A 57,230-nucleotide genomic window follows, 5' to 3' on the forward strand; every position below is an offset into this window, starting at 1 on the left:
GGGCAGCAGCCCGAGCAGGCGAAGTCCCCGTGTTTCAATCCGCTCCCGAACGCGGATGGCCTCTGAACGGGCAGCAGCCCGAGCAGGCGAAGTCCCCGTGTTTCAATCCGCTCCCGAACGCGGATGGCCTCTGAACAGTGCTGTTGCCATGCGGTTGATGCAACAGGGAAATTCGGCACGCTTTCCACGTACCCTGTGGATGGAATCGGCCACGGCGGCAAAACAGGGTTAACCGGCGGCAACAAACCATCGAATACCACAACAATATCAATATGATGACCATGCCTCCACAGCTCATTCGACACAAACCCCAAGCCGCACGGCCGCGCCGCGCAACATCCCTGCGCGCCGGTGTCGCGCGGCGGGGGCTCGTCGGGGTGGTGGAAAACGGGTAGAAGATGGTGACGACTCGCCTTCCGCGGCACATTCCACGGCCCCACACCCATGCACGACCTCCCCGCCCCTTCCCCGCTCGCCCGACGGCTGCTGGAACCGGCGGGGTGGGTGTCGTTGGAGGGGTTGGCGGCGGGGTGGTTCCAGCAGACGGTGGTGGTGCGGGCGGCGGAGGCGGCGGGGCTGGCGGCGGACACCGCCTTTCCCGGGCGGGTGCGCGGGGCGCTGGAGCGGGCGCTGATGGCCGGCGCCTCGGCGGAGGCACTGCGCGGCGAGCCCTGCCCGTGGGATCCGCCCTGCGCTTATGACGCGCTGGTGCGCGAGCAGGGGAGGATCGCCAGCGGCCTGCCGGTGCCGCGACCGATGGTTCTGCGGGCGGAGGCGGCGGGCCGCGACCTGCTGGTGGAGCTGACCCTGTTCGGCTTCGCATGCGACTGGATGCCGGCGGCGGCGGAGGCGCTGTCGGCCGCGCTCGCCCACGGCATCGCCCCGCCCGTCCGCCGGGCCGGTGCGGCCCCGGTGGTGACCACCCGCGCCGCCCTGGCCGCCCACCGCCCCGGCGCCCCCATGGCCGCACCGGACACGCCCGGCCTGACCCTGACCACCCGCCGGGTGGAGACGGCGGAGGGGCTGCCGGTGCCCGCCGACGCCACCGCGGTGGAGCTGGAGTTCGTGACGCCCGCATCCTTGCGCGGCGGGGCGGACCTGCGGCACGGGCTGGCCGGCTTCGTCGGCGCGCTCGCCAACCGGGTCTTCGGCATGGCCCGCTGGCAGGACGCCGGGGTGGAAGCCGACCGCCGCGCCCTGCTGGCCGCCGCCGACCGCATCGCGGTCGACACCACCGCCCTCACCCACACCACCTGGCGCCGCGGCTCCGCCAAGCAGGACCGCTGGCTGCCCATGGAGGGCGACCACGGCCCCGTCCTCCTGCAAGGCCCCCTGCACCCCCTCCTCCCCCTGCTGACCATCGGCACCGCGCTGCACGCCGGCGCGCGGACGACCTTCGGCCAGGGGGCGTACCGGATGCGGGTGGTGGGGTAGGGTTCAGAGAAGCTTCACGTCGGCACGCGGCACCTCGAGCCGTTCGTCGTCGTCTTCGTACCGGATGACGAGTGTGTCACCCCTTTCCTCCAAAACGATCACCGTCTCGCGGAAATACACCCCCGTCCTCCTCCCCGCCTTCGCCGGCCCCGCCCCCGGCTTCCCCGGCGCCGGCCTGACCGCGGCCACCACGCCGCCGCGCGGCTCCGCCGCTTCGCCCGGGGGGTAGGCGGGGAGGATCAGGCGGTGATTGGTGTTCTTGACCTTCTGGAAGGTCTTGGGGTCGGCCATCTGGGCCAGACCGCCCTTGGCGGCCACGGCGTCGCCCTTGGCGGGGTCGGCGGTCGCCAGCAGGCTGCGGATCTGGTCGCTGTCCTGCCAGCGGGCGTTCACGCCCTCCTTGCGCAGCCAGCCGTCCATGTGGGCGGCGAACTCGTCGCGGCACGCCTCCAGCAGGCGGAGTGCGGCGTCGCCGTCGTGCGCGGTGCCGGTGGCGTTGTCCTCCAGAAGGCTGGCGCCGTATTCGGGGTCGGCGCCCTGGGGCAGCAGGCGGATTTCCACGGCGCCGAAGCCGAAGGGGCGGGCCATGCCAAGCGCGTGGCAGAGGCCGGCCCGGCCGCCGAAGGTCAGCGCCCAGACGATGGCGCCCAGCTCCACCCGGCGCAGGTTGTGCACGTCGACCGGCGCGTGGAACACGCTGCCGCTGCCGGCGGGGGTGAAGCCGGTGGCGATCTTGCGGTTGGGATCCTCCCGGCTGCCGACCTTGCGGGCGTCCGGGTCGGGCGGCGGAACGCGGGTGCGCGAGGTGACGGGGTAGCGTTTCCAGCCGCGGAGCTTGGCCTCCGGGTTGGTCCAGGTGTGGTAGGCGCCGTAGGGGCGGTCCTTCTGGCCGTCGTCGTACAGCGCCAGCCGCACCCGTGCCGGGCCGGGCGCGGGGTCGCGCTCGGGCTGGGCGAGGTAGGCGGGGTAGAAGGCGGGCTTCGGCCCGATCAGCACCAGCTCGACCGGCCGCTCCTCCTGCGGATCGCCGGGGGTGACGCGGCGGCCGTGGCCGATGCGCACGCGGCCCTTCAGCCCGGCCGGGCGCTGGTCCTTGCCGGCGCGGTCGGCGGCGAAGCCGAACACGCACTCCGCCAGATCGGGCCGCTCGTCGCGGTGGCGGGGGGAGGCGTTCCACGCCGCGTCCAGGCTGGTGCCCGTCCCGGCCAGCCGGAACATCATGGCGAGGCCCATGGCCTTGAAGGGGCTGTCGGCCGCCTTCTGCTCGTCCGCCGTCTCCGCCTCCAGCCAGAAGACGGGGACGCGGCCGCCGGCGGTGAACAGCTCCTTGCGCCAGTGTGCCCATTCCTTGTTGGGGGCGCCGGTCACGGGGTCGCGGTGCGCCCACTCGAAATCCTCGCGCACCGCGTCGGGCACCGGCAGCGGCTCGGGGGCGGGGCTGTGGAACAGGAACTCCTTGGTCTTGGTGCCCTTGTCGCCTCGGCGGGCGGGCTGGCCGGTGAAGACCAGGGTGCCCGTTACCCCGTCGGGCGAACCGAGCTCCGCCGCGCGCGACAGGTGGCGGCCCTTGGCGTAGGCGCCCTCGGCCGTCCAGGGACCGGGGCGGAAGCGCAGCTCCCGCGGCAGGCGCCACGCCTTGTACTTCTCGACCGCCCCCTGACGGTCGCCGAGGTTGATGCCGCCGGCACCGCGGCGCCGGTGCAGCGCCTCCAGCTCCTCCTGCAACACCACCGACCAGTCGCAGGGGGTGAGGCGCCAGGTGCCGTCCTTGGGGTCCACGCTCAGCCAGCCCGCCTTGGACTTGGCGTGCAGCCCGTGGTCGATGGCGGTGAAGTGGCTGACGTAATCCTTCGGGTTCTGCAGATCCCGGAAGGAGAAGCGCAGCGGGTCGATGCGCGGCCCCATCTTGCCGAAGGACGCGATCTCCACCACCGAGGCGATCAGCCCGCGCAGGCTGGATCCCGGGATCGCCGGCTCCCCGTCGATCTCGAAGCGGCGGCGGTCGGGGGCGCGCTCGTTGCTCTTGCGGTCGCGGCGGACGGCGCGCGTCTCCTCCGGGTCGCCGCCGCCGATGAAGAGCGGCGTGCGCGCCGTCACCTCGATCCAGAAACGGCCGCAGAACCCGTCCTCGAACGGGATCTCGTGCGACACGCGGTCGTGCCAGTCCGGCAGATACACCCGCTCGTTGATCGGCACGAAGGCGTAGGGTGCGGTGAGGCGCAGATCCTCCGCCGGGCGGGAGGAGGCCGGGGCCGGAGGGCCACCACGGCGCGGCGGCTGCGGAGCGCGGGAGGGGCCGCGATAGGGTGCGGGCATGGCCTTACTCCTTCCCCGTCGTCGCGACGAAACCGGTGAAGCGCGACGCCACGGGGCGGTAGCGGTCGCCGTCTTGCCGCCAATAGACGGTGTAGCGCAGCCTCAAATCCTTCAGGACGGACAGGTATTCGACATCGCGGGCGAGGAAGGCATCGCCGCCGGCGTGCTCGACCGCCTCGACGCACAGCCAGCGGTCGCCGTCCAGGTGGCGCAGGCTGACGCTGCGGCCGTCCGCCATCAGCAGTTCGGCGGCCAGGATCGGGCTGGTGCCTTGCTCCGGCGTCCAGCCACCGTCCCGGTACAGCGCATTGCGGTCGGTACGGCTGACCCAGCCGGACGGCCCGGCGAAGCCGGTGACCTTGTCGTCCGCCGCCTTGTGGTCGATGTGCGTGGGCGTGAAGGTGCAGCGCACGGAGCGCCACGCGGTCGCCGGCAACCCGTTGGCGCGAAGGAAGTCCTGAAGCACCCGCAAATCGTCGCTGTCGGTCACGCCCCGCCTCCCTCGCCCAGCGCCGCCAGCCGGGCGCGCAAGCCGTCCGCCAACTCCCCCTCCCCCTCGACGCGCAGGCCGGTGCAGCCGAAGCGGCCGTTGCCGCGGCTGGAGCCGGCGCCGAAGAACAGCCGGCCGCGCCGCAGATCCACCAGCGTGGCGGCCAGCGCGTCCAGCGCCTCGGCCTCCCGCGCCAGGGACTCCGCTTCGTCGTCCGGATCGGCTTCCTTCGGGCGCGGCATCAGGGTCATCCGGTATTCGTCCAGCCGCGGGCCGGGCTCCAGCACCCGTTCGCTGAACAGCCGGCCGCGGCGGGCACCGCCGGTGAAGCGGTCCTGCGACACATGGAAGACGCCGGCCGAGCGCACCGCGCCATCGGTGAGGAACAGGTCGTCGAGCAGCAACCGGCCGGCGCGCCCCTCCCCGTCCTTGTTCTTGACCCGCCCGAACAGCGCCAGCACCGCCGGATTCTCCGCGCCCGTCACCGTCGGCGAATCCGGCCCGTCCCTTTCGGTGGCCCAGGCGACGGCGCCGCGCCGCGCCGCCAGCAGGTTGCGGTGCCAGGACAGCCGGTGGGCCAGCGCCCCCTTGATGCCGGAGGCCGGAACGACATGCACGGGCTGCGCCGTGACCCTCCCGGCCCAGCCGCCGGACCGGGCGGGCTCCCAGGTCACCAGCTGCTCGGCGACCGGCGCGAAATCCTCGCCCGTCTCCGCAACGCCACCGCCGAACAGCCAGCGGTCGCGGGGCCCGAAGCCCTCCAGCACGATGGCGACGGAACCGGAGGGGATCACCGGCGCCGGCAGGTCGGCGGCCCCGAGCCGCCCCGGATCGCCGAGATCGACCGGCAGGGCGGAAAAGCCGTCGAACTGCGCCTCGTCCCGCAGGTCGAAGGCGCCCCGCCGCACCGCCACCACCGCGAAGGCGCCATGGCCGCGCCGCGTGCCGGCCCCCAGCCGCAGGCCGGGCCAGGACAGCAGGCCGAGCAGCCTGTCCATCACGGACTCATCCTCCGCCGTCCCGGACAGCACCAGCTCGACGGTGAAGCGGTGGCCGGCGGCGACCAGCGTCTCCTCGAACTTGCCGCGATCGGCGGGGCCGCCGCGGTGGTCGATGCGCACATGGTCGCGCAGCACCCCGGCCCGCGCGTTCTCCAGCACGGGGTCCTCGGCAATGGGGCCATAGGGGTCGCGCAGCCCGTCCACCGGGCGGTCGTCTGCACCGTGGATCGCCGCCCACGAGACGGCCAGGCGCGAGCCGAACCCGGCGTCGCGGTCCTTCGCCGCCGCGGTCCCGAACAGATGCTCCACCATTTTCAGGGAAACGGTCTTCTGTGAATCGGGGTCCCACCGCTCGACCGTCCCGTCTCCCAGAGCCGCCGCCGCGGCGTGGCGGAGAACGCCGGCGATGCTGGTGCCGGGGATGGCGGGCAGGCCGTTGGCGTCGGTGACGAACACGCTGTCGGAGAACAGGTCGCCGCGCCCACTGCGCACCGCGAAGGGCGTCAGGAACCGGATGGTCACCCGCGCCACGTGGCGCACCGGCCAGGAGCTGCGGGGGCTGGTCGGATCAGCGGACATCGGCGGCCTCCTTCCCCTTCGGCCGATCGGCGGGGACGCGCCCCTGCGCCAGCAGGCGCGGCATGCGCTGGGCGAGCGCCGTCAGCACCATGCGGCCCAGCTCGAAAACCAGGGGCTGCCCGGCGGGATCGGCCCCGGCCGGGTCCGCCAGCCTGGCGTCGGCCAGCCAGCGGTGCAGCGTCTTCGGCTCGATCAGGTCACCCAGCAGGTCGGCGAAGCTCGTCCGTCCGAAGCCGCCCCCGCGCACGTCGAAGGGGCAGTCCAACGACCAGCGCGCCGCGGCGACGCCGCTGCTGCACACGCCGTGGTCGCGGTCGAACAGGATGGACCTCAACTCCTCAAGGGTGCGGGCGTGGGCGACCGACTGCCGGATGGTGCCCCATTGCGCGCGCGACGGCCCGCCCAGCGCGTCGGGGCGCAGTCTCGCCTCCTTCTCCGCATGGGCGTAGAGCGCCTGGAAATACCGCTCGTAGTCCTGCGCGTGCTCGTTGGCGAGCGGCGGCAGCGTCCGCTCCGCAAAGCGGCGGTCGAGCCAGCGCCCCTCCGCCGTGCCGTCGAGGGCGGCGTCGTCGCCGGCCACCGCCAGCCGTTCCGCGGCACCCTCCGTCACCGTCCATGCCGCCCGCACCCCGACGAAGGGCGGGTTCACGAGGATGCGCCCCAGCCCATCCTGCCGGTGCAGCCCCACCCCTTCGCGCGCGCGGCGTTCGACCTCGGCGGGATCGGCCGAAGGCCCATCCTTGCAGCGTTTGAACACCAGCACCGACCCGGCGACGATCACCTGCCGCTCCAGGTCGAAGGCGCGGCGGTGGCCGTTGACCGGGGCGTAGCCGCGCACCCGCAGGAAGCTGCGCTTGCGGTCCAGCGACCAATCCTTCGCGGGGAGCCCGAAATCCACCGGCCGGGGCTCGGTGACCGGTGTACCGGTCGCCTCGTCGATCAACGCGGTGTCGCTCAGCAGATAGACCACCACCGGCCCGCCGGGATCGACGGCGCCCGAAAGCGGCAGGCCGGGCGGTCGATCGATCGGGCGGATCCGGGCGCGCCCGAACTCCGCGGTGCGGGACTTGCCGATGCGGATGTCCGCCGCGGTCAGCCGCTCCACCACCTTCGCCCGCACGGCCTCCGGCACGCCCGCCATGGTCAGGACGAACCAGAAGGATTGCCCCGCCGTCAGATACTCGAAGCCGAACAGCGCGCCGGAGCGGGCGTAACCGTCACGCTCGCGGTCCATCGCCGTCATGCGGCGGAAGCGCCGGGTCGGCTTGGCCCTCTCCGCCCCGGCCTCGGTTCCCGACGCAAGCCCGATGAAGCCCTCGCGCATCTGCTTCGGCTGCCCGTTCGGCTCGCCGGCGGAGAGGTCGTGCACCGCGCCCCGCGCACCGAGCTTCTCCCCGTGCCAGGACAGCGGCACCGGCAGTGCCGCCCGCCCGTCGGCCATCAGCGGGTAGGCGCAGCCGAAGGACACCCGCCCGCTGTGGAACACGTCCCACGCCGTACCCTCTTTCTGGAACTCCTCATAATGGCGCGCCAGCGCCCCCAGGATCACCGCGCCGGGGATGTGGTCGAGGCAGACGTGCTGACCAGCGGTGCCGCTGTGGGCGGACAGGATGGTGTCCCCCAGCAGGTCGAGCCGCATCCACACCGTGCCGTCCGCTGCGGCGGCGGGCCGCGTTGCGGGCGTCTCCGCCACCGCGTCCGGCACCTCCAGAGTCACCCGGACGCGGCCGAGCCCACGGCTGCGGTGCCCGCCCAACCCGCGGATCAGCGGCAGCGCGCGGGCCAGAACCGCCGGCCAGTCCATCCCGGCCCAGGCGGGCTCGTCGAGCCAGGGCGGCGGTTCGGCCACCGCCACCCGGGCGCGCAGCGTGAGCGGTGCGGTCACCTCCACCGCGCGCAGCGTCTTGTCCTTGGCCTGCCCCTGGTCGTCGATGGCGGTGGCGTGGAGTGCTTGGAACAGGCCGGCGACGCGGTCCGCCCCACCGCCTGCCGCGGCGACGGCGCGCCACGCGTCGGGCGGCGTCGCGTTGTCGAACACGGCGTGCCCGATTCGGGTGTTGAACCGCTGGCGGCGGAAGCTGCCGTCGTCATCGGGTCCCTTGCCCGGCCGGGGCGGCGGAGAGCCGCAGAACCACAGCGGGGCGTCGGGCGGGATGCGCCCGAACTCGGCGGCCTGCTGGAGCGCCTCGCGCACCAGCCCCTGCACCGCCTTGCCGTGCAGCACCGGCAGGCCGAGGGCGTCGCGCGAGACGGAGGCGTCGATCTGCGCGCTCAGCCCCATGCCGGTGCCCACATGCCACCAGGACCGGATGTCGAAGACCAGCACGGCCGTGGTCGTCATGGCACCGCCTCCTCCGCTTCCTCACCGGCACCCTTGCCGCGCCCGGTCGCCGCCAGCAGAGCGGTGACGTCCAGCATGGGCGAGCGCGCCGGCCGCTCCTTCGTTCCCTTCGACGTCCACAGGCGCGGCGGCGCGCAGCCGAGCGCCGACAGGGCGCTCCGTAGGTCGTGCGCCGCCTCCTTCGGTATCACCTCGACCAGCCGGTGGTAGCGGGCGGCGGCCAGCACATCGTTCTCGCGGACCAGCCCAGCCAATTCCCGCCAGGATCCGCGGGGCAGCCGGTCCACCACATCCGCCAGCCGCAGCAGGTCGCGGAGACGGGCGAGCGGTGTATGCCCCTCGTCGTTGTTGCCGTCCGGCACCTCGCCATCGCCCTCCGGCACCCGGTAGGGGGCCATGGTCAGCAGCCGGAGCTCGTCATCGACGCGCTGGCTCAGGTCGTGCGCCACGATGTCACCCGCGAAGTCCCGGGCCAGCGTGGTGGTCACACGGTGGAAGGCCAGCGACGCCAGGGTGCGCCCCTCCCCCCGCCGCGACCCCGCCTTGGCGAACCTGCACAGGGATTCGGCCAGCGTGTGCGCCTGATCGAACGGGTAATGCGCCTTCACGAAGGCGATGCCGGCGCAGGCGGTCAGCCGGTCGGGGATGTAGACCGGGCTGTTTTTCAGACCCTTCAACCGCTCCCCGGTTTCGATCCCGAACCGCGTCAGGAAGGTTTCGGTGAAACGGATCGCGTCGCGGGCCGGGAGCAGAGCCGTCACGTCGTCGCCACCCAGCACGATGGGCCGCACGGGAATCGTCTTCCGGGTTGCCACGTCGCGAACTATGTCGTGCAAAGCTGCCAGGAAGGCCTCTTCCGTCGCTTCCTTGACCGCATTCGACAAATCCCGAAGCAGGCGCGTGCGGTCCTCCGCGCCGAGCGACTCGTCCTTGCCGATCGCCATGAAGAGCTGCCCCAACCCGTTGCCATCGGCGTGGAGCACCGCCATGTAGCGGCCGTCGCCGACGATCACATCGACGTCCTTGGCGAAGTCGCCGGCCATATCGGGGAACAGGCGGGTCTTGAACACCGACGCCCGGCCCCCGCCGGCCGCATCGCGCCGCCGCCGCATCGAGCAGTCCACCGCCTCCGGTCCCTGCACGCCGTCGTCGTCACGCTCCTTATCGTCCACAGCCGGCTCGCCGGTGCGTTGGGCGCGCAGCGTGAAGGGGGTGGCGGGCGGCAGGACCGGCCCGGCAAGGCCGCCATCGGTCCTGAGCTCATTTTCGAAGGCGTCGAACTCCCTGGCCGTCGGCCGGTCCCCCGCCAGTTCGTGCCAGGCCAATCCGTAACGCAGCCCGGGCGCCCATTCGGCGATCATCAGCGGCAGAAGCCGGACCATGCGCGCGGCGGCGCCGTCGTCGGCCACCAGCAGCCGGAAGGCGCCCGCCCCGGTGGACAGGATGGTGACCCCCTCCCCCGACCCGGCGGAGGTCGCCCGGCAAGCCTTCATCATGTCGTCACGGACGCGGCCCGGAATCTCCTCGACCAGATCGCTGCCGCCGGCGATATCCCGCAGCTTGCCTCCGGAGGTGATCCAGGACTGGATCCCCTTCGCCACGAACCCGACCAACGCCGCCATGGTGCGCCGCCCCCCACACGTATCCAGGGAGAATTAGCGCGCGTGTCACGAAAAGTCGATGATCATCAATCTCTTTCTCAATTCACGGGTGAAATGGTGACAGGAGTATGAACGTCTGCGAAGCGATGCCGGACCTGCGTTCTGCGCTCCTCACATGGACAGCCGAATCCGCCACATTCTGCCAGATTTCATCAACCCCATACCAACGCCAGCGGTCTCGGCAGCGATGGTCTCACGGCAATGCTTATGCTGTATTGCGCTGCTGTTCTTTTCGTTCGAGCGCTCCGGTGCGCGTCAAAACCCCAGGAGTGCTCAAATCCCCCGGATCATTGATTCGCAAGGGTTCGTTGTCAGCATGAAGAGCGGAACGGAACCGAATGCGGCCGCCGCGACGCTGTTCCGGCAAACCCCTCGATTCCATGCCGATTCGGCTTTGTGGCTCAAGGGATGGGAGCCACCCGGTCTCCCCCGGCAGTGCTGCCGGGTCACACTCTCCCCGCCGGCCGGCGCCCGCGGCGCTTCGGCAGCGCCACCACATTGTCCCCGAAGGCCGCAATCGCTTCTTCCGCCGCCTGGTCCGCACCCGCCTTCAGCGCACCCATGACGCGGCTTTCCACCCGGTCCGAAAGGTCGCGCAGGGGACGGGCGTCCCGGTTGACGTAACGGCCGGTCATGGCGAGCGTCTTGTGGCCGAGCTTGTCGCGCACGAGGAAGGCGTTGGCGCCCGCCTGACCCACGTAGGTGCCGACCGTGTGCCGGAGGTCATGGAGGCGGACGTCGGGCAGACCCGCCCGCGCGCGAATGCGCGTCCAGGCGTGCTCCAGCGTCGATGCCGAAAGGGGTTCCTCGGGGTCGCTCGCGGCCGGCAGGAACCACGGGGAGGTCCGCGGCCGTTCCGACAGGAAGGCCACGGTGGTAGACCCGACCGGATGGACACGGGCTCCGGCCTTCCCGTCGCGGATACGAAGGAGCCCCTGCTCGAGGTCCACATCCTCCCAGCGCAGCCCCGGTGCGCGCCTTGTCCGGCGTCCAGGGCGACCCATGGCGGCCGAGCTTCAACTTTTTGGTCGGCGTGTCCCGGCCGCCCATCCGGTACTGCACCCGGTAGGTCTTCAGTCCCCTGGGCGTGACGCGGAGGCCGAACCCCTTCAGATCGGTGCCCGGATCCAGAGGTCCGTGTCCCGCGGCTTCGTCCGATCGACCAGCTTCTTGGTGATCCTCGCCTGCATGATTCCCGCCCGGATCCGGAAGCACCGCGGGAGCACCGCGGAAGCACATCGGCGAATTTTCCTGACATTCCGGGACATGCCCCGACATGCCGAACAACGACCACCACCTTGGAAAGGCGATCAGAATCCATCCGGGGGAATCCAGGGATCCTTCGGGAAAAAGGACTTTAGTCCAACTCAAGATCTGTTGCCCGAAAGGGCGTGCTGGTTCGATTCCGGGTTGGGGCACCAAGGATTTCAAGGGCTTGACGGCCGTTTCGCCATCGTCGGCGGGCCTTTAGGCCTTCATGATCCGCGCCGGCGGACAGCCGGTCCCGCCAAGGATCCGGCAGCCCACCCGACGCCATCATCCCGTTACTCGATCAGCGTTGCCCTGACGCCATCGTGGCGCCAGCGCCCTTCCATGCCCTTGATCGGCCACTGGAGTGTTCGGACGCGACGTCGCTCGTCCCTGAGCCGCGTCCCTCGTCCCTGATCAGGCAGCCGGGGCGCTCCACCCACGCGAACACCACGTCGCGCTGCGCGGGTGGGAACCATGACTCGAAAGCCGCGGGCTTGATCAGGACATGCCCCTGCAGCGCGTCGACCCCGCCCGGTCGGCGAGTGATGGCTTTCGCAGAACTGGCCAAGGAACGCCAGGAAAGCGTGCCCGTAACGCCATCACATCCGATGATTGTCGCGCTTACGTCACCACCGTTGGCCATGAACCGGAATGATCGGACTCCGCCCCAGTCACCCGGACCGTCAGCCGCGCCGCGGCGGGTCGCGGCTGAAGCCCTTGGCCTGAAGTTCGGCGAGGTATTGCGCCCACAGGCTCTCCTGGTTCTCGCCGATCTCGTAGAGATAGCGCCAGGAGAAGATGCCGGTGTCGTGCATGTCGTCGAAGACGATGCGGACGGCGTAGTTGCCGACCGGTTCCAGCCGCATGATGCCGACGTGGCGGCGGCCCGGCACGGTCTGGCGCTGGGAGGGGTCGTGCCCCTGCACCTCGGCCGAGGGGCTGACCACCCGCAGGAACTCCGCGGGATAGGAGAAGCGGCGGCCGTTGTCGAAATCGACTTCCAGCCGTTTCTCCTCGGACTTCAGTCGGATCTCCACGGGCCAGTGGGCCGTGTCGAACCCGTCGTCGCCGGTGCCGGTCATGTCAGCCCTTGTGCCCCGGCCGGTCGTCCAGGCTGCGCGCCTCGTCCACCAGCATGATGGGAATGCCGTCGCGGATGGGATAGGCCAACCCTGCCCGCTCGCTCACCAGCTCGGCCCGTTCGGAGTCGTAGCGCAGCGGCCCCTTGGTCAGCGGGCAGACGAGGATTTCCAGCAGCTTGGGATCGACGCGGGCGGGAGCCTTGCCCTCGGTCGCCTTGTCGTCGGTGGGGGACGCGGTCATGGGGCCTCGAATGGTCAGGGCGGAACGCGGTCAGTGGCGCTGAGCCGCCTGGTCGCTGTCACGGGCATCGAGAATGGCCATCTCGATCAGCGCGATCAAGAGCGTCGCGCGCTCCGTCAGGTCGGGGGCCTCCAGCAACGCCTGCTTCTCGCTGGCGGCGAAGGGGCAGATCATGGCAAGCGAGTTGACCAGCCGTTCGTCGGGCGTGCCTTCGATGTGCTCCCAGTTGGCGGAGATGCCCTGGGTGCGGAAATAGCTCTTCAGCCCCGCCAGCATCCGGTCGCGGTCGATGCCGCCGCCGGGCTCCTCCACCATGTCGCCGGCGAAGCGCTCCCACCCCGCATGGACGCGGCGGTAGCCGTTGATCGTCTCCAGCTCGCTCAGCACATGGAAACGGCAGACGCCGGTCAGGGTGATGAGGAGGCGCCCGTCGTCGGTCTCCTGGAAGCTGGTGATGCGGCCGGCGCAGCCGGTCTCGTACACCGGCGGCACCTTGGCCCGGCTGGCGGGGTCGAGCGGCTGGATCATGCCGATGTTGCGATCGCCCTTCAGGGCGTCCTCCACCATCGCCAGATAGCGCGGCTCGAAGATGTTCAGCGGAAGCCGTGCCCGCGGAAGCAGCATCACCCCCGGCAGAGGGAAGATCGGCAGCGTCCGCGGCAGGCGGTCGAAGGTGGGGTCGAACGGGTTCGGGCTCATGCCCAACAACCTAGGTCGCCCACGTCAGCGGAACAGGATCGACGACAGTTTCCGGCGGGTCTGGATGGTGAGCGGGTCGGTGGGACCGAACGCCTCGAAGAACTTCACGAGCTGCTTGCGCGCACCCTCGTCGTTCCAGGCGCGGTCGCGGCGCACGATCTCCAGCAGCTCGTCCACAGCCGCCTCCCGCTTTCCGGCGGCGAACAGCGCCATGGCAAGGTCGAAGCGCGCCTGATGGTTGTCCTTGTCGCGGGCGACGGCTTCCATCAGCTCGGGGATGGGGCCGGCGTTCTGCGCCTGCTCGGCCACGTCGAGCGCGCTCTTCGCGGCGGCGAGATCCTTGTCCTTGGCGAGAGACGCCGGGGCGTCGGCGATCATCCGCTTGGCCTGGGCGTATTCCTTGGCGGCGATCAGGCAGCGCACCATGCCGGCGTAGGCGGCGGCGTTCTCCGGCTCGGCTTCCAGGATCTGGCCGTAGATGTCGGCGGCGGTGGCGACGTCGCCCGCGTCCAGCATCTCCTTGGCCTGGGCCAGCGCGTCCTCCAGCAGGTCGCCCTCGCCGCCCGCCGCACCGCCCAGCTTCACCAGCCGGTCGATGAAGGCCTTGATCTGCGATTCCGGCTGGGCGCCGACGAAGCCGTCCACCGGGCGGCCCTGGAAGAAGGCGTAGACCGCGGGGATCGACTGCACGCGGAGCTGCTGCGCGATCATCGGGTGCTGGTCGGTGTCGATCTTGACCAGCTTCACCGCACCCTTGGCGGCGCGCACGGCCTTTTCGATGATCGGGCCGAGCTGCTTGCAGGGGCCGCACCAGGGCGCCCAGAAGTCGACGATGACGGGGACCGTCCGCGACGCCTCGATCACGTCGGCCATGAAGGTGCGATCGGTGCCGTCCTTGACCAGGTCGGAGGCCGCACCGGCGGCGGCGGGGCCGTTTTTCGAGTTCGGGAACGAGAACATGGCGGTTGCTTACCCCGTTGCGGACTGGGTGGTTAGATGAGGAGGCGCGGGCGTCCGGACAACCCCGGCCGTGCCCCGGCCGCCGGCGGGCGTCATCCGAATTCCACGATGCGCGGCTCGTGCCCGCAGGCACGGATGAAGCGCAGCAGGTCGGCCGGCGCGATGGCGGTCATGCGGTCGTTGGACAGAGGGTGGTAGTTGAGCGGGTCGTGCTCCAACATGGCCTTCTGCAGCACCACGTTCACCACCCGCTCGCGGTCGTTGACCAGGGCGAAGGGGGTGACCGAGCCCGGCCGCACCCCCAGCACCTGCCACAGCCGCTCCGCCGACGCGAAGGACAGCCGGGCCGAGCCGATCACCCGGTCGAAGCTGTTGAGCGCCACGGCCGCATCCTCCAGCGCCACCACCAGCCAGTAACGGTCCTTGCGGTCCTTCAGGAACAGGTTCTTGCAGTGGCCACCCGGCAGGTCGCCGCGCAGCGCCTTGCTCTCCTCCACCGTGAAGAGCGGGGGATGACGGTGCGTCACCGCCGGAATGCCTAGCGCGTCGAGCCGGGCGAGCAGCTCGTCCGGCAGGGTGGGCAGCGGCGTGTCGTCGTGCGTGGACCCGTGCATGCATCGGCTTTATCACCGCCATCGCCGCCCGTCCAGCGCCCGCGAAAATCCGCAACATGCCCCTTGCATTGCTCCGGCCGATGAGTATAGTCCCGCCCACGCCGCCGGACGGACCCTTCCAGGGGACAGGCGGAACGGAGCGCGGGCGTAGCTCAGGGGTAGAGCACAACCTTGCCAAGGTTGGGGTCGAGGGTTCGAATCCCTTCGCCCGCTCCAGTTTTAACAAGCACCGCCGACAACGCCGTGGTCGCCTTCCCGCAAGGCGGCCTTTTGGCGTTTCAGCCGGTGCCGATCGCCCCCGCACCGCACCCGGCCGCGGCTGCGGCCGGCCCCACCCTCCAGGTCCGGCGCGCCACATCGAGGAAATTGCCGCCGAGGATCTTCGAGACGGCGGCGGCGCCATAGCCACGGGCGGCCAACGCCTCGGCCAGCGCGTCGGCCACGTCGGGCGGGCTGCCGGTCCAGGCTCCGCCATACCCGGCGTCGGGAGGCCACCAGTAGGCCGGATCGATGCCGGGCGGCAACGGATCGGCACCGGCCTCGTACACATGGTCGAGTCCGAGCCCCACGTGATCGGGCCCGACGCGCTGAACGATGTGATCCACATGCTCGGCCATCGCCGGCACCGCGTCTCCCCGTCGGCCGAGAAGCAGGTCGAATCCGCAGACGCCGACGACCCCGCCGGTGGCCGCGCAGGCGTCGATCTGACGGTCGGTGACGTTGCGCGGGTGATCGACCAGCGCCCGCGCGTTCGCGTGGGAGAAGACGACCGGCGTGGTGGACGCCTCCATGACGTCCAGCGACGTCCGCTCCCCGGCGTGCGAGCAGTCCGGGACGATGCCGGCGGCGTTGAGGGCGGCGAGGAAGCATCGTCCGCGCCGCGTCAACCCCTCGTCGTCGTCGTGGCACCCGCCCCCGGCGGCGTTGTTCCGGTTGTAGACAAGGGCCGCCTGCCGGAGCCCGAGACCGGCGGCGCGCTGCACAAGCGACTCGTCCGACAACAGGGGAGCGGCGCCCTCGACATCGAACACCACCGCCAGCCGCCCGGTTCCATGGGCGGCGGCGACATCCTCGACGGAGCGGGCAAGCACGAACCGGTCGGAACGGCACTCCAGCCAGCGCCGGAAGCGCGCGATGGTGTCGATGACCTGCCGCGGCGGCGTCATGTCCATGCCGACGTTCAGCGACACGACCGTGAATCCGGCGCGGCGGTGCCGGTCGAGCACCTCCAGGTCGGCCCCGGCGGACGGCGGCACGGGGGACAGCGGCACGCAGGCGTGCGCGTCCCAGCGCAGAGGAGCCTTTCCGGCGGGATCAGGCATCATCGTCCCCCATGGCGCTACGCGGCGGCACTGCGCTTCGCGCCGCCGACCAGGATGAGCAGCGCACCGAGCAGCAGGGCGCCGCCGGCCAGACCGAGCAGGCCGAGCCGCTCGCCGAAGACCGCCCAGGCGAGCACGGTCGCGGTCAGCGGTTCCATCAGGCTGAGGATGCTGGCGACGGTGGCCGGAGTCGTGCGCATGCCGGTGAAGAACAGGACATAGGCGAGCGCCGTCGGCACCAGGCCAAGATAAAGAAGCAGGGACCAGGCCGGTGCCGGATAGGCAAGGCCAAGCCCCTGCGCGAGGGCGAAGGGCAGCAGCAGCAACGCCCCGCCGCCGAAACCGACGATGATGGTCCGGGCGGGGTGGCAATGGCCGGCGATGGACCGGCCGGCGACCGTCAGCGCCGCGTAGCTGGCGGCGGCCCCGACCGCCATGGCGATTCCCGACAGCGACGTCGCCCCGTCGCCTGCGGGGAAACCGACCAGCATCGCGGTGCCGGCCAGGGCCAGGGCCAGGGCGCGCGCGACGTTGGCCGTGAACGGCTCACGAAGCCAGAGGGCGGACAGCAAGGCCACCAGGACGGGGGCCAAGCACAGGGTCACCAGCGTCGCCACCGCCACGCCGGCGCGATGCACCGCCTCGTAATAGAACACCTGGTAGGACGCCATGGCGACGCTCACCGCCACGAGGCCGGACCGCACGCCGTCCGTGCGCAGGATGTCCCGCCCGAACAAGACCCATCCCACCAGGACCAGCGCCGGCACGGACAGCGCGAGGCGAAAGAATCCAACCGTCAGCGGCGTGATCTCCGTCATCCCGAACAGCATCTTGGCGACCACCCCGCCGGTGCCCCACAGCAAGGCGGCGGCGGCGACCAGAACAATCCCCGTCCGTTTCCGAAAGCCATCGGCAAGCAGGTTCGTCATGGTCTTCTCACGCTGGTTCGTCGGCGCCGACGCGGGACGGCCGGATCGGCCTCAGACAAGCCCGGACGCGGACAGGATGCGGTCCTCGGCCGGACGATGGACGGCATCCTCCCCGCCATCCGGCAGGGCGTCCAGACCGTCGGGCATGGCGGGGGCGAAGGCCGGCATCTCCTCCAGCATGCCATGCAGGCTGGCGTGCTCGACCACGTCGCGCACCTTGCGGTACGCGGTGTCGCCGTCCAGGTCGAACAGTCTGGCGACGATCCCGGTGATGGCAGGAACATTGTGGTATCCATCGCAGTGGAGCATCACCTCGAAGTACAACGCGCTCACCTTCAGGCAGTTCAGATAAAGATCGACCCGACGCTCCTCATCCGCCTTGTAATGATTGTAGATGAGAGCACCGTCTTCGACCCGCAACATCACGACCTTCTTCTTGCGACGATAGCGGACACCGTCCTGCAGTTGGCCCTTGCTGCGAAAGATATAGCTGCAGAGAACACGGACCTCGATGATCTCCTCCTCGCTCAGTTGCGTGGTGCGATGGACGGGTTCATCCTGCTGGGACCAGCGGACGAAGTTGCGATCCGAGATCTGGATGCCGAATCTCTCCGGATCGGCGTATTGGGGCGTGCCGGGGTAGGGCTTGTAGGTGAAGTCGCGCACCATGCCGGGATCGAGTTCACGCAACCAGCGGATGGTCGCGATCTGGTCCGCGAAGCTTTCCCCCGGAAACCCGAAGACCGCGAAGGCGATGGAGCGGATACCGGCTTTGCGGGTCAGCGCGAAGGCCTCGCGCGTCTTCTTCACGCGCCGGCGGAAGGACGCCAGGGACGACGCGCTCGCGCTTTCCACGCCATAGGCGATACGGTCGCAACCCGCCGCCTTCATCCGGTGCAGCAGATCCTCGTCGACATACTCGCTTCGGGTCAGGCAGTGCCAGGGAAAGCTCAGGCCGGACTCGACGATGGCGTCGCACAGCTCGACGATCCGCTCGCGGTCCACCGTGAGGATGTCGTCGAAGAAGTAGAAGTATCGGAAACCCTTGCCGTAGGCCCAACGCAGTTCGGACATGACGGTCGCGACGCTGTGGCTGCGAACCCGCCCGCGTTCGAACGACGACGTGCAGTATTCGCAATGGAAGACGCAGCCGCGGGTCAGCGACAGGATGTAGCGCTCGCCACGGGCCACGTATTTTTCGATGGGCACAAGGTGATAGGCGGGGAACGGAATCTCGTCCAGAGTCTCGACGACGCGCGCGGGCGGGGTCCGGATGATCCGCTTCGGTGACTTCGGATCGCGATAGGCCAAGCCGGCGACATCGTGAACGCTTCGTCCGGCGAGGAGCCGGGCGACCAGCTCGGGCGTCTGGGTGTCCCCCTCCCCGACGACGAGGTAATCGATGTCGCGGCACGTGCCGAGCGCCTCCTCCGGCAGCCAGGACACATAGGTGCCGCCGACGATGACCGGAGCCTCCGGCGCCACCGACTTCGCCATGGACGCCACCCGCTGGACCATGGGGAAGGTGGAGGTGGACCGGTTGGTGATGCCGACGATCCTGGGCCGCCGCTCGCGGATGACCTGGGCGATGTCGTCGAACGACAGTTCCAACACGGGCGCGTCGAGGATCTCCACCCGAACGCCCGACGCTTCCAGCCACGCCGCGAGAATGGCCAGATTTCTCGGGGGATCGATCTGCTCGTACCGGTCGTAGGTGAAGGGGGCAACCATGCGGTAGGGAGGATTGATCAGCAGAATGTCCGTCGCCATGTCGCCACTCCAGCACGTCACCGGTCCAACCAGTCGAGCGACCGAATCCCGGATCCGCATGCGTTCCGGGAAGGGGTGTCCCCGCGGTCGCCGGGAGCATCGGACCGATGCCCCCGGCTCCCCCGCGAGGATCAGGGAAGATTGTCTTCCTTGATGATCTCCTCGACGCTCTCAGCGATCACATCGGTGTCCGCACGCTCGTCCCGAACGTCGTCGCGCTCGCAGAGCTTCAGTTCGCTGTCCATGATGGTCTCCCTTTGTATATCGCCTGAACCGCTCCCGATGATGTATCGGAAATCTTTCGGTGTCGGCGCTCGATTACTCTGGCACCGAACATTTTCGAGTCAATATCCGATATGGAATAGAACACATCTTACAAATCCAAGAACATATACATGCATGATATGCATTAGTTACCTAATAAAAGCTTTCAAACGCCCGCAAAATGCCAGACATTCCAGAATGTTTCCGACGGAAGGCGCATCATCAGCCGCTTTTTCATTTCTGGATCCGGCGCACACGGAGGTTCGATGCAGGGCTTTTCCGGACATCAGTGTCGCCCTGTCCCCGGCCATTCCGTGCGCCGAAGGACCATGATGCGGCACAATGACGCAATTCCGCCGGTCCGGATCGCGGCGTACCCATGGAATGTCTTGCAACAAAGATCGAACAATGCGAAATTGTCACCATGACAAATTGGACTCCGGACCTTGAGGCGCGCGACGGCCCGCGGTATCGGGCGATCGCCGACGCGCTGGCCGACGACGTGTCCGGCGGGCGGCTTGCCGCCGGCACGCGGCTGCCCACCCACCGCGACCTTGCCTACCGGCTGGGCGTCACCGTCGGCACCATCACGCGCGCCTACGCGGAGGCCGAGAAGCGCGGCCTGATCGGCGGGGAGGTCGGACGCGGCACCTTCGTGCTGGGCGGCACGCCGTCGGAGGCGCCCGATCCCCTGCGCTGGACTCCCGCACCGGAGCCCGGGTCCATTATCAACATGACGGTGGTGAAGCCCGAGCAGAAGGAGGCGGCGCAGGCGCTGGCCTCGACCCTGGCCGCCATCGCCGCGTCGGGCCAGCTCGGACCGCTGATCAACTACGCGCCGCACGCCGGCCTGCCCGCCCACCGCGCCGCCGGCGCCCAGTGGGTGGCCCGCCAGCACCGGGCGGTGGCCACCGCCGAGTCGGTGTTGCTGACCACCGGCGCGCAGAACGGCATGGCGGTGGCGACGGCCGCGGTGGCGCGGCCGGGCGACGTGATCGTCACGGAGCGGCTGACCAACTACGGCATGAAGACGGTGTGCGCCACGCTGGGCGTGCATCTGGAAGGGCTGGCGATGGACGAGCACGGGCTGCTGCCCGAGGCCTTCGACCAGGCCTGCCGCCGGCTGGCGCCCAAGGCGCTCTACACGGTGCCGACCCTGCACAACCCGACCGCCTCCGTGATGCCGGACGCGCGCCGGATGGAGATCGCCGCCATCGCCCGCCGCCACGGCGTGGTGATCCTGGAGGACGACGTGTTCGGCTTCCTGACCCCCGGCGTGCGCCCGATCCAGGCCATCGACCCCGACAACGCCATCTTCATCACCAGCCTGTCCAAGAGCGTGGCGGCGGGGCTGCGGGTGGGCTACATGGTGGCGCCGCCCCGCATCATGGCGGCGCTGGAATCCACCGTCCGCTCCCTGCACTACTCCGCCCCCGCCCTGCCGTCGGAGGTGGCCACCCGCTGGATCCTGGACGGCAGCGCCGACCGCTTCGCCGCCCACCAGCGGGAGGAGGACGCGGCCCGCCAGCGCGTCGCCCGCTCCATCCTGCCCCGGTCGGCGGTGTGCGGCGACCCGGCGTCGGAGCATCTGTGGCTGGTGCTGCCGGAACCCTGGCGCCGCGACGATTTCGTGGCGGAGGCGCGGCGGCGCGGCGTGCTGGTGATCAACGCCGACACCTTCGCCGTCGGCCGCGGTTCCGCCCCGCACGCGGTGCGCGTCGGCCTGTGCATGCCCACCACCCGCGACGAGGTGGCGCGCGGCGTGCGCATCCTGGCCGAGCTGCTGGACAACCCGGCGCTCGCCTCGCAATCCATCGTGTGATGGCAGCCCAGTGCCATCGGCCGAGTGAACAAGGACAGACGGGTATGCGCTTCTCGGTGGTGGCGTCGGCGGTGGTGGCGACGCTGGTGGGGTTCGGCGGCACGCTGGCGCTGATCGTGTCGGCGGCCCACGCCGTGGGGGCGGACACCGCCCAGACGGCGTCCTGGGTGACCGCCATCTGCCTGGCCACCGCGGCGATCAGCGCCATCCTCAGCGTCCGCCACCGCATCCCCATCATCGCGGCGTGGTCGACACCGGGGGCGGCGCTGATCGCCTCGTCGGCCGTCGGGATCGGGATGGAGGCGGCGACCGGCGCCTTCCTGCTGGCCGGCGCGCTGATCGTGGCGACGGCGGCCTTCCGCCCGCTGGGCGACGCGGTGGCGCGCATCCCAGGCTCCATCGCCGCCGCCATGCTGGCCGGCGTGCTGCTGCGCTTCGTGGTGGCGGTGTTCGAGCACGCGCAGGCGCAGCCAAAGCTGGTGCTGCCGCTGGTCGCCCTGTTCCTGCTGGTGCGGCTGGCCAGCCCCTCGGCGGCGGCGCTGGCGGTGCTGGGGGCCGGGGTGCCGCTGGCGCTCGGGCTGGGGCTGATGGGCTCCATCCCGCTGGACGCCAGCCTGTCCACCGTCGTGCTCGTCCATCCCAGCTTCGAGCCGTCGATCCTGCTGGGGCTGGGCGTGCCGCTCTACCTCGTGACCATGGCGTCGCAGAACCTGCCGGGCTTCGCCGTGCTGCGGGCGGCCGGCTACACGCCGCCGACCCGCTCGATCCTGGCGGTGAGCGGCCTGTGCTCGGTGCTGTCGGCCCCGTTCGGCGCCCACACCACCAACCTCGCCGCCATCACCGCCGCCATCTGCACCGGCCCCGACACCCACCCCGACGCGTCCAGACGCTGGACGGTCGGCGTCGCCTACGCCGTCTGCTACGTGGTGCTGGCCGCCTTCGGCGCCTCGCTGGTGACGCTGTTCGCCGCCCTGCCGGTGGCGCTGATCGCCACCGTCGCGGGCATGGCGCTGGTGGGCGCCCTGTCCGGCGCCCTCTCCGGTGCCCTGGCGGTGGAGCGCGACCGGCTGGCGGCGGTGCTGACCTTCGCCGTCACCGCGTCCGGCGCCTCCTTCCTCGGCATCGGCTCGGCCTTCTGGGGGCTGGTGGCCGGGCTGACGGCGCTGGGGCTGGAGGCGGGCGCCCGCCGCGTCAGGGCGGCGTGATCCGCGCCACGCAGAGCTTGTCCGGCCGCGACTTCGCCTCGCCCTTGCGCGCGGCGATGGCGGCGTTGAGGAGGTCGGGGTTGAGGCCGTGCGGCCCTTCGGCGACGGCGATGGCCACGCCGCTGACCGTCAGCATCGGATGCAGCCGCAGGTTGCCGTAGCGGTCCTTCGCCACGATGCCGCCCTGCTCCCGCGCCGCCGCGTCGTACAGGCTCTCCGCGTCGGAGCGGAACTGCTCCAGAAGCTCCCGCACAAGCACCACCGCCTGCGGCTCGCCGCCGCCGTGCAGGGCCAGGAAGAAGTCGTCGCCGCCGATGTGGCCGGCGAAGGCGTCGCCGGTCGCCGCCAGCGTCTTCAGCCGCTCGGCGAACATCAGGATGGCGCGGTCGCCCTGGCGGAAGCCGTAATGGTCGTTGAAGGGCTTGAAATTGTCGAAGTCGAGATAGACCAGCAGGTGGAACCGCGCCTGATCGGCCAGCGCCTCTTCGATGTGGCGGACGATGGCGGCGTTGCCGGGCAGCAGGGTCAGCGGGTTCTGGTCCTTGGCGATGGTGATGTTGCGCTCGTGCACGAGGCGGAGCAGCGCCGCCGGGCTGAGGAAGCCGGCATACTCGCCGCCCTCCACGATGATGATGCCGTCGCTCGCCTCCTCCGACGAGAAGGCCTCGACCACCTGGTCCAGCGGGGTGGCGATGTCGCAGACCGGGGTGGCGACGATGAGCCGGCCCAGCGTGTTCCCCAGCCCGCGGTTGCGCAGCAGCTCGTTGCCGAAGCGCGAATAGACGAAGCGCTTGAGGTCGCGCTCGCGCACCAGCCCGATCGGCCTGTGCTCGGCGTTCACCACCGGCGCGATCGACTGGGCGTCGTGGACGCGGAAATAATCGAGCAGCCGCGCCTTGGGCGAGTCGGACGGCAGCGGCTCCAGCCGTTCGATCACCTCGGTCAGCCGCCCCTGGTCGCGCGGCTTGCGGCGGTCCTGCCGGTTCAGCGCCTCCACCAGCGGCGCCGTCTCGCCGATTTCCGTCACGTCGCGGACCGGCGGACCGACCGCGTCGCCCTGGGCGAAGTCGCAGCCGAGGTCGCGCAGTAGGTAGAACTCGGCCGCCACCGTCACGCCCTGCGCCACGACGAGGACGCCCAGCGTGTGCGCGTAGCCGATCAGCGCGTGCACGATCGCCCGCTTGCGCAGGTCGCGGTCGATGCCGGCGATGAAGAAGGCGTCGATCTTCACATAATCCGGCTGCGCCTCGTACAGCAGCCGCGGCCCGGCGGATCCGGAGCCGAAATCGTCGAGCCCGACTCCGAAGCCGCCGTCGCGCAGCCGCCGGATCATGGACTCGACATCGGCGGCTCGGCGACCGGCCGCCGGCACCCCGAGCCGTTGCGCGATCTCCAGGACGATGCCGGGCCCCGCCACGGGATTGCCCCCCGGCCAGGGCAACGGCAACGGTTCCAGCGCCCGGATGTCGACATTCAGGAAGAGCCGGCCGACCGGTGGCACGCCCTCACGGCGACAGGCGGCGACCGCTTTTCGGTGCACCGCCGCCTGGACCGCGGCCAGGCAGTCCTCGGCATCGGCCGCTTCGAAGAGGTCGAGCGTGTCGGCGAAGGGGGTGTGCTCGAACCCGCCGAGCACGGCCTCCACCCCATGCACACGGCCGGTGCGCATCTTGACGATCGGCAGGAATTCATGGCGGAGGCTGTCGAGGATCCGTTCCCAAGCCAGCGGTGGTTCTATGGATGATGCCGCAATCCAGGGGGAATTCATCGCATCCATCATTGCCGGCCCACACATGGGAAGATTGTCTTCACTCTCAGGTGGGTCCGTCCCGAAACAGCCTGATCGACTCGATGTCTCCGCATGGTAGCAACATTGCTTTTCGATTTCATGACAGGCGGTCACCGGGCGATGGCGTACAGAACCGTTTCACCGCTGCTGATCGTGTAGTTTTCCAGATGCATCCGGTAACCGAGATCCAGGTTCCGGATGAATGCGGGAATGGCAACATAGTCCTCGGGGGTGTGATAGAGGGAAATGGCCAGCTTCGGGCGGAACCGCCGGATGCACGCCTCGGCGCCGCGGAGTGCGGCGAGTTCGGCCCCTTCGATGTCCATCTTCAGGAAGTCGACCCGTTCGACCGCGCCTTCCTCCACCAGCCGGTCGAGCCGGCGCAGCGGCACGTCCCCCGCGTGCTTCCGCACCGAGAACCCCGCGTCCACGCCGCGGGGCAGCCGGCCCGCGTCGGCGTCGCAGTCGGTGTCGGCAAGCCCGGTCTGGAACAGGGCGATGTTCCCGAAGGGCGGGTTGAGCGCGATGTTGTGCCGGATCACGAGCGCATGGTCCTGCATCGGGTCGAAGGCATAGACGCGGCCGCTGTTTCCGACGGCATGGGCAAACGCCAAAGCGGTGTCGCCGAAACAGGCGCCGGCATCGACCGCGTGATCCCCCGGCTCCGGTGCCACGCGGGCGCCGTCGCGGTCCAGATGATATTGCCGCATGTAAAAGGAATAGAAGACGTTCGCCCGCCAGCAGTCGACCTCGATGGCGGGTGCCGTGACGGGAACGGAAAACCGCTCGATCAAGGCGTTCCCGAGGGTGTCGGCGAGCGGCGACGGCCGGGAGGGCAGTGTCTGGCAGTCCGCCCGCAGCGTGCGGAACCGCTCGCCATCGATCGGCAGGCGGACATGCAGATGGCCCAGCAGCCGGAACAGGATCAGACCGATGAAGAGCTGCTTCGAATACTCGTCATCCAGGCATCTCCAGGTGTGGAACAGTCCCTCGTGATTCCTGATGAAAAACATCAGATAATTCTTATGGACATCGACGTTGAACTGCAGTTCCTGCCAAACCCCGGGCGGCGGGTAGGTCGGGTCGAAATTGTCCGACGGCCGGTCGTGCATCCGGCGATACATCGTCGTCAGGACGAAGTCGAGGAACTCGGCCGGTGTCGCGAGCGCTGAAGACGTCAATGGCCTTCCTCCCCCAATCCGCCCCTGTCATGGCCTTGGCGGTGGCGGAGCGCCGCAAGTGGGCAGGACCGATCGGCCAAGCCCCCCGTCCTTATGGGAACGGCTTCACCGTGTGCATGTGGTTGAGCGGCCCGTGGCCGTGCCCGATGCCGGGGGCCGTCAGGATGGCCCGCTCCACATAGGCGCGCGCGCGGGCCACCGCGTCGCGGACGCTCAGCGCCTGCGCCAGACCGGCGGCGATGGCCGAGGCCAGCGTGCAGCCGGTGCCGTGGGTGTGCGGGGTGTGCACGCGGGGGCCCTCGAAGATCTCTTCCCCGTCCTCGGTCACCAGCAGGTCGCGCACCACGCCGTCATCCTCCATATGGCCGCCCTTCATCAGCACGGCGCGCGGGCCGAAGGAGCGGATGAGGTCGGCGGCGTGGCGCATGCCGTCGAGGTCGCGGATCTGGACGTCGGTCAGCGCCTCCGCCTCGGGCACGTTGGGGGTGACGATGTGGGCGTGCGGCAGCAGCCGCTTGCGCAGCGTCACCACCGCGTCGGGGTCGAGCAGGAAATGACCGCTCTTCGCGACCATCACCGGATCGACCACCAGCGGGATGTTGACCGCCTGCGCCTCGTACTCGAACGCCACCGCCTCGATGACGGCGGCGTTGCCGAGCATGCCGATCTTGATGCAGTCGGCGCCGATGTCGTCCAGCACCACCTTCATCTGCAAGGCGACGAAGGCGGGATCGACGGGGACGATGCCGTGGACGCCCAGCGTGTTCTGGGCGGTCAGCGCGGCGATGGCCGTCGCCGCATAGCCGCCGAGCGCGCTGACCGCCTTGATGTCGGCCTGGATGCCGGCCCCGCCCCCGGAGTCGGAGCCCGCAACGATCAGCACGCGTCCCTGCATCGAACCCTCGTTCCTCTTGCTTTTCGGCCGCCTATTCGGCCGCCACCGCGGGGGCGTCGGCGCTGCGCCGGATCGCCTCGGCGATGTCGCCGACGACCTGGTTGACCAGCCCCTCGTCGTCGCCCTCCGCCATCACGCGGATGACCGGCTCCGTGCCGGACTTGCGGATGAGGATGCGGCCGGAGCCGTTGAGCCGCGCCTCACCCTCGGCGATGGCCTGGGTCACCTCGGCCATCTCCAGCGGCTTGGTGCCGGCGGCGAAGCGCACGTTGGTCAGCTTCTGCGGCACCGGGTCGAACACCCGGCAGACCTCGCTGGCCGGCTTGCCGGTGGTCTGCACGACCGCCAGCACCTGCAGCGCCGCGATCAGCCCGTCGCCGGTGGTGGAATAATCGGACAGCACGATGTGGCCGGACTGCTCCCCGCCCACATTGTAGCCGTGCTCGCGCATGCGCTCGACCACATAGCGGTCGCCGACGGGGGTGCGGTGCAGGTGCAGCCCCATGCCGGTCAGCAGCCGCTCCAGCCCCAGGTTCGACATGACGGTGGCGACCACGCCGCCGCCCTTCAACGACTGCCCCTTGGCCCAGGAGCCGGCGACGAGGCCCATGAGCTGGTCGCCGTCGATGGGCCGGCCGCGCTCGTCCACCAGGATCAGCCGGTCGGCGTCGCCGTCCAGCGCGATGCCGAGGTCGGCGTTGTGGAAGATCACCTGCTCTTGCAGCATCGCCGTGTTGGTGGCGCCGCAGCCCTTGTTGATGTTCAGACCGTCCGGCGCCACGCCGACCGGGATCACGTCCGCCCCCAGCTCGTACAGAACCTTGGGCGCCACCTTGTAGGCGGCACCATGGGCGCAATCGACGACGATGCGCATGCCGTCCAGGCGCAGCCCGCGGGGGAAGGTGTTCTTCACATACTCGATGTAGCGGCCGGTCGCGTCCTCCAGCCGGCTGGCGCGGCCGAGGTCGGCCGACGCCGCGAGGTCGGCGTCGAACGGCTCGCGGATGCGCGCCTCGATGGCGGCCTCCACCTCGTCCGACAGCTTGTAGCCGTCCGGGCCGAACAGCTTGATGCCGTTGTCCTGGTACGGGTTGTGGGAGGCGGAGATCATCACGCCCATGTCGGCGCGCAGCGAGCGGGTGAGCATGGCGATGGCCGGGGTCGGCAGCGGGCCCAGCAGCACCACGTCCATGCCCATGGAGATGAAGCCCGCGGTCAGCGCCGGCTCCAGCAGATAGCCGGACAGACGGGTGTCCTTGCCGATCACGACCCGGTGGCGGTGGTCGCCGCGGCGGAACTGCAGCGCCGTCGCCATCGCGACGCGCAAAGCCGTCTCGGCCGTCATCGGCTCGATGTTGGCGGTGCCGCGGATGCCGTCGGTGCCGAACAGGTGTCGCGTCATGCTGTCTCCTCGGGGACCAGTGGGGCGCACAATAGCGCAATTCCAGACACAGGGAACATGTCTTGACCGCGCACGCGCCGCACGGTCAATGCGTCCGTTCGCGCTGGCACGGAAGGATCACAGCGCCTAACCTGGGCATCCCGCCCGCCCCACCGGACTCCGGACGTGCTATGACGCTTATACGCAACGCCGAGGACCAGGATCTCGACGCGATCCTCGCCATCTACAACGACGCCGTCGTCAACACCACCGCCGTCTACGACTACGAGCCGCGCAACGCCGAGGCGCAGGCGCGCTGGTTCGCCGCGAAGCGGGAGCAGTGCCTGCCGGTGATCGTGGCGGAGATCGGCGGCGCGGTCGCCGGCTTCGCCAGCTTCGGCCCCTTCCGCCCCTGGCCCGCCTATCTGCACACGGTGGAGAACAGCGTCTACATCGCCCCCGACCGCCGCGGCCAGGGGGTGGGCAGCGCCCTGATCCCGCCGCTGCTCGATCTCGCCCGCGCCAAGGGCTTGCACACCATGGTCGCCGGCATCGACGCCACCAACGAGGCCAGCCTGCGCCTGCACCGCAAGTTCGGCTTCGAACCGGTGGGGCTGTTCAAGGAGGTGGGCTGGAAGTTCGGGCGCTGGCTGGATCTGGCCTTCCTGCAACGGATGCTGTAGGCGCCCACCGGCGGTCCGGCCGGGGGGCGCCTCCGGTTCAGGCGGCGCGCACGCGCGCCACGAAGGTCTCGACCTCGTGCTTCAGCCGGCCGGCCTCGCCGGCCATCTGGTCGGCGGCCGTAAGCACCTGGGAGGATGCGGTCCCCGCCTCCTCCGCCGCCTTGCTGACGCCGACGATGCTGTTCGACACCTCCTGCGTCCCCTGGGCGGCCTGCTGCACGTTGCGGCCGATCTCCTTGGTCGCGGCCGCCTGCTCCTCGACCGCCGACGCGATGTTGTTGGATATCTCGCTCAGCCGGCCAATGGTCCGCCCGATGCCGCGGATGGCATCGACCGCGCCGTTGGTCTGCTGCTGGATTTCCGCCACCTGGACCGCGATGTCCTCGGTGGCCCGGCCGGTCTGGTTGGCGAGCTGCTTGACCTCGCTGGCGACGACGGCGAAGCCCTTGCCGGCCTCCCCGGCGCGCGCGGCCTCGATGGTGGCGTTCAGCGCCAGCAGGTTGGTCTGGCTGGCGATGCTCTGGATCAGCCCGACCACGTCGCCGATCCGCTGGGCGGCGGAGGCCAGCGCCTCGATGCGGGCGTTGGTCTGCTCCGCCTCGCTCATCGCGCTCTTGGAGATGGTGGCGGCGTCGGACACCTGGCGGCTGATCTCGGAGATCGAGGCGGCCAGTTCTTCCGAGGCGGAGGCAACGGTCTGCACGTTGGCCGAGGCTTGCTCGGTGGAAGCGGCGACCGCGGTGGACTGGCGCGACGTTTCCTCGGCGATGGCCGACATGCTCTGGGCGTTGGATTGGAGCTGGGCGGCCGTCGCCGACACCGTCTGCACCACGGTCTTCATCCCGGCCTCGAAATTGTTGGCCAGCTCGTTCATCACGCGCCGCTTCTCGCGCTCCGCCTCCTCCTTCAGGCGCTCCTGCTCCGCCACAAGCCGGCAGTTCTCGATCGCGGCATCCTTGAACACCGCCACCGCCTCGGCCATCCGGCCGATCTCGTCGCGCTGGCCAAGCGCCGGGATGTCGGCCGACAGGTCGCCGCCGGCCAGCCGGCCCATGGCCCCGGTCATGGCCGTGACCGGCCCCACGATGCCACGGGTGATCACGAAGGCCACCAGCGCGCCGAACAGCATGGCGGCGACGGCGAGGATGATGGTGGTGTTCGTCACCTGCTCCAGCACCCCGAACAGCACATCGCGGTAGTTCTCCGCAGCTTCATCCTGGGATTCCAGCGTGGATTCGATGAGGGACGACAACTCCCGCGCCTTCGCCAGCATGACCTTGTTTACCAGATCGTCCGCCGTGATCACCGCCTTGACCACCTCCTCGAAGGCCCTGCCGTATTCGGCCATCGTCGCCTCGACCTCGTCGAACACCCTGGTGTGACGCTGCGACAGAATGGAGTTCCGCAGTTCCTTCATGGCTTCGGTGAAGGCCGCCAGCTCGCTGCGCATCGCCTCCGCATCGGCGGGTGCGGCGGTGTCCAGGAACCTGGCCCCGCTGAGCCGCGCCAGCAGCAGCTTCTCCTGCGCAACGCCGACGCGCGCCGCGGTGGCAAGCTCGCCGCTGTCCATCAAGGTGGACATCAGCCCGCTCAGCGCCTGCCGGGCCCTGGTCCCCAACGGCATCTGCTTTCCGTTGTACAGGGTGTTGCGGGTGTTGAGCGCCTCGACCACGCGGTCGACGCTGAGCATGTACTCGGCGACGAGGGCGGTGATTCTTTGGAGGTTCGCCCGGCGCTCCGGATCGTATGCCACCTCGGCGGCCTTGGCGAGATCGGTTTTGATCTTGCCGTCGAGTTGCTTGATGCGGGCCACCGACTCGGCGTCGCCGCTGTTCAGGACGATGCGGACGAGACGCCGGATGTCGGTCATGTCGTTCTCGATCGACGACACACGCAGCGCGTTGGTCATCAGGTTGTCGAACCGCTCCACGGTCTCGGACGTGCGGCTCTGCCCGACGAGAACCACACCCGCCATCACCGCCAGAAGAACGAGAACCGCGATAAACCCCCCGGCGATCTTGCGACTGATTTTCATGTTTCGAAGAAACGACATAATTCTCCCCTTCTCCGTCCGATCGACCGCCGGTCAGCGCACATACCGGTGGCAATATTCACCATTCTTCGGTCAGGTTGTTGGCCATGTTTCATTAGCTGCGAATGTACTGTAGATTTATTCGCAACCATTGATCCTGCGACAAAATAGCACCGACCTCTTGAGCAAAATGATTCAAGCAAACTATGTGCCAAGACATGGCCGTCGCACCCAGACGGCCGCCGTTTCGGCCGGGGACGAGACTGGAGCGCAAGATCCGGCAAAATACGCATACCCTGGGTCGCACGCCCCCCCCGGGAGCTCCGGAAGACGCACGCATACGGTGCGTCGGAACCACCGTCACGCGGTCACGGCGGAGCCATCACGGCAGGACGCCCCCGCTCCGCTGCAAACTGTGTCGCAAAATGCAATGCGGGGCCGTTGCCGTGTCGCAGATTGTCCGCACGGGATCGCGGGTCCTGGCGCGGATCGCCGAGGCCGCTTTGCCCGGATCGGGCAACCCGCGGCTTGGCCGTAACATCCGGCCCCGCCTAACGCCCGGGATGCAACCCTTCCCACAGCGCGCGCGCCTGCGCGGTCTCCGCCACGTCGTGGACGCGCAGGATCTGCGCGCCCTGGTTCCACCCTTCCAGCCCGGCGGCGAGCGAGCCGGGGACGCGCTGCTTCGGCGGTTCGCCGCGCGACAGGCGGCCGACGAAGCTCTTGCGCGACACGCCGACCAGCACGGCGCAGCCCAGCGCGTGGTACAGCGCGGTGTGGCGCAGGATGGTCAGGTTATGGGCCACGGTCTTGCCGAAGCCGATGCCGAAATCCACGCAGATCCGCTCCAGCGGGATGCCGGCGGCGGTGCAGGCGGCCACCCGCTCCTCCAGCCAGTCATACACGTCCAGCGCCGCATCCACATAGCGGGGGTCCTGTTGCATGGTGCCGGGCTCGCCCAGCATGTGCATCAGCACCACCGGCGCCCCCGTCTCCGCCACCGCGCGGAGCGAGCCGGGATCGCCGGTCAGGCCGCTGATGTCGTTGACCACGGCGGCCCCGGCGGCGACGGCGGCGCGCATGACGCGGGCATGGCGGGTGTCCACCGAGACCACGGCCCCCTCCCCCGCCAGCGCCCGGATGACGGGAAGGATGCGCGCCTCCTCCTCCTCCGGCGGGACGGGGGCGGCGCCGGGGCGGGTGGACTCGCCGCCGATGTCCAGGAACTCGGCCCCGGCATCGCGCAGGGCGCGGCCCTGCGCGATGGCGGCGGCGGGGTCCAGGAAGTCGCCGCCGTCGGAGAAGCTGTCGGGGGTGACGTTCACCACCCCCATGATGCGCGGCCGGTCCAGCGCCACCCCGGCGAAGGACGCGCGGGCGCGGGTGAGCGCGGCGAGTTGCCGGTCCACCGCCGCGGCCACGGCGCGTGAGCGCTCCAGCCCCCAGGCCATGGCCTCGGCCAGGGGGGCGAAGGCGCGCTCGATCCGCTCTCCCTGCCGCACGATCAGCTCCACCTGCGCGAAGGCGAAGCGCCCGCCGGCCAGCGGCACCGCCGCCCCCTTGGCCCAAGCCTCCACCGGCAGCAGTCCGACCGGCCGCAGATAGACCCACACCCCCTCCTCACCCGCACCCGGCTCCTTCACCCAGGGGGCGAAGCCGGCGAGCGATCCGGCGGCGGAGGCGGGCGGGCGGCGGATGGTCATGGCGTGTCTCCGTCAGCAGGGGCATGGCGGGCGAGGAAGGTGGCCACCGCCTCCCGCACCACCGTATCGGCCGGCAGGGCGGGGGCGATGCCCAGCAGGCGCGGCCAGAACAGCGCCTCCTTCAGGCAGCCCAGGAACTGGATGGCGGCGATGGTCGGTTGCTCGATGCGCAGGCGTCCGGCCGCCGCCTCACCCGCCAGCCATTCGGACAGGCGGGCGACCGCCGGCTCCTTGCCGGTGCGGGAATAGATGGCGGTCAACTCCGGGAAGCGCGGGTTCTCGGCGATCACCAGCCGGATCAGGGCCTGGAGCCGCGGGTTGCCGGTGTGGGCCAGCAGCCCGGTGGCGAAGGCAGTCAGCGCCTCGGCCGGGTCGATGCCACCGGCGGGCGGCGGCGCCGCGCCGAGCAGCTCGCGGTAGAGACCCTCCACCACCGCGCGGAACAGATCCTCCTTGGACGGGAAGTGGTTGTAGACGGTGCGCTTGGAGGCACCGGCGTCGGCGGCGATACGGTCCATGCTGGCGGCGCCATAGCCGCACTCCAGGAACTGCCGCTCGGCCGCGGCGACGATGTCCGCCCGCTTGCGGTCCCCCCGCTTGGGAGGCGGACTCCAGCCTTCCGTTCCCGTTGACGCGCCGTCGCCGCCCACTTACACTACACCGTGCAGTTTACATTTCTCCATCGGGGGAGGGTAGCATGGAACAGCGGACCCTGGGAACGTCGGGGCTGACGGTCTCGGCCATCGGGCTCGGCTGCATGGGCATGTCGGAATTCTACGGCACCCGCGACGACGCCGAATCACTCGCCACGCTGGAAGCGGCGGTGGAGGAGCATGGCATCACCCTGCTCGACACCGCCGACATGTACGGCAGCGGCCACAACGAGGAACTGCTCGGCCGCTTCCTGAAGGGCCGGCGCGACCGGGTGACGGTCGCCACGAAGTTCGCCATCCGCCGGCCGGACGACGCGCCCGTGGACAGCTACGTCCGCATCATCGACAGCTCCCCCGCCTACATGCGCACGGCGGTGGAGGCGTCGCTGAAGCGGCTGGGGGTCGACGTGATCGACCTCTACTATTGCCACCGCATCAACCCCGCCACGCCGGTGGAGGACACGGTCGGCGCCATGGCCGAGCTGGTGACCGCCGGCAAGATCCGGCACATCGGCCTGTCGGAGGTGCGCGGCGAGACGCTGCGCCGGGCTCACGCCGTCCACCCCATCACCGCGGTGCAGTCCGAATACTCGCTGTGGACCCGCGACCACGAAACCGACGTGCTGCCGGTGTGCCGCGAGCTGGGGGTGGGCTTCGTCGCCTATTCGCCGCTCGGCCGCGGCTTCCTGACGGGGGCGGTGACCGGCACCGAGGATCTGCCGGAACGCGACTTCCGCCGCCTGAACCCGCGCTTCCAGGGCGAGGCTCTCGCCGCCAACCGCCGGCTCGCCGACGCCGTGCGGGACGTGGCCGCCGAGGTCGGCTGCACCCCCGCCCAGCTCTGCATCGCCTGGGTGCTGCACCAGGGTCGGGGCATCGTGCCCATCCCCGGCACCAAGCGCCGCAAGTACCTGGCCGACAATGTGGGGGCCGTGTCGGTGGTTCTGGCGCCCGACATACTGGCCCGTCTCGACACCCTCTTCGCCCCCGGCTCGGTCACCGGCACCCGCTACCCCGAGGCGGGCATGAAGTTGGTGAACATTTGAGGCCGGCGTTTTCCGCGCGCAAGGACGCTTGACAGGGTGGCGGGAGATGACCTATATCCCCGCCACGCCGGTGACGGTGCGTGGGGCCGTAGCTCAGCTGGGAGAGCGACGCGTTCGCAATGCGTAGGTCGGGAGTTCGATCCTCCTCGGCTCCACCAATCCTCCTCAAGACAGTGATGCGACACAGGAATTCGCCCTGAAGCGGCGGAATTCCCTGCGGTGTGACACCGCCCTGTCGCACACGGCGTCGGCCGAATCGCCTCCATTCCCTTCAAAAGCCGCCGTTTCAGCCTGTCCGGGGTGTCGCACATCCCTGTCGCCCAAGCGGCGTCCCATGGGGCTGTGGCTGCGGGGAGCCGTGTGGCAATTCCGAACCCACCTTCCGGCCGACCTCCAGGCGGTTCTGGGCCGGACCCACATCAATCGCTCCCTCAGGACCAGCAGCCACCCCGACGCCATCCGGGCGGGACACGACCCGATCCCGGCCGGATCGAGGGGGCGCGGCTGTCGCGCAAGCCGGTGTCACGGGTCGGCTTCCTGATCCTCGAATGCGGTGCCCGTGACGCGGATCCGCGCCGCGCGCTTCTGGCGCTCGGTCCGGCGGCACCGGCGTTGGGGATGGGTGAGCCCGTGGCGATGGTGCGCCACATGCCGGGTCGACCGAGCAAGGTGGAAGCCCGCCCGGTTCCCGGCTGGCAAACCCGGCCGGACCGTTCGTCGGCGACCCGAAATCGGCTGCCCGAAAGGGCGTGCCGGCTCGATTCCGGCCTGGGGCAGCAAACATCTCCCCGCGTTTTCCAGGCAGGCCCTACCGGCGCGCGTCCGTCGCCATGCGGATGGCGAGCCCGGCCAGGACGGTCGCCATGATCCAGCGCTGCACGGCCAGCCATGTGGGGCGGCGGGCCAGGAACAGGGCGATGGAGCCGGCCGCCACCACCAGCAGGGCGTTGACCGTCACGCTCACACCGATCTGCACGGAGCCGAGAACCAGCGATTGGGTCAGCACATCGCCGCGCGCCGGATCGATGAACTGCGGCAGCAGCGACAGGTAGAGCATCGCGATCTTGGGATTGAGCAGATTGGTCAGGAACCCCATCGCGAACAGAGTGCGCGGGCTGTCGACAGGAAGGTCGCGGACCTGGAACGGAGAGCGTCCTCCGGGCCTCACGGCCTGCCACGCCAGATAGAAGAGATAGACGGCCCCGGCGATGCGCAGGGCGTCGTAGGCGTAGGGCACCGCGAACACCAGCGCCGTGATGCCGAGGGCGGAGCACAGCATGTAGACCACGAAGCCCAGCGCCACGCCGCCCAGCGAGATCAACCCCGCCCTTCGATTCTGGCAGATCGAGCGGGACACCAGATAGACCATGTTGGGTCCCGGTGTCAGGACCATGCCGAGGGCCACCAGGGCGAAGGCCAGAATCGTCGTCGAGGTCGGCATGCGGCCCTCCCTACCCCCGCCGGGCCGCCAGACCCGGCACGGCGTGCGCGATGGCGTGCAGGGCGAAGCCGATGAACAGCAGGCCCGACGCGCGGGTGATCAGCAGCGCGTGCCGGCGGTAGAGGCGGCGCACCGGGGCGGCGCCGACGACCAGGATCAGCAGCAGGTCGGCCACGACGAAGCCGCAGGCCGACGCGGCCAGCAGCCAGGGCAGACTGTCCCAGGACAGCGAGCCGGAGTCGGCGGCCAGCAACGCCGTGAACATGGCGACCGCCACCGGATAGCCCTTGGGGTTGGTCAGGCCGAAGGCGAGGCCGCGCAGCAGCGGGCGGCGCACGGCGGTGTCGACGCTGCCGTCCGCCGCCGGGCGGGCGCGCAGTGCCGTCCAGCCGATCCAGAACAGATAGGCGCCGCACACCAGCCCCAGCAGGTCGAACACCAGCGTGCCGATGGTCTTGGCCCCGACGATGGCGACAAGCGCCAGGAAGGCCCACACCACGTCGCCCGCGAAATGCCCGCACAGGAACGCCGCCCCGGCCATGCGCCCCTGTGCGGCACCGATGCCGAGCAGCGCCAGGAAGGCCGGACCGGGGGTCAGGGTGTAGGCGGCGGCGGCCAGGGTGGCGGCCGTCAGCAGCGACAGATCCATGGGTGCGCTCCGACGGTGGGACCGGTCACGGCGGGGTGCCGAGGACCAGGGGCGGGATCACGCGCGGGCTGTTGCCGGTGCCCGTGCCGGTGCTGTTGCCCTCGAACTCGTTCATCGTCTCGCGCGGCAACGGCCTTGCCGTCGCGGCGGGCGGCGCGGTGCTGTTGCCCTCGAACTCGTCCATCGTCTCGCGCGGCAGCGGTCTTGCGGTCGCGGCGGGCGGCGGGCGGCGGGGGGTGGCGGGCTCGTACGGGATCGCCAGGGACGGCCGGGCCACCGGTTCGGCTTCCAGTATGTCCGGGGCCACGGTGAGGATCAGCCCCTCGAAGGGGCGGAGCAGCGCCTCCACCGAACGGCCGCTGCCGCAGACCCGCCATTCCAGCCGGATCGCGGCCAGCGTCTCCGGCAGGATGCGCTCGCGGTCGTCGATGAGCTGCCACGCCAGCACGCAGGCCGACGTCTCGTTGCGGGCGATCGCGAAGTCGTAGTCGCCGTAGCGGTTGCGGCGCACCGTGTCGCCGATGGCCGGCTCCATGTCCGGAAATTCCCGCCTCAGCGTCTTCAGCAGCCGTTCCTCGGTGTAGAGCGGCACGGGATAGGGCCGGTCGGGCCGGGTCATGGCGCCGAAGATGCTGTCCGGCACCCATTCCACGTCCAGGCTCAGCCGGTTCTCACCGGGCAGGCTGGTGGGGTTGGCGAGGATCAGGTTGTAGCTGTCGAACACCTCGCCGATGGTGCGCCGGCGCGCCGCGATCGGGCGGGCGCCGCCGTCCTGCAGCAGCACCGGCACGTCGGCGGGCTGGATGCGGCTCCACAGGGTGGGCAGACGGTCCCCCAGGTCGCGGCGGAAGCCGGGCGCGCAGCCGGCCAGCATGGCGCCCAGGACGAGCAGTGCCACGGCCAATGTCGGAAGGCGGCAACCCACGGTCTCACCCACCCCTGTAGATCGCTTGGCGCGCCGTGTCGACGGCGTTCCGGGTATCCTCGGTCGACAGGCGGCGGTCAAGCGCCTCGAACAGTTCCAGCGCCTCGCCGTGACGATTCATGTTGTAGAGGGTCCAGCCGCGCATCAGCGTCAGCCCCCGCGATTCGGGCGCCAGCGGCAGCCGGGCGTCGAGCAGCCGCAGCGTGTCGCGGAAGCGCTCCTCCTGATAGGCGCGCAGCGCCTGGGAGGCGAGCGCGCTGGCCTTCAGGTCGCGCTGGTGCTCGGCCCCCAGCCCGCTGCCGGGCAGGTCGTGCATCACGCCGGCGGTGTCGTCCATGCGCATGCGCGCGACCATGCCGCCATACTGCGCCTCCTCCGCGATGCGGCGGCGCTCGGCACCGCCGGCCTTGGCGGACAGGGCGCGCGCCTCCGCGAAGGAATCCTCCGCCTCCGACGGGCGGTTCAGCTCCATCAGGCACCAGCCGCGCTGCTGCGCCAGCCCGGCGGTCACGCGGTTGGCCCGCCGCTCCCGCTCGATCAGGTCCAGGCACAGGCTCCAGTCGCGCGCCGCCACCGCCCGGTCGAGCGGGCTCGGCCCCTGCGGCCCGCCGCCACCGCCGCCCGGCGGCTTGACCACCGCGCGCAGCGCCCGGTCGACGCGCTCCGACTTGCCGCGCCAGGGAGCACCGGCGGCCACCGCCTCCTCCTTGCGGTTGAGGCCGGCGAGCGCCAGGATCAGCCCCTCCGCCGCGCGGTCGCTGGCGGCCCATTCGTTGGCACGGGTGAACCAGTCGCGCGCTTGCCCGAACTGCTTCTTGTTCTGGTAGAACCATCCCAGCGCGATCGCGGCATCGGCGTCGCGCCGCTCGGTCACGTTGCTCTCGGCGCGGGCGAGGTCCTCGGCCGGCGGGTTGACGCCCTTGGCGCCCAGCCGCTCCAGCGTGCGGCCGACGTCCAGCTCGGCCATGGCCCGGCGGACGATGGCGTAATCCTCCCCCGGTGCCGGGTTGGCGCTGCCGGCGATGTCGGCCAGTTCGCGCATGCGGTCCTGCGGCAGGTAGCGGCTGGCCTTGAACAGGGTGTCGCGCCGCTCCGACGCCTTGGTGCAGGTGGTGGCCGCCGTGCGGAACAGCTCGAAGGCGCGGTCGGTCTGCTTCAGCTCGCCATAGGCCTCCGCCGTGCGCCACAGGCTGTCGAGACGGTTGCAGGTCAGCAGCCGCGGATCCGCCGCGGCGGCATCCACCACCTCCTGCCAGCGCTTGCCCTCGCTGGCGCCGCGCAGCCGCGCCGTCGCCTCGGCGATGTCCAGCTCGGCCAGCAGCTTCTCCGACGGCTGCCAGGACGGGGTCTTGCGCCGCGCCTCGGCGATGGCGGCCCGCGCCTCCGCCATCTGGCCGGCCGACACCAGCTTCCAGAAGGGAGACTCGTCCACCCCCGCCTGCACCGGCTGCGGCGCGAACAGATCCTTGGGCGGCTGCCAGGACGGATCGATGGATTTCAGCCGCGCGATCTCCGCCTCCAGCCGCGCCACATCACCGATGCGGGCGTAGTAGCGCAGCGCCGTCTCGTCGACGCGGCCGGGTGCGGCCTGTCCGCCACCGGGCTGCTCCACCTCCACCTGCACGCCGGGAGCGAGCGCGCGGGGCGTCGGCGAACCGCCCTGCTGGGCCAGCGCCGGGACGGAGAGGGCCAGAACGGATGCGGTCAGAAGCAGAAGGCGCGTCATGGGCTCAGTCCGAGGCTTCGTTCGGCAAGACGGGTCAGCAGGAACAGCACGGTGGAATAGTAATCCTCGTCAGCGCCCAACGGTGGCACCACGATGGCGTTGCCGCTTTCGGCGATGCGGGTGGCGAGCCGCAGCACCGCCAGCATGCCGACCGACGCCGGCACTTGCGCCGTGGTGCCGCCCGGCAGCGACACGGTCGCCGGGATCGGCCCGTTGCCGAAGGGGGCGGCGAAGGCGCCGTAGGGACGGAAGTACCAGGGATCGCGGTAGCCGGCCCAGGCCAGATACAGCGGCACCCGGATCGCGTCGTAGCCGAACTGCTTGCGGAAGCCGTCGGGAAGCGTGAGCGACCCGTCCTCCGCCAGCAGCGCCCAGTCCGGCGGAAGCTGCCCCTGGCCGATCCGCGCCTTGGCGAGGAACACCAGGGCCGATCCGATCACCCCGTCCCACCCGCCGGACGGCTCCGCCGCCGCGAAGGCCTGGAAGGCGGGCATGATCAGATAGCTGGGGTTGACGATGACGGCGCCACCGCGGCGGAACCCGGTCACGCCCGGCAGCGGCAGCGTCATGCCCGCCTGCCGCACCAGCGTGTGCTGCCGGATCGCCTGCAACAGCGCCAGTGCCGCGCCCCGCAGGTCCGCGTCCTTCCACAGCTCGGCCGCGCGCAGCAGACCCCAGGCGATCAGGATGTCGCCGTCGGTGGCGTTGTTGGGATCGGTCACACCCTTGCCCGACTCCCACTTCCAGGCCGAGAGGCCGTCGGGGCGGACCATCAGGTTGCGCTTCGTCCAGCCCCACAGCCGGTCCACCGCGCCGCGGTCGCGCGCCGCCGTGGCGAGGACGAGGCCGTAGCCCTGCCCCTCCGAATGGCTGATGCCGCCGTTGCCGGTGTCCGTCACCCGGCCGTCGGCGCCGAGGAAACGGCCGGCGAAGCCATGCCAGGACGGCGCGTCCAGCTCCGCCCCCGCCGTCTGCGCCCCCCCCGTCTGTCCCCTGGCCGGTGCGGGCAGCACCGCGGCCAGCATGCCGGCAGCTCCGGCGCCGAGCAGCGCGCGCCGGCCCGGATCCACGCTGCCGTTGCCCCGGCCTGTGATCTTGCCCCCCACGATCACGCCCTACTCCACCCGGCGCCCGAGGCGCAGCAGCAGATGGATGGTGATCGCCAGCAGCAGCACCGACCCCAGAAGCAGCCCGAACAGCACGTCGATGCGCTGCGACAGGTTGCTCGCGGCGATCAGGAAGACGTTCCGCAGGTCGCGCGGGTTGACCAGGATGTTGTAGGTGGCGGACGGTTTCAGGTCGGCCACGCCGCCGCCGCCGCTGCGCCAGAGGGCGGCCCCGCCGTCCACGTCCGTCCACAGGGCGGCGGTGACCAGCCTCTCGGTGGCCCGCTCCGCCACGGTGGCGTCGGTGCCGGTCAGCACGGTCCAGGTGCTGCGGTCGCCGCCCGGCCCGGCGAACTGCAGCAGCGCGGTGTCGGGCAGGAAATCGTCACCGCCGACGATGGGCATCAGGTCGGTGTTGGCGACGGCGACCCCGGCCGACCCCGTCCAGCTCACCAGCTCCAGCACGCGCGACAACAGGCCCTGCAGCGACATCGGCTGGTCGGGCGGCGGGGGTGCCGTGCGTTCGGCCAGACGCTCCCAGCGCGCGGCGCTCGATTCCAGGCTCACGGGCGAGGCGCCGGCCACGGCAGCCGGGCCGCGCGCCGGCGGCCGCACGCTGCGCAGCCGCTCCACGATGCGCCGCCGCTCCGCGTCCGGCAGCGGCTCGCCGGACGCCAGCGCCTGCGACATGCGGGTGCCGGCCTCGAGCAGGCTGGCCAGCCGGTCGGGGGCGAGCTGGGTGCCGCCGAGTGCGGCCTGCGGCAGGCTGCCCACCGGCCCGATGATCAGCGCGTCGCGCCCGGCGGGGGCGTTCCAGCCGATGGACGGCACGGCGCGCAGCACCTCCCCGGCGCTCTGCGCCAAACGCGCCACAAGGGTCAGCGCCACGCCGTTCCACGCCTCGTCCTTGCCGGCGACGATCAGGTCGAAGGGCTCGGCCCGCGTCCCGTCGGAGCGCAGGAAGGGAAAGCCGGTGCGCGCGGTGGTGCCGAGGTCGGGGAGCGTCACCAGCCGGGCGAAGGTCGGCACCTCCACCTCCGAATTGTCGAACAGGGTGAAGCGCGGCTTGCGGATGGCGTAGAGGCAGTCGGTCTCCTGCGCCGGCGGCAGCTCGGCCTGGAACTCGATGCGGTTCTGGCCCGACCGGAACAGGTTCATGGGCAGCCGCATCTCCGCCCGGCGGATGTCGCCGCTGGAGCGCTGGTCCACCTCGATGGCGCCGGCCATCCGGCCGTTGACCCGCAGGTTCAGCACGGCGCCGCGGCCCAGCTCACCCTCGAAGGCGGCGTTGATGCGCAGCGCGATGGTGCGGTCCGCCACCGGCTTGTAGTCGGCGGGCAGCCGCACGTCGAGCCGACCGGTGTAGCGGTAGCCGGTGTGGGTCACCGTCGGGACGCCGAGCTGGGCCAGCCGGTAGCGGCCGGGACCCAGCACCGTGTCGGGCCGCGACGGCACCGCAACCGGCGACGCCTCCACCAGGGCGGAGGCCTGGGTGGTCAGCGGCCGGTGGATGTCGGCGAAGCGCAGCGCCGCCTGGTCCACCTCGTCCACGGTGCGGCCGGAGACCACGATGAGGAAGCCGCCCGGTGCCGATCCCGACGGGTAGACGCCGAGGAAGGGGCCGCCGATGCCCTGCAGGATGGCGGGGGCCAGCACGCCGGCCAGCTCGTCCCGCGGCCCGATCAGCACGGCCTTGGGCGACGGCGCCGCCGGGCCGGGAAGCACCGGGGATGGCGCCTCGCCCGGCTGGGGCGCCGGCAGGGCGATGCTGGCGACGCGCGGTGCCCGCTCACCGAGCGCCAGCGCGTAACCCTGCGCCACCAGGGCGCCCCAGCCGAGATGGTCGGGCCGCATGGTGGCGCCGACACGCAGGATCGCCAGCGGGCTGTCAGCCCGGTCGCTGGCGGCCAGCAGTTGCGGCAGCATGGCGAGGTCGGGCACCGGCGGCGGCGCGTCGGTGCGCAGCACCAGGGCGGAGCGGGCGAGATGCACCCGGCTCCACAGGTCGTAGGTGCCGCGGACGTTGCAGAAGGCGCGGTGCTGCGCCTCGTGCCGCAGGGTGATGCGGTTCTCGCCCGGCCGGATGCGGTCGGCCGGCAGGGTGATCGAGGCGGTGACCGGCCCGCGGTAGGCGGACAGCGGCAGCTCCGCCACCGGCTCCCCGTTGACGGCCAGCAGCATGCGGCTGCGCTCGGGCAGCAGGTCGATGCCGTTCTCGTACTGGATGGTCAGCACCACCTGGCGCAGCGGCGCCATCGGCGGGGCCATGGCGGTGAGGGTGATCTCGTCCGCCTCCCCGTGCATCTCCACCTGAGCCGCGCCATCCATGACGCTCGAGAGCGGGATGGTCCGCTCGTCGCCCGCCAGCGCCGGTGCCCGCGCGGCCAGCGGCAGGAGCAGGAGCAGCGCGACGACGAGGCGCCTCATCGCTCGTCCTCCGCCGGGCGCCGGAACAGCGCGCGCAGCCCGTAACCGATCATCGCGAAGATCGCCACGGTGGCGCGCGGGACGATGCGCGAGAAGAAATAGATGAAGCCGAACATCAGGTTCGGCGCGTTCGAGCGCTTCCGCCCGATCCACGCGTCCCAGCCCGCGCTGTTGCCGAAGACCAGGCGCGACACGGTCAGCACCTCGTCCCGGTCGGCCGGGGCGAAGCCGGCCCCGACCAGCAGGTCGCCGCCCTTGGTTTCGATGCGCAGCAGCTTCACGCGGGTGGCGAGCGGCTGCCCGTCGATCGGATCCTCCACCGACACCAGCGGCTTCACCGCCTCCGCGACCCGCTCGCGCCAGCGCGACTCGACGCGCAGGCCGAGGCCGCCCGCCGAGACATCGACGATGACGACGGGGATCACCGTGCCGTCCTCCAGCGTCAGCTCGCCGGAGCGGTTCATCGCCACACGCTCCTGCCGGCGCACCCGCTTGCGCTCGTACACCACCGCCAGCCCGCTGGCGGCCAGCAGGAAGCTCAGCAGGTTCCACACCGCCACCGGGGCGATGGCGTCGCGGTACTCGGGGTAGTGGATGTAGCGCCAGATGCACAGCGCCAGCCCGCCACCCAGCATCAGCGCCACCACCAGGAAGGGCAGCGCCAGCTCGGAGAAGCGGGTGCGGTCCACCTGCTCGCCCTTGGCCGTCACCTTGAAGGTGGGCTTGCGCGGGCTGATGATGGTGGAAATGGCGGCCAGCGAGATGTGCAGCGACATCACGTATTCGTACAGTTCCGAGAACAGCGGCCAGCGCGTTCGCCCGTGCAGCAAATGCGCCAGGAAGATCGCCGAGAAGATGTGCGGCAGCACGAAGCAGGTGAAGTCGTAGAGATTGACCCGGAAGATCTCCAGCCCGAAGAACGCGTAGCAGAGCGGCGCCAGCATGAACACCGGCCGCCAGAACCAGAAGAACCAGTACATCATCGTGCTGGTGTAGCAGAGGCGCTGGGGCACGGTCAGGCCGCGCTTGAACACCGGGTTCTTCAGGATGAAGAGCTGCATCATGCCCTGCGCCCAGCGGGAGCGCTGGGCGATGAAGGTGCTGAAGGTCTCAGGCTGCAAGCCGGCGATCAGAGGGCGCGGCAGATAGGCGCTGCGCCAGCCGCGGGCGTGCAGTTCCAGCGCCGTCTCGCAATCCTCCGTGATGGTGTCGCCGGCGATGCCGCCCACCTCCTCCAGCGCCGTGCGCCGCAGCACCGCCGCCGACCCGCAGAAGAAGGAGGCGTTCCAGCGGTCCAGCCCCGGCTGGATCGAGTAGTAGAACATCTCGTTCTCGCTGGGCATCTTCTCGAAGGTGCGCAGGTTGTATTCGACCGGATCCGGGTTCACGAAGAAATGCGGCGTCTGCACCAGGAACAGGCCGGGATCGGCCTGGAAGAAGCCGACGGTGCAGCGCAGGAAATCCACGGTGGGCACATGGTCGGCGTCGAGGATCAGCACCAGCTCGCCATCGGTGCGCTGGAAGGTGTAGTTGACGTTGCCGGCCTTCGCGTGGGTGTTGCGGTCGCGGGCGACATAGTTGACGCCGAGCCGCTGGCACAGCTCCGACAGCACGCGCCGGCGCTCGCGCGCCGCGGCCGCGGCCTCGGGGTTGGCCTGGTTGACCTTCTGGTCGGTTCCGCCGTCGTCGAGCAGATGGACCTTGAAGCGGTCGGTCGGGTAATCGAGCGCGATCGCCGCGGCCAGCGTCGTCTCCAGCAGCTCCGGCTCCTCGTTGTAGCTGGGGATGAACACGTCCACCGTCGGCCATTCCGACGGCTCGCCCACCGGCGGCATCGGCTTGCGCACGATGGGGTCCAGGATGACGAACAGCGACAGGAAGAACAGGGTGAAGGTCATCAGTTCCGCCAGGAACAGGATGATGCCGGGGATGAAGTTCATCAGGTCGTCGGCCGGCGGGATCGTGCCGTCGAGGCGCCAGAAGAAATAGCGCAGCGTGATGAAGGCCAGCAGCAGCACCGTCATGGTGCGCGCGTGCCACAGCCGTTCGGAGAATCGGCCGAGCACGAAAGCGACCACGACGATGGCCACGGAAATGGCGGCGCTGGCGTCGCGCCCCACCGGCAGGGCCGCAAGGCCCAGGAACGCGGCGGCGGCGGCCAGGCACAGGATCCACAGAAGCAGGGACGCGAAACGGCGACCCGGCCCCTTCTGGCCAGGGCCGCCAAGTGGCGCGACGCTGCGGGCGGCTTCCATGGACACGTTCGAAACCTGCGGAATATCCTATGGTTAAGGGAGATACATCATGACTAAAATACATCAAGTATTTTTCGCGCTTGCGTTCGGGATGCGGGGACTCCGACACATTCCGGACACACCTCACGATCCTGGAGGAACGGTCCGGCAAGCGACGCACGATTCAAATTGATGAATCTTATAATATTCGACAGCAATATGATTTCCAATCCGGGTCGATCCACGCGATAAAAAGCCGCACCCGATTGCCATCGGATGAAACAAACAGGGAGGAGGCCATGAACCCGCACATCATCACAACGATTGATGAAGGCATTCTTACCATCCGGATCACGCGGCCGGAGAAGAAGAACGCGCTCACCCTTGCCATGTACGCAGCACTTGCCGATGCGATCCGTGGCGCTGGTGACGACGAATCGGTGTGCGCCATCATCCTCACGGGCGCCGACGGTGCCTTCTCGGCGGGAAACGACCTGAATGATTTCCTGTCGGTCGCCGCCACCGGCCTGTCCGGAGCGACGCCGATCCTCGCCTTCATCGAATCGCTGGCGCGGGCGCGCAAACCGCTGATCGCCGCGGTGGACGGGGTGGCGGTGGGCATCGGCTCCACCCTGCTGCTGCACTGCGATTTCGTCTACGCCAGCCCGAGCAGCCTGTTCCGCTTCCCATTCGTCGATCTCGGGCTGGTGCCGGAGGCCGGGTCCTCGCTGCTGCTGCCGGCGCTGGCCGGTCGCGCGCGGGCGGCGGAGCTGCTGATGCTCGGCGACGCGTTCGACTCCGCGACCGCCGAGCGGATCGGCCTCGTCACCGCGGTGGTGGAGCCGGACGCGCTGCTGCCCAGGGCCATGGAGACCGCGCGCCGGCTGTCGGCGAAGCCGCAGGCGGCGCTTCTGGCCACCAAGGCGCTGCTCCGTTCCGACGCCGATGCGGTCATGGAACGGGTCATGACGGAGGCGCGTGCCTTCGACACCTGCCTGCGCACGCCCGAGCTGAGGGAGGCCGTCACCGCCTTCCGTGAGGGCCGCAAGCCGGACTTCGCCCGCGCCCGGCGTGGGGGGTGACGCTCACTCCCCCGGAGCCGGTGGCGGCTCGGCGGATGGTGGCGGGGCGGCCGGCGGGCGCAGCAGCACGAAACGCTGGTACACGAAGCCGATGCCGAGCAGCGCCGCCCCCAGCCCGATGAAGGACACCGCCCGCCACAGCCCGGTCAGCGCCGCCATGTCGATCAGGAACACCTTCGCGACGCTGACCAGGATGACCAGCAGCGACGCGTAGCGCAGCACCAGGCTGCCGCGCAGCAGCCCCGCCGCCAGCAGCGCCACCCCGAACAGCAGCCAGGCGACGGAATAGGCGTACAGCTCCGCGTCCGTGTCGGGGCCGACGTCGAGACGGCTGCCGTGGAAGGCATGGCGTACGCTCAGCGTCAGCCACAGCCACGCCAGCCCCAACGCCGCCGCACCGGCCCAGCGCGGAAGGCGCAGCGAGCCCCGCCGGCGGCTGGCGACGGCGAATCCCACGGCCAGCACCGCCGGCACGGCGTACGCCAGCGTGACCAGATTGATCAGGAACAGCTCGCCCACCGGATCCCCGGTCAACAGCGGATTCAGCGCGACCACCGCGCCGAACAGCACCTGCACGGTGGCCATGGTCCCGAGCAAGCGCCAGCCCCAGCGTACGGTCGGCACCGACTGGTCGCCGCGCACGTACAGGAACAGCGCCATGCCCAGCCACCACGCGCTGTTCAGCCCCGCCTCCAGCAGGTCGTAGCCCGGCCGGTCCAGCGGCCCGTCGTCGGCCAGCATGCGGATCTGCAGGCTCACCAGTACCACCACGAAGCTGAGCGCGCCCGCCTCCAGCACCGAGCGCAGCCAGGGGCCGGCGTCCGCCCCGAAACCGCGCCGCGCCGCCAGGAAGGCCAGCGCCGCCAGCCCGTAGCCGGGCCAGATCCAGAAACCGCCGAGCGGCCCGCCGTCGTGATAGGTCAGCACCAGCGGATTCAGCGACAGCCGCATCACCACCGCCACCGCCAGCCCGAGCGACACCCAGCGCAGGCCGCGCACCGGCACATGCCGGTGCACATAGGACGCGCCGGCCACCGTCACCGCCAGGGCGGTGCTGAGCCACGCGTCGCGCAGCAGGAAAACGGCGCCAACGGAAACGGCGGCCAGCGCCCCGGTGGCCTGCGCGGCCAGCAGCCCCGCCCACGGCGCGTGGTCGCGGTGCCGGCCGGCCAGTGCCGCGAGCCCCACATGCAGCGCGGCGGCCCCCAGCGCCAGCGCCGTCCAAACCGGGTCGGTATTGCCGTCCGTCTCCAGCCCGTAGTCGATGACCAGCAGGAGCAGCGGCCCCGCCGTGCCCACGAATCCGAACCAGCCCGCACGCTCGCTGCCATGGGCCAGCACGAAGCCGGCGACGATCAGGGCAAAGGCCGCTCCGGCCGCGTACAGGATAAGGCCCGGATCGCCGTCGAACACCAGCGACGCGACGATGGCCATCAACACGGCGGCCACGGCCCCGCCGGTGTGGCGGGCGCTGGCCCGGTCATCGACCAGCAGCGCGACGCCCAGCCCGGCCGCCAGCGCCACCGCCAGCGTCCCCTCGGTCCGCCCGACTAGGAGTGCCGCCCCGCCCGCCAGGGTCAGCACCGCCAGCCCCAACCCGGTCCCGTCCACCCAACGGCCGGACCAGCGCGAGGCTCCGGCGTCGTGCCATCGCAGGCCCAGCGCCAGGGCGGTCGATCCCAGCAGCAGGAAGGCCCCGTTCCACGGGGTCGCATCGCCGGACCGGTCGATCAGCCAGAGCACCAGCCAAGCGACCGCGCCGCCATGCGCCAGCAACAGCGCCCACGACCAGCCGCGCCAGCGCGCCACCAGTCCGGCGACCGCGGTGATCGCGCACAGATAGAGGAACAGCCCGGTGACGTTCCCGGAGTCGCCGCCGACGATCGCCGGAACCGCCAGCGCGCCGGCGATGCCCAGGGCGGCCACCGGCGCGCCGTGCAGAAGACCGAGCCCGACCGCGACCAACGACACCAGCGCCAGCCCGACGAAGGCGGAGAATTGCGCGATCAGGCCATACAGCCCATGCGCGGCGAAGACGGCGGCGTAGGCCACGGCGATGCCGGCCCCCGCGGCGCTCGGCGCCAGATGGTCCGCTCCCAGCGGCCCGATCCCCTGCGCCGGCGTCCGCCGCCGCAGCCGCTCCGCAACGCCGACCAGCCCCACCGCAAGCGCCAATCCCAGAAGAATGCGCAGCGACGGCGACAGCAGCCCCGTTTCGATGGACACCTGGACGAGGAAGGCGCCGCCCAACGCCAGCGCCACGCCGCCGATCCAGATCAGCCAGCGCCCGGTGAGGCGGGATTCCAGCCCCTGTTGCGGTTCCGGTGTTGCGGATTCACGGGCCAGCACTGGGTCGGGCGCGGTCGGTTCCGCCTCCGGAACGGCATCAACCGCCTCGGTAGCCAGCGGTTCGGGCTCTATGCCCGGCTCGGGAATGGCCTCGGGCGCGGTCCCGGTGCGTGGTCCCGCGGCCAGCGCCGCCTGAAGATCCGCGACGGTGCGCTCCAGCGCCTCGATCCGGTTCCGCTGTCCCCGCACCTGGACAAAAGCCGACAAACCCAGGAAGGGAAGCACCGCGTACCCCAGCCCCAGGAGCACGAGCAGAATCTCTTCGTCCATCATACAAGCCGCCCCCGAGACCGGCGGCATCACGCGGCGCACCGGTTCCCCGATGAGGCGGCCACAGGAAACGCGCGACCGTCAAGGCATCCTTGCGGAGGCGCCGGGCGCCCGGGCGGGGCGCCCCGCCCGCGCTTGGGCCCGCGCGCGTGGGCCGCGCCGCGTCAGACGGTCAGGCGGTCACGATGGCGCGCCAGCACCTCCTCCGGCACCAGCCCACGGCTCACCAGGTCATCCACCGACCGGAAGGGCCGCGCCGCCAGGATGCGCTTGGCCCGCGCCTTGCCGATGTGCTTCAGCCCCGTCAGCTCATGATGCGACGCCTTGTTGATGTTGACGGCGTCGGACGAGGGGATGACGGCGGCGCCCAGCCGCTTCGCCTTCGCGGCGAGGGCCTTCGCCGACGCCCTACCACGCCGGGTCCCCAGCGCTCCATAGGCGACCGCGGCCCCGATGGCACCGACCGCCGCGGCGGCGATGCCGCCCATGACCGACGTCTTGTCCAGATCCATGCAAATCCCTCCTCGTTCCAGGCGGCTTTGAAACGCCGTCGAAAGGGGGAGGGTTCCAGGAGGGGGCGGCACCGTTGGCTGGTCGTGGAGGGACGTGGTGGGAATCGCGGGGGGATCGCGGTGGCATGCCCCGTTCCGGAAACGTGTCGGGCCCGACGTCACCCGCCCCTTATGATCAGTGGGAAAGCGGCGGCTCGGTGTCGCCCGTCAAAGCGGCCTGCAAGGCACGGTCGAGCTGGTCGAGATCCTCCTCCTCCACCTCCCAAACACGGCGGATGTTGGTCCTGAAGTATTCATGAACGATCCGGTCGCGCATTCCAGCAACGGCCCGCCAGCGGATGCTCGGATGCGCGGATTTGACGTCCGTTCCAAGAGCCTTCGCGGCTTCACCGATGACGCCAAGCGAAAAGAGGACCGATCGGATCACCACAGGGCTGCGGCAAAACGCATTGAAATCCATCCCGGCGGTGTCGGCCCGGATGTCGGCGATCGCGGCAAGGATGTCCCGGACCCGCTCGCGATCGCTGCGCGCCATCAGAAAACCACCGCCTTCTGATGCTCAAACGTCGCGCGTACGCTGGGTCGAAACGCATCGATCTCGCCAAGATCGACAGGCCGTCCCAACCGGTCCTCCAACAGAAGCCGCGTATCCTCCAGCCGGATCAGCGAAAAGGAGCGGCCCGGTTCGATTTCGACCGCGATGTCCACGTCGCTGTCTGCTCTTTCGCTGCCACGCGCCAGAGACCCGAATACAAAGAGATGGCGTATTCCTCTCCGGCGAAGCTCCGGCTCTTCAGCTTTGATCAGCCGCACGACCTCGTCGAGCGCGCTCGCCATGGAATGTACTCCGGCCTATCGCGGGCCCCGAGTTTATCACAGGCAAGGCTGGAAGCGCACTGCCGACGGTGTGGATCTCACCCGGTGGCGCTGGGCTCCCGATCAAAACTGGCGGATGGGGGGAGATTCGAACTCCCGGTACCCTTGCGGGTACGCCGCATTTCGAGTGCGGTGCATTCAACCACTCTGCCACCCATCCGTGGCCCCGCTGTGCGAAGCGGCGCGCACCCTAACCGAAAGGATCCGGCGGTGCAAGCCCGCTCTTGGGGGAAATTCACAGGCAATCCGGCCGCAAGCCTGTTGACTCCCGCGGGACCTTGCGTATAACTCTCCGCTCTCACGAACGGGCGTGCACCTGGAACGGTGGGCGGTGGCCCGCGGTTTGTTTTGGCCCAGCGGCTTGGTTTGACATAGGCAGTGACCAACATGTTTGCAGTGATCCGCACCGGCGGCAAGCAGTACAAGGTCGCCAACGGCGACGTGATCCGCGTCGAGAAGCTCGAGGGCGACGCCGGCGCCTCGATCACTCTGGACGACGTCCTGATGGTCAGCGATGGCGGCTCCACCACCATCGGCAGCCCGACCGTGGCGGGCGCTTCGGTCACGGCCGAGGTCGTGGCCCAGGACCGTGGCCCGAAGATCATCGTCTTCAAGAAGAAGCGGCGCCAGAACTACCGCCGCAAGAACGGCCACCGTCAGGACCTGACGGTGCTCCGCATCACCGGGATTTCCGGCGCCGCCTGACCGGGCCCGCCGCACAGCGTTTCCAGGAGTAGCGAACCATGGCACACAAAAAGGCAGGCGGCTCGTCGCGCAACGGCCGCGACAGTGCGGGCCGTCGTCTCGGTCTGAAGCGTTCCGGCGGCCAGGCGGTCCTCGCCGGCAACATCCTCGTCCGGCAGCGCGGCACCACCTTCCATCCCGGCGCCAACGTCGGCATGGGCCGCGACCACACGCTCTTCGCGCTGGTCGACGGGCGCATGGGCTTCAAGCACAGCTCGGGCGGTCGCACCTATGTGACCGTGGAGCCGGTGGCTCCGGCCGTCGCCGCCGAGTGACGCCGGTCAGGCCAGCCGCTTTTCTTCCAGGAAATCGGGGGGACCGGGTGACCGGCCCCCCGATTTCCGTTTCCGGACCTATTTTCGTTTCTGGGCTGGTGTTCCGGTCATGAAGTTCCTCGATCAGGCCAAGGTCTTCCTCAAGAGCGGCGACGGCGGCAACGGCGCCGTGGCCTTCCGCCGCGAGAAGTACATCGAGTTCGGCGGGCCGGACGGCGGCAACGGCGGCAAGGGCGGCGACGTGGTGGTCGAGGCGGTGAACGGCCTCAACACCCTCATCGACTACCGCTACAAGACGCATTTCAAGGCCGAGCGCGGCCAGCAGGGCATGGGCCGCGACCGCAGCGGCGCCCGCGGCGCGGATCTGGTGCTGCGTGTGCCGGTCGGGACCCAGCTTCTGGACGAGGACCAGGAAACCGTGCTGGCCGACATGACCGAGGCGGGGCAGCGGGTCGTCCTGATGAAGGGCGGCGACGGCGGCTTCGGCAACGCCTATTACAAGACCGCCACCAACCGCGCCCCGCGCAAGGCCCAGCCCGGCTGGCCGGGGGAGGAGCGCTGGGTGTGGCTTCGGCTGAAGCTGATCGCCGACGCCGGGCTGGTCGGGCTGCCCAACGCCGGCAAGTCCACCTTCCTGGCGGCCACCACCGCGGCCAAGCCGAAGATCGCCGATTACCCCTTCACCACCCTCACCCCCAACCTGGGCGTGGTGCGGGTTGGCGAGGAGGAGTTCGTGATGGCCGACATCCCCGGCCTGATCGAGGGCGCGCACGAGGGGCACGGGCTGGGCGACCGCTTCCTCGGCCATGTCGAGCGCACCCGCATCCTGCTGCACCTGATCGACGGCACCGCCGAGGATGTGGTCGAGTCCTACCGCGTCGTCCGCAACGAGCTGGCCGCCTATGGCGAGCATCTGGCGGCCAAGGCGGAGATCATCGGGCTGAACAAGTGCGATTCGCTGACGCCGGAGGAGATGGGCGAGAAGCAATCGGCGCTCCAGTCGGTGTCCGGGGCCGAGGTGATGATCCTCAGCGGCGCCACCGGCCAGGGCGTGCAGGCCGTGCTCTACCGCCTGCTCCAGGAGATCAAGCGCGCCAAGGCGGAGGACCCCGACGTGGTGCGCCCGCCGGCCACCAAGACCATGGCCCCGGAGATCCCCGCCTTCAAGACCAAGCTCGGCCCCGAGTCGCGCGTCACGGACGACGACGAGTGGGACGGCGTGTCGGACGAGGCGGACGAGGAGGAGCCGCTTTCCGACGAGGACGCGGAGGATCCGGAAGGGGACGAGCTGGACGGCGACGACCCGGACGATGGTGAGTCCGAGGATGACGAACCGGGCGATGACGATCCCGAGGACGACGAGCCGGGCGACGACGATCCCGAGGACGACGAGCCGGGCGACGACGAGGCGGTGAGCGACGGCGGGGATGGGGACGAGGACGATGGACGCGACAGCCGTGGCCGCTGAGGCCGCCCCCACCCTGCTCGACGCCCGCCGGCTGGTGGTCAAGATCGGCTCGGCCCTGCTGGTCGATGGCGCGACCGGCCAGGTGCGCCGCGACTGGCTCGACGCGCTGGCCGACGACGTGGCGGCCATCCGCGCCCGCGGGACCGAGGTGGTGATCGTCACCTCCGGTGCCGTCGCCGTGGGGCGCGAGCATCTGGGCCTGACCGGCCGGCCCTTGCGGCTGGAGGAGAAGCAGGCGGCGGCGGCCACCGGCCAGATCCGCCTCGCCCATGCCTATCTGGAAACGCTGGCCCGCCACGACATCACGGTGGCCCAGGTGCTGGTCACGCTGGAGGACACCGAGGAGCGGCGCCGCCATCTGAACGCCCGCGCCACCATCGACACGCTGCTCAAGCTGGGCGCCGTCCCCGTCATCAACGAGAACGACACGGTCGCCACCGCCGAGATCCGCTTCGGCGACAACGACCGTCTGGCCGCCCGCGTGGCGCAAATGATCAGCGCCGACACGCTGGTGCTGCTTTCGGACATCGACGGGCTCTACACCGCCGACCCGCGCAAGGATCCGGACGCCCGCCACATCCCGGTGGTGGAGGCGCTGACCGCCGAGATCGAGGGCATGGCCGGCGAGCCGCCGCCCGGCTACAGCTCCGGCGGGATGGTCACCAAGATCGCCGCCGCCCGCGTCGCCATGGGGGCCGGCTGCCGCATGGTCATCGCCAAGGGCAAGCGCATGAACCCGCTCGCCGCGCTGGAGCGCCGGGCGGAGGATGGCGGCGCCCCGTGCACCTGGTTCCTGGCCGCCGCCGAGCCGCGCACCGCGCGCAAGGCCTGGATCGCCGGCCACCTGAACCCCGCCGGCTCGCTGATTGTGGACGACGGCGCGCAGGCGGCGCTCGCCAAGGGCGCCAGCCTGCTGCCCGCCGGGGTGCGCGCGGTGGAGGGCGGCTTCGACCGCGGCGACCTCGTCGCCATCCGCACCCCTGATGGCCGCGAGATCGCCCGCGGCCTCAGTGCCTACGACGCCGACAGCGCCCGGCGCATCATGGGCCGCAAGAGCCACGAGATCGAAGCCGTGCTGGGCTACCGCGGCCGCGACGAGATGGTCCACCGCGACGACATGGTGGTGCGGTAGGTCGGCCCTACCCCGCCGCCACCCGCGGCAGTTCCATAAGCACGCTGGTGCCGACGCCCGGCGTGCTGATGATGGTGACCTGACCGCCCAGCGGGCCGTTCACCAGATTGAACACGATGTTGAGGCCGAGCCCCGGGCTGCCGGCGTGGCGGCGGGTGGTGAAGAAGGGTTCGAAGACCTTCGGCAGGTCGTCCATCGCAATGCCGACACCGTCGTCGGCGAAGCAGATGTGGATCTGGTCGATGTCGCGGGAGACGGTGACGGAGACGCGGCCGCCCTCCGCGCCGAACGCGTGCTGGAACGCGTTGGCGAGCAGGTTGGACAGCACCTGGGACAGGGCGCCCGGATGGCTGTCCATGCCGAGGCCCGGGGGGCAGTTGATCTCCAGCGTCACCCCGTGCGCGTCGAGAGCGCTGCGGTTGGCGCTTGTGAACTCTTCGAGCAGCCGGTCGAGCGCGAAGACGCGGCGCCCGCCCTCGGCCTGGACCGTGCCGGTCTGCTTGAACACCTGGACCAGCCGCCCCGCCCGCTCCATCGCGTCGTGCACGATCCCCGCGGCTTCCTCGACCTCGCCGAGATAGGCGTCGAGTTCGGAGCGGCGGAAGCCGCCGCCGGGTGCCGCCAGCCGGGCGCGCAGGGCCGCCGTCCGGTCACCCAGGAAGCTGGCCGAGGTCAGCGCGTTGCCGATGGGGGTGTTGACCTCGTGCGCCACACCGGCCACGAGTTGGCCCAGCGCCGACAGCTTCTCCGCCTGCACCAGCCGGGCCTGGGTGCGCTCCAACTCGGCCAGGGCGCGCTCGGCGGCGTCCTTGGCGGCGCGCAGCTCGGCCTCGGCGCGCTTGCGTTCGGTCACGTCGCGAATGATGGCGGTGAACAGCAGGCCTTCCGGCGACGGGGTGCGGGAGATGGTGATCTCCACCGGGATCTCCCGCCCGTCGCGGGCGAGGCCGTACAGTTCCCCGCGGCGGGACAGGTTCAGCGAACCTTCCTCCGTGCGGGCGAAGGCGGCGACATGGTCCCGGTGGCGCTGCCGGAACCGTTCCGGAACCAGAACGTCGACGGGGCGGCCCAGCAGCAGGGCCGCCGGCCAACCGAACAACCGTTCCGCCGCCGGATTGACCAGCACGATGCGCTGGTCGGGGGTCAACGCCACGATGGCGTCGTGCGCCAGCTCGATGATGCTCTTCACCCGCGCCCCGGCGAGCCGGGCGTATTCCTCGAACTGTTTGCGCAGGATGGCGTAGCGCAGCACCCGGTGCAGCACCCGCCCGTCCCCCTGCCCTTTGACCAGATAATCCTGGGCGCCGCATTCCACCGCCAGCAGCGCGAAGTCCGGATCGTCGAGCCCGGTCAGGACCACGATCGGCAGGTGCGGGGCCGCACGACTCATCCGCTTGATCGTTTCGATCCCGACGCTGTCCGGCAGCGACAGGTCGAGCAGGATCACGTCGCAGCCGTGCGTGTCCAGCCACGCCACGGCGTCGGCCAGGCAGCCGACATGGTCGATGGGGCTGGCGTCGTCCGCCATGCGGAAGAATTCGCGCACGATGCGGGCGTCCGCAACGTCGTCCTCCACCATCAGGACACGGATGACGTCGTCGCGCATGGTGATGATCCGACCGGCCCATGATGAAGGCGCCGCACGGGCGGATGGTTACCCCTGCGTGCATCGATGCGGCGGATACTACCGCAATCGTGTTACAATGGCGACATGCATCCGCCACGCGCAGGGCCGCCGCCCGCTGGGGCGGGTTGCCGCGGGGGCGGGCAGCGGCTATGTGGAACGCGTTTCCATCATCGAACGACCGGTCATGACCCATCGCCCGCCCATCCGCGCCGTCCTGTGGGACATCGACGGCACGCTGCTGGACAGCGAGCCGCACCACCACCGCGCCACGCTCGCCATCTGCCGCAGCCACGGCTACGAGCTGTCGGCGGAGGACGGCGCCAGTTTTCTCGGCTGCGGCTTTCCCGAGTTCTACGCCTCGCTCGACGCGCGCAGCCCGATGCCGGTGCCGTTCCGCGCCTGGGTCGACGCGATCACCGACCGCTATCTGGAGGGGATCGCCGGCGTCACCCCGCGCGAGGGTGCCTATGCCCTGGTCGCCGCCTTCGCCGGGCTGGGGCTGCGGCAGGCCTGCGTGTCCAACAGCGGACGGCGCGTGGTGGAGGCGAACCTGCGCGCCATCGCCCTGCCGCATCTGGAGTTCGCCGTCAGCCGCGACGATGTGAGCAACGGCAAGCCCGACCCGGAGGGCTACCGGCTGGCAGCCCATCGGCTGGGCGTGCCACCGGAGGCCTGCGCGGCCATCGAGGACAGCCCGACGGGGGCACGGGCGGCCAAGGCCGCCGGCATGCTGACCATTGCCTGGCCACAGCATCCGCATCTGGTCTTCGACACGGTGGACCACCGCGTCGACCATCTGCACGAGGTCGACTGGCCCGGGCTGTGCGGCACCCGCGCCTGAGCGGCCGGCTTCCGAAGGGTCAGTTCTGCGCCGGCACGGTGCGGAGATAGGCGACCAGCGCGTCCTGCTCCTCCCCCGACAGGGTCCGGTAGTAGCCGAAGGCCATCGGCGGCATCAGGTGCGTGCCGTCGGCGCTGACGCCGGTGGTGATGGCGCGCTTGATCTGGTCGTCGGTCCAGGCGCCGATGCCGTGCTGACGGTCCTGTGTGATGTTGCGGGCCACCGTCACCCCCCACGGCCCGGTGAAGGACTGCCCGCCGGCGCCGAGCTTGGTCATGTCGCGCCCGCCGCCCGCCTTCATCGGCGTGTGGCACTCCATACAGTGACCGACCGGGCCGGCGAGATAGGCGCCATAGGCCACCTTGTCCGCGCGCGACACTTCCGGCACCGAACCGACCGGAGGCCCCCAGGCCGGCGGCAACGGAAACTTGAATTCCGACGGCGCCACCTTGTTGCGGACCGGCTTCAGCGAGCGCAGATAGGCGACGATGGCGCGGGCGTCCGCGTCGGAGATGCCGCGGTAGAACTCGAACGGCATCGGCGGGCCGATGATGCTGCCGTCCGGGCGCTTGCCCTCGCGCATCGCGGTGATGATCTGCTCGTCGGTCCAGCGGCCGATGCCGGTCTCCGGATCGGGCGTGAGGTTGGCGGCGTAGGCGGTGAACATGGTGTCCGCGATCGGCATGCCGCCGGCCATTTCCATGCCCGGAGCCGGGCCGTTCGGCCCCTGCGGCGTGTGGCAGTTGCCGCAGGCGGCGATCCCGTTGACCAGCGCCCGACCGCGCTCCAGCGGCGTCTCCGCCGCCGCCGTCCCGGCGCCTGGCACACCCATGGCCAGCGACACGGCCAAAGCCAGCGCCGACACCCCCATCGACCCGCGCATCATCGTCCCATTCCCCGCATCCGCGACATTTCGGCGCATGCTGGGGCGGCAATGTTACGGCGCCAAGCGATTTGTGGTTACACATACAAAATCCACACATCAGACCGGCAACCCGCGGCCGGTCTTTCCCGACCCGCGCCGTTTCGCTACAGTCGCCGTCCTTCGTTTCCGGAGAGACCGCGATGTCCGCCCTGCCCGTCACCACCGACGATTTGTCCGCCACGATGCAGCAGCTCGGCGCCCGCGCCCGCGAGGCCGCCGCCGTGCTGGCGACGGTGCCGCCGGGGCCGAAGGTGGAGGCGCTGCGCGCCGCCGCCGCCGCCATCCGGGCGCGCCGGGCGGAGATCCAGGCGGCCAACGACCGCGACGTGGCGGCGGCCAAGGCCCGCGGCCTCGCCGGCCCCATGGTCGAGCGGCTGACGCTCACCGACGCGCGCATCGAGGCGATGGCCACGGGGCTGGAGGAGATCGCCGCACTGCCCGACCCCATCGGCACGGTCATCGCCGAATGGACCCGCCCCAACGGCCTGCGCATCCAGCGCGTGCGGGTGCCTTTGGGCGTCATCGGCATCATCTACGAGAGCCGGCCCAACGTGACCGCCGACGCCGGCGGGTTGTGCCTGAAGTCCGGCAACGCCGCGGTGCTGCGCGGCGGGTCGGAGAGCTTCCATTCCTCCCACGCCATCGCGTCCTGCCTGGCCGAGGGGCTGCGCGCCGCCGGCCTGCCGGAGGCCTGCATCCAGCTCGTCCCCACCACCGACCGCGCCGCCGTCGGCCACATGCTGACCATGCGCGAGCACATCGACGTGATCGTGCCGCGCGGCGGCAAGACTCTGATCCAGCGCGTGGCCGAGGAAAGCCGCATCCCCGTCATCAAGCATCTGGACGGCAACTGCCACGTCTTCGTACACGCGCGCGCCGAGCTGGAGAAGGCGCGCCGGGTGGTGATGAACGCCAAGATGCGCCGCACCTCCATCTGCGGGGCGGCCGAGACGCTGCTGGTCGACCGCGCGGTGGCCGACACCCATCTGGCCCCGCTGGTGAAGGACCTGCTGGACGCCGGCTGCGCGGTGCGCGGCGACGCCGCGGTGCGGGCCGTCGATCCCCGCGTGGAGCCGGTGACGGAATCCGACTGGGACACCGAGTATCTGGACGCCATCATCGCCTGCGGCGTGGTGGACGGGGTGGACGCCGCCATCGCCCACGTCAACCGGCACGGCAGCCACCACACCGACGCCATCGTCACCGAGGACGAGGCCGCGGCCGAGCGCTTCCTGCACCGGGTGGACAGCGGCATCGTCCTGTGGAACGCCTCCACC

General features: G+C 70.5%; 48 protein-coding genes, 3 tRNA genes and 1 pseudogene (1 of these 52 running past the window's edge). 15 read left to right on the plus strand and 37 right to left on the minus strand.

Annotated elements, in window-relative coordinates; all coding sequences use genetic code 11:
- Positions 1-446: hypothetical protein (locus HL658_RS36620; RefSeq protein ID WP_211109732.1), on the minus strand; the 446-nt coding region annotated here is incomplete at its 3' end.
- On the opposite strand from HL658_RS36620, the gene HL658_RS13435 reads away from it, so the two are divergent.
- Positions 445-1,434 (plus strand): CRISPR system precrRNA processing endoribonuclease RAMP protein Cas6, encoded by a 990-nt coding sequence (locus HL658_RS13435; RefSeq protein ID WP_180282472.1) that lies wholly within the window; start codon positions 445-447, stop codon positions 1,432-1,434. The genes HL658_RS36620 and HL658_RS13435 overlap by 2 nt on opposite strands.
- Positions 1,435-1,437: 3 nt before the next feature.
- Here HL658_RS13435 and HL658_RS13440 read toward each other — a convergent pair whose 3' ends face one another.
- From HL658_RS13440 to HL658_RS13490, 12 genes and pseudogenes are all read right to left on the minus strand, one after another.
- Entirely contained in the window at positions 1,438-3,750 is a 2,313-nt protein-coding gene (locus HL658_RS13440; RefSeq protein ID WP_180282473.1) for a TIGR03986 family type III CRISPR-associated RAMP protein, read from the minus strand.
- Between the two features lie 4 nt (positions 3,751-3,754).
- Positions 3,755-4,240, minus strand: coding sequence for a hypothetical protein (locus HL658_RS13445; RefSeq protein WP_180282474.1), 486 nt, complete (start codon positions 4,238-4,240; stop codon positions 3,755-3,757).
- Positions 4,237-5,820 (minus strand): RAMP superfamily CRISPR-associated protein, encoded by a 1,584-nt coding sequence (locus HL658_RS13450; protein ID WP_180282475.1) that lies wholly within the window; start codon positions 5,818-5,820, stop codon positions 4,237-4,239. The genes HL658_RS13445 and HL658_RS13450 overlap by 4 nt, the downstream gene beginning before the upstream one ends.
- Positions 5,810-8,161: a hypothetical protein gene (locus tag HL658_RS13455; protein WP_180282476.1), complete on the minus strand. Its 2,352-nt coding sequence runs from the start codon at positions 8,159-8,161 to the stop codon at positions 5,810-5,812. The genes HL658_RS13450 and HL658_RS13455 overlap by 11 nt, the downstream gene beginning before the upstream one ends.
- On the minus strand, positions 8,158-9,783 hold the full coding sequence (locus tag HL658_RS13460) for a Cas10/Cmr2 second palm domain-containing protein (RefSeq protein WP_180282477.1): 1,626 nt from the start codon (positions 9,781-9,783) through the stop codon (positions 8,158-8,160). The genes HL658_RS13455 and HL658_RS13460 overlap by 4 nt, the downstream gene beginning before the upstream one ends.
- Before the next feature lie 485 nt (positions 9,784-10,268).
- On the minus strand, positions 10,269-10,826 hold the full coding sequence (locus HL658_RS13465) for a site-specific integrase (RefSeq protein WP_180282478.1): 558 nt from the start codon (positions 10,824-10,826) through the stop codon (positions 10,269-10,271).
- A 19-nt stretch (positions 10,827-10,845) separates the two neighbouring features.
- A pseudogene (locus HL658_RS38165) lies at positions 10,846-11,100 on the minus strand (Arm DNA-binding domain-containing protein); the annotation flags it as partial.
- Between the two features lie 656 nt (positions 11,101-11,756).
- On the minus strand, positions 11,757-12,155 hold the full coding sequence (locus HL658_RS13470) for a gamma-butyrobetaine hydroxylase family protein (RefSeq protein WP_180282479.1): 399 nt from the start codon (positions 12,153-12,155) through the stop codon (positions 11,757-11,759).
- Position 12,156: 1 nt separating this feature from the next.
- Positions 12,157-12,396: a Trm112 family protein gene (locus HL658_RS13475; RefSeq protein ID WP_180282480.1), complete on the minus strand. Its 240-nt coding sequence runs from the start codon at positions 12,394-12,396 to the stop codon at positions 12,157-12,159.
- 30 nt (positions 12,397-12,426) lie between these two features.
- Positions 12,427-13,095, minus strand: a complete 669-nt coding sequence (locus tag HL658_RS13480) for an LON peptidase substrate-binding domain-containing protein (protein ID WP_180282481.1) — start codon at positions 13,093-13,095, stop codon at positions 12,427-12,429.
- Positions 13,096-13,119: 24 nt separating this feature from the next.
- Positions 13,120-14,055 (minus strand): thioredoxin family protein, encoded by a 936-nt coding sequence (locus tag HL658_RS13485; RefSeq protein ID WP_180282482.1) that lies wholly within the window; start codon positions 14,053-14,055, stop codon positions 13,120-13,122.
- A gap of 92 nt (positions 14,056-14,147) precedes the next feature.
- Entirely contained in the window at positions 14,148-14,669 is a 522-nt protein-coding gene (locus HL658_RS13490) for a prolyl-tRNA synthetase associated domain-containing protein (RefSeq protein WP_180282483.1), read from the minus strand.
- A 141-nt stretch (positions 14,670-14,810) separates the two neighbouring features.
- Between HL658_RS13490 and HL658_RS13495 the strand changes: the two genes are divergently transcribed.
- Positions 14,811-14,885, plus strand: a tRNA-Gly gene (locus HL658_RS13495).
- A 62-nt stretch (positions 14,886-14,947) separates the two neighbouring features.
- On the opposite strand, the gene HL658_RS13500 is transcribed toward HL658_RS13495, so the two are convergent.
- The 3 genes from HL658_RS13500 to HL658_RS13510 are packed head-to-tail and all read right to left on the minus strand — an operon-like array spanning position 14,948 to position 18,690.
- Complete coding sequence (locus HL658_RS13500; protein ID WP_180282484.1) at positions 14,948-15,991, minus strand: dipeptidase; 1,044 nt, start codon at positions 15,989-15,991, stop codon at positions 14,948-14,950.
- A 17-nt stretch (positions 15,992-16,008) separates the two neighbouring features.
- The gene (locus HL658_RS13505; RefSeq protein ID WP_180282485.1) at positions 16,009-16,920 is read right to left on the minus strand and encodes a DMT family transporter; all 912 of its coding nucleotides are present in this window, start codon (positions 16,918-16,920) and stop codon (positions 16,009-16,011) included.
- Between the two features lie 51 nt (positions 16,921-16,971).
- Complete coding sequence (locus tag HL658_RS13510; protein WP_180282486.1) at positions 16,972-18,690, minus strand: B12-binding domain-containing radical SAM protein; 1,719 nt, start codon at positions 18,688-18,690, stop codon at positions 16,972-16,974.
- A 688-nt stretch (positions 18,691-19,378) separates the two neighbouring features.
- On the opposite strand from HL658_RS13510, the gene HL658_RS13515 reads away from it, so the two are divergent.
- The gene (locus HL658_RS13515) at positions 19,379-20,776 is read left to right on the plus strand and encodes an aminotransferase-like domain-containing protein (protein ID WP_180282487.1); all 1,398 of its coding nucleotides are present in this window, start codon (positions 19,379-19,381) and stop codon (positions 20,774-20,776) included.
- A gap of 44 nt (positions 20,777-20,820) precedes the next feature.
- Positions 20,821-21,981, plus strand: a complete 1,161-nt coding sequence (locus tag HL658_RS13520; RefSeq protein ID WP_180282488.1) for a benzoate/H(+) symporter BenE family transporter — start codon at positions 20,821-20,823, stop codon at positions 21,979-21,981.
- Here HL658_RS13520 and HL658_RS13525 read toward each other — a convergent pair.
- The 4 genes from HL658_RS13525 to glmM all read right to left on the minus strand — a co-directional run bounded on the left by HL658_RS13525 (position 21,968) and on the right by glmM (position 27,248).
- Positions 21,968-23,749, minus strand: coding sequence for a GGDEF domain-containing protein (locus HL658_RS13525; protein WP_246337592.1), 1,782 nt, complete (start codon positions 23,747-23,749; stop codon positions 21,968-21,970). The genes HL658_RS13520 and HL658_RS13525 overlap by 14 nt on opposite strands.
- Positions 23,750-23,880: 131 nt before the next feature.
- A complete protein-coding gene (locus HL658_RS13530) occupies positions 23,881-24,951 on the minus strand; it encodes an FkbM family methyltransferase (RefSeq protein WP_180282489.1) in 1,071 nt (356 codons plus the stop codon).
- Between the two features lie 91 nt (positions 24,952-25,042).
- A complete protein-coding gene (thiD, locus tag HL658_RS13535; RefSeq protein WP_180282490.1) occupies positions 25,043-25,846 on the minus strand; it encodes a bifunctional hydroxymethylpyrimidine kinase/phosphomethylpyrimidine kinase in 804 nt (267 codons plus the stop codon).
- 31 nt (positions 25,847-25,877) lie between these two features.
- On the minus strand, positions 25,878-27,248 hold the full coding sequence (glmM, locus tag HL658_RS13540; protein WP_180282491.1) for a phosphoglucosamine mutase: 1,371 nt from the start codon (positions 27,246-27,248) through the stop codon (positions 25,878-25,880).
- A 170-nt stretch (positions 27,249-27,418) separates the two neighbouring features.
- On the opposite strand from glmM, the gene HL658_RS13545 reads away from it, so the two are divergent.
- Positions 27,419-27,910, plus strand: coding sequence for a GNAT family N-acetyltransferase (locus HL658_RS13545; protein WP_180282492.1), 492 nt, complete (start codon positions 27,419-27,421; stop codon positions 27,908-27,910).
- Between the two features lie 37 nt (positions 27,911-27,947).
- On the opposite strand, the gene HL658_RS13550 is transcribed toward HL658_RS13545, so the two are convergent.
- The 3 genes from HL658_RS13550 to HL658_RS13565 all read right to left on the minus strand — a co-directional run bounded on the left by HL658_RS13550 (position 27,948) and on the right by HL658_RS13565 (position 32,295).
- The gene (locus HL658_RS13550; RefSeq protein WP_246337593.1) at positions 27,948-29,945 is read right to left on the minus strand and encodes a HAMP domain-containing methyl-accepting chemotaxis protein; all 1,998 of its coding nucleotides are present in this window, start codon (positions 29,943-29,945) and stop codon (positions 27,948-27,950) included.
- A 548-nt stretch (positions 29,946-30,493) separates the two neighbouring features.
- Positions 30,494-31,645: a dihydropteroate synthase gene (folP, locus tag HL658_RS13560; protein WP_180282493.1), complete on the minus strand. Its 1,152-nt coding sequence runs from the start codon at positions 31,643-31,645 to the stop codon at positions 30,494-30,496.
- Positions 31,642-32,295 carry a TetR/AcrR family transcriptional regulator C-terminal domain-containing protein gene (locus HL658_RS13565; RefSeq protein ID WP_180282494.1) on the minus strand — a complete coding sequence of 218 codons (654 nt, stop codon included), beginning with the start codon at positions 32,293-32,295 and terminating at the stop codon, positions 31,642-31,644. Before HL658_RS13565 ends, folP begins: the two co-directional genes overlap by 4 nt.
- A gap of 47 nt (positions 32,296-32,342) precedes the next feature.
- Between HL658_RS13565 and HL658_RS13570 the strand changes: the two genes are divergently transcribed.
- From HL658_RS13570 to HL658_RS38170, 3 genes are all read left to right on the plus strand, one after another.
- Positions 32,343-33,344 carry an aldo/keto reductase gene (locus tag HL658_RS13570; protein WP_180282495.1) on the plus strand — a complete coding sequence of 334 codons (1,002 nt, stop codon included), beginning with the start codon at positions 32,343-32,345 and terminating at the stop codon, positions 33,342-33,344.
- An 82-nt stretch (positions 33,345-33,426) separates the two neighbouring features.
- Positions 33,427-33,502 (plus strand) — tRNA-Ala (locus tag HL658_RS13575).
- 176 nt (positions 33,503-33,678) lie between these two features.
- Positions 33,679-33,885: a DUF6538 domain-containing protein gene (locus HL658_RS38170; RefSeq protein ID WP_425485335.1), complete on the plus strand. Its 207-nt coding sequence runs from the start codon at positions 33,679-33,681 to the stop codon at positions 33,883-33,885.
- Positions 33,886-34,152: 267 nt separating this feature from the next.
- Here the strand turns inward: HL658_RS38170 and HL658_RS13580 are convergent, their stop codons facing one another.
- From HL658_RS13580 to bcsA, 7 genes are read right to left on the minus strand one after another with little or no spacing between them, the layout of a single operon-like run.
- A complete protein-coding gene (locus HL658_RS13580; protein ID WP_180282496.1) occupies positions 34,153-34,785 on the minus strand; it encodes a LysE family translocator in 633 nt (210 codons plus the stop codon).
- Positions 34,786-34,795: 10 nt separating this feature from the next.
- Entirely contained in the window at positions 34,796-35,434 is a 639-nt protein-coding gene (locus tag HL658_RS13585; protein WP_180282497.1) for a LysE family translocator, read from the minus strand.
- 25 nt (positions 35,435-35,459) lie between these two features.
- The gene (bcsN, locus tag HL658_RS13590; RefSeq protein WP_180282498.1) at positions 35,460-36,332 is read right to left on the minus strand and encodes a cellulose biosynthesis protein BcsN; all 873 of its coding nucleotides are present in this window, start codon (positions 36,330-36,332) and stop codon (positions 35,460-35,462) included.
- A 31-nt stretch (positions 36,333-36,363) separates the two neighbouring features.
- Positions 36,364-38,085: a hypothetical protein gene (locus HL658_RS13595; protein WP_180282499.1), complete on the minus strand. Its 1,722-nt coding sequence runs from the start codon at positions 38,083-38,085 to the stop codon at positions 36,364-36,366.
- Entirely contained in the window at positions 38,082-39,197 is a 1,116-nt protein-coding gene (locus HL658_RS13600) for a family 8 glycosyl hydrolase (RefSeq protein ID WP_343055095.1), read from the minus strand. The genes HL658_RS13595 and HL658_RS13600 overlap by 4 nt, the downstream gene beginning before the upstream one ends.
- Positions 39,198-39,200: 3 nt before the next feature.
- Positions 39,201-41,618, minus strand: a complete 2,418-nt coding sequence (locus HL658_RS13605; protein WP_180282500.1) for a cellulose biosynthesis cyclic di-GMP-binding regulatory protein BcsB — start codon at positions 41,616-41,618, stop codon at positions 39,201-39,203.
- Positions 41,615-43,873 carry a UDP-forming cellulose synthase catalytic subunit gene (bcsA, locus tag HL658_RS13610; RefSeq protein ID WP_180282501.1) on the minus strand — a complete coding sequence of 753 codons (2,259 nt, stop codon included), beginning with the start codon at positions 43,871-43,873 and terminating at the stop codon, positions 41,615-41,617. The genes HL658_RS13605 and bcsA overlap by 4 nt, the downstream gene beginning before the upstream one ends.
- Positions 43,874-44,151: 278 nt before the next feature.
- On the opposite strand from bcsA, the gene HL658_RS13615 reads away from it, so the two are divergent.
- Complete coding sequence (locus HL658_RS13615; protein ID WP_180282502.1) at positions 44,152-44,934, plus strand: enoyl-CoA hydratase; 783 nt, start codon at positions 44,152-44,154, stop codon at positions 44,932-44,934.
- Between the two features lie 3 nt (positions 44,935-44,937).
- Here HL658_RS13615 and HL658_RS13620 read toward each other — a convergent pair whose 3' ends face one another.
- From HL658_RS13620 to HL658_RS13640, 5 genes are all read right to left on the minus strand, one after another.
- Entirely contained in the window at positions 44,938-47,556 is a 2,619-nt protein-coding gene (locus HL658_RS13620; protein WP_180287638.1) for a DUF2339 domain-containing protein, read from the minus strand.
- A 161-nt stretch (positions 47,557-47,717) separates the two neighbouring features.
- On the minus strand, positions 47,718-48,065 hold the full coding sequence (locus HL658_RS13625; RefSeq protein ID WP_180282504.1) for a ComEA family DNA-binding protein: 348 nt from the start codon (positions 48,063-48,065) through the stop codon (positions 47,718-47,720).
- Between the two features lie 175 nt (positions 48,066-48,240).
- Positions 48,241-48,600 (minus strand): HepT-like ribonuclease domain-containing protein, encoded by a 360-nt coding sequence (locus HL658_RS13630; protein WP_180282505.1) that lies wholly within the window; start codon positions 48,598-48,600, stop codon positions 48,241-48,243.
- Positions 48,600-48,902: a nucleotidyltransferase family protein gene (locus HL658_RS13635; protein ID WP_180282506.1), complete on the minus strand. Its 303-nt coding sequence runs from the start codon at positions 48,900-48,902 to the stop codon at positions 48,600-48,602. The genes HL658_RS13630 and HL658_RS13635 overlap by 1 nt, the downstream gene beginning before the upstream one ends.
- A 109-nt stretch (positions 48,903-49,011) precedes the next feature.
- Positions 49,012-49,101 (minus strand) — tRNA-Ser (locus HL658_RS13640).
- 227 nt (positions 49,102-49,328) lie between these two features.
- Here HL658_RS13640 and rplU point away from each other — a divergent pair.
- The 4 genes from rplU to proB all read left to right on the plus strand — a co-directional run bounded on the left by rplU (position 49,329) and on the right by proB (position 52,560).
- The gene (gene rplU / locus HL658_RS13645; RefSeq protein ID WP_180282507.1) at positions 49,329-49,646 is read left to right on the plus strand and encodes a 50S ribosomal protein L21; all 318 of its coding nucleotides are present in this window, start codon (positions 49,329-49,331) and stop codon (positions 49,644-49,646) included.
- A gap of 38 nt (positions 49,647-49,684) precedes the next feature.
- Positions 49,685-49,960 (plus strand): 50S ribosomal protein L27, encoded by a 276-nt coding sequence (gene rpmA / locus HL658_RS13650; protein WP_180282508.1) that lies wholly within the window; start codon positions 49,685-49,687, stop codon positions 49,958-49,960.
- Positions 49,961-50,069: 109 nt separating this feature from the next.
- Positions 50,070-51,428 carry a GTPase ObgE gene (gene obgE / locus HL658_RS13655; protein ID WP_180282509.1) on the plus strand — a complete coding sequence of 453 codons (1,359 nt, stop codon included), beginning with the start codon at positions 50,070-50,072 and terminating at the stop codon, positions 51,426-51,428.
- Entirely contained in the window at positions 51,403-52,560 is a 1,158-nt protein-coding gene (gene proB / locus HL658_RS13660; RefSeq protein WP_180282510.1) for a glutamate 5-kinase, read from the plus strand. The genes obgE and proB overlap by 26 nt, the downstream gene beginning before the upstream one ends.
- Positions 52,561-52,567: 7 nt before the next feature.
- On the opposite strand, the gene HL658_RS13665 is transcribed toward proB, so the two are convergent.
- The gene (locus tag HL658_RS13665; RefSeq protein WP_180282511.1) at positions 52,568-54,166 is read right to left on the minus strand and encodes an ATP-binding protein; all 1,599 of its coding nucleotides are present in this window, start codon (positions 54,164-54,166) and stop codon (positions 52,568-52,570) included.
- 97 nt (positions 54,167-54,263) lie between these two features.
- Here HL658_RS13665 and HL658_RS13670 point away from each other — a divergent pair, with 97 nt between their 5' ends.
- Positions 54,264-55,028: an HAD family hydrolase gene (locus HL658_RS13670; protein WP_246337594.1), complete on the plus strand. Its 765-nt coding sequence runs from the start codon at positions 54,264-54,266 to the stop codon at positions 55,026-55,028.
- Positions 55,029-55,047: 19 nt separating this feature from the next.
- Here the strand turns inward: HL658_RS13670 and HL658_RS13675 are convergent, their stop codons facing one another.
- Positions 55,048-55,914, minus strand: a complete 867-nt coding sequence (locus HL658_RS13675; RefSeq protein WP_211109733.1) for a c-type cytochrome — start codon at positions 55,912-55,914, stop codon at positions 55,048-55,050.
- Positions 55,915-56,093: 179 nt separating this feature from the next.
- Between HL658_RS13675 and HL658_RS13680 the strand changes: the two genes are divergently transcribed.
- On the plus strand, positions 56,094-57,230 hold the 5' portion of the coding sequence (locus HL658_RS13680) for a glutamate-5-semialdehyde dehydrogenase (RefSeq protein WP_180282512.1). Its footprint extends 144 nt past the window's final position; 1,137 of the gene's 1,281 nt are visible here — the first part of the coding sequence; its start codon is at positions 56,094-56,096; its stop codon lies off the right edge, out of view.

The organism is Azospirillum oleiclasticum (genome assembly GCF_013423485.1).
Classification (GTDB): domain Bacteria; phylum Pseudomonadota; class Alphaproteobacteria; order Azospirillales; family Azospirillaceae; genus Azospirillum; species Azospirillum oleiclasticum.

Coding starts and splice junctions, on each gene's coding strand:
- HL658_RS13435 (WP_180282472.1), top strand. CDS start 445: ATGCACGACCTCCCCGCCCCTTCCCCGCTCGCCCGACGGCTGCTGGAA.
- HL658_RS13440 (WP_180282473.1), bottom strand. CDS start 3,750: ATGCCCGCACCCTATCGCGGCCCCTCCCGCGCTCCGCAGCCGCCGCGC.
- HL658_RS13450 (WP_180282475.1), bottom strand. CDS start 5,820: ATGTCCGCTGATCCGACCAGCCCCCGCAGCTCCTGGCCGGTGCGCCAC.
- HL658_RS13455 (WP_180282476.1), bottom strand. CDS start 8,161: ATGACGACCACGGCCGTGCTGGTCTTCGACATCCGGTCCTGGTGGCAT.
- HL658_RS13460 (WP_180282477.1), bottom strand. CDS start 9,783: ATGGCGGCGTTGGTCGGGTTCGTGGCGAAGGGGATCCAGTCCTGGATC.
- HL658_RS13465 (WP_180282478.1), bottom strand. CDS start 10,826: ATGGGTCGCCCTGGACGCCGGACAAGGCGCGCACCGGGGCTGCGCTGG.
- HL658_RS13470 (WP_180282479.1), bottom strand. CDS start 12,155: ATGACCGGCACCGGCGACGACGGGTTCGACACGGCCCACTGGCCCGTG.
- HL658_RS13475 (WP_180282480.1), bottom strand. CDS start 12,396: ATGACCGCGTCCCCCACCGACGACAAGGCGACCGAGGGCAAGGCTCCC.
- HL658_RS13480 (WP_180282481.1), bottom strand. CDS start 13,095: ATGAGCCCGAACCCGTTCGACCCCACCTTCGACCGCCTGCCGCGGACG.
- HL658_RS13485 (WP_180282482.1), bottom strand. CDS start 14,055: ATGTTCTCGTTCCCGAACTCGAAAAACGGCCCCGCCGCCGCCGGTGCG.
- HL658_RS13490 (WP_180282483.1), bottom strand. CDS start 14,669: ATGCACGGGTCCACGCACGACGACACGCCGCTGCCCACCCTGCCGGAC.
- HL658_RS13500 (WP_180282484.1), bottom strand. CDS start 15,991: ATGCCTGATCCCGCCGGAAAGGCTCCTCTGCGCTGGGACGCGCACGCC.
- HL658_RS13505 (WP_180282485.1), bottom strand. CDS start 16,920: ATGACGAACCTGCTTGCCGATGGCTTTCGGAAACGGACGGGGATTGTT.
- HL658_RS13510 (WP_180282486.1), bottom strand. CDS start 18,690: ATGGCGACGGACATTCTGCTGATCAATCCTCCCTACCGCATGGTTGCC.
- HL658_RS13515 (WP_180282487.1), top strand. CDS start 19,379: ATGACAAATTGGACTCCGGACCTTGAGGCGCGCGACGGCCCGCGGTAT.
- HL658_RS13520 (WP_180282488.1), top strand. CDS start 20,821: ATGCGCTTCTCGGTGGTGGCGTCGGCGGTGGTGGCGACGCTGGTGGGG.
- HL658_RS13525 (WP_246337592.1), bottom strand. CDS start 23,749: ATGAATTCCCCCTGGATTGCGGCATCATCCATAGAACCACCGCTGGCT.
- thiD (WP_180282490.1), bottom strand. CDS start 25,846: ATGCAGGGACGCGTGCTGATCGTTGCGGGCTCCGACTCCGGGGGCGGG.
- glmM (WP_180282491.1), bottom strand. CDS start 27,248: ATGACGCGACACCTGTTCGGCACCGACGGCATCCGCGGCACCGCCAAC.
- HL658_RS13545 (WP_180282492.1), top strand. CDS start 27,419: ATGACGCTTATACGCAACGCCGAGGACCAGGATCTCGACGCGATCCTC.
- HL658_RS13550 (WP_246337593.1), bottom strand. CDS start 29,945: ATGAAAATCAGTCGCAAGATCGCCGGGGGGTTTATCGCGGTTCTCGTT.
- folP (WP_180282493.1), bottom strand. CDS start 31,645: ATGACCATCCGCCGCCCGCCCGCCTCCGCCGCCGGATCGCTCGCCGGC.
- HL658_RS13570 (WP_180282495.1), top strand. CDS start 32,343: ATGGAACAGCGGACCCTGGGAACGTCGGGGCTGACGGTCTCGGCCATC.
- HL658_RS38170 (WP_425485335.1), top strand. CDS start 33,679: ATGGGGCTGTGGCTGCGGGGAGCCGTGTGGCAATTCCGAACCCACCTT.
- HL658_RS13580 (WP_180282496.1), bottom strand. CDS start 34,785: ATGCCGACCTCGACGACGATTCTGGCCTTCGCCCTGGTGGCCCTCGGC.
- HL658_RS13585 (WP_180282497.1), bottom strand. CDS start 35,434: ATGGATCTGTCGCTGCTGACGGCCGCCACCCTGGCCGCCGCCGCCTAC.
- HL658_RS13595 (WP_180282499.1), bottom strand. CDS start 38,085: ATGACGCGCCTTCTGCTTCTGACCGCATCCGTTCTGGCCCTCTCCGTC.
- HL658_RS13605 (WP_180282500.1), bottom strand. CDS start 41,618: ATGAGGCGCCTCGTCGTCGCGCTGCTCCTGCTCCTGCCGCTGGCCGCG.
- bcsA (WP_180282501.1), bottom strand. CDS start 43,873: ATGGAAGCCGCCCGCAGCGTCGCGCCACTTGGCGGCCCTGGCCAGAAG.
- HL658_RS13615 (WP_180282502.1), top strand. CDS start 44,152: ATGAACCCGCACATCATCACAACGATTGATGAAGGCATTCTTACCATC.
- HL658_RS13620 (WP_180287638.1), bottom strand. CDS start 47,556: ATGATGGACGAAGAGATTCTGCTCGTGCTCCTGGGGCTGGGGTACGCG.
- HL658_RS13625 (WP_180282504.1), bottom strand. CDS start 48,065: ATGGATCTGGACAAGACGTCGGTCATGGGCGGCATCGCCGCCGCGGCG.
- HL658_RS13630 (WP_180282505.1), bottom strand. CDS start 48,600: ATGGCGCGCAGCGATCGCGAGCGGGTCCGGGACATCCTTGCCGCGATC.
- HL658_RS13635 (WP_180282506.1), bottom strand. CDS start 48,902: ATGGCGAGCGCGCTCGACGAGGTCGTGCGGCTGATCAAAGCTGAAGAG.
- rplU (WP_180282507.1), top strand. CDS start 49,329: ATGTTTGCAGTGATCCGCACCGGCGGCAAGCAGTACAAGGTCGCCAAC.
- rpmA (WP_180282508.1), top strand. CDS start 49,685: ATGGCACACAAAAAGGCAGGCGGCTCGTCGCGCAACGGCCGCGACAGT.
- obgE (WP_180282509.1), top strand. CDS start 50,070: ATGAAGTTCCTCGATCAGGCCAAGGTCTTCCTCAAGAGCGGCGACGGC.
- proB (WP_180282510.1), top strand. CDS start 51,403: ATGGACGCGACAGCCGTGGCCGCTGAGGCCGCCCCCACCCTGCTCGAC.
- HL658_RS13665 (WP_180282511.1), bottom strand. CDS start 54,166: ATGCGCGACGACGTCATCCGTGTCCTGATGGTGGAGGACGACGTTGCG.
- HL658_RS13670 (WP_246337594.1), top strand. CDS start 54,264: ATGGCGACATGCATCCGCCACGCGCAGGGCCGCCGCCCGCTGGGGCGG.
- HL658_RS13675 (WP_211109733.1), bottom strand. CDS start 55,914: ATGATGCGCGGGTCGATGGGGGTGTCGGCGCTGGCTTTGGCCGTGTCG.